The sequence below is a fragment of the Thermoflavimicrobium daqui genome (assembly GCF_003313465.1).
GTDB classification, from domain to species: Bacteria; Bacillota; Bacilli; order Thermoactinomycetales; family Thermoactinomycetaceae; genus Thermoflavimicrobium; species Thermoflavimicrobium daqui.
This window is the reverse complement of the sequence record NZ_KZ845666.1, coordinates 346,029-396,411: the sequence shown is the minus strand read 5'-3', so window position 1 is coordinate 396,411 and position 50,383 is coordinate 346,029. Positions and strand designations below refer to the sequence as shown.

At 38.5% G+C, this 50,383-nt stretch carries 40 protein-coding genes and 1 riboswitch; of the genes, 35 read left to right on the top strand and 5 right to left on the bottom strand.

The window, feature by feature from the left end:
- Positions 1–9: 9 nt before the first annotated feature.
- From DL897_RS09880 to DL897_RS09870, 3 genes are all read left to right on the top strand, one after another.
- On the top strand, positions 10–9,708 hold the full coding sequence (locus tag DL897_RS09880; protein WP_113658977.1) for a non-ribosomal peptide synthetase: 9,699 nt from the start codon (positions 10–12) through the stop codon (positions 9,706–9,708).
- A gap of 4 nt (positions 9,709–9,712) precedes the next feature.
- Positions 9,713–13,867, top strand: coding sequence for a type I polyketide synthase (locus tag DL897_RS09875; protein WP_113658976.1), 4,155 nt, complete (start codon positions 9,713–9,715; stop codon positions 13,865–13,867).
- Positions 13,868–14,037: 170 nt separating this feature from the next.
- A complete protein-coding gene (locus tag DL897_RS09870) occupies positions 14,038–14,442 on the top strand; it encodes a F0F1 ATP synthase subunit epsilon (RefSeq protein WP_113658975.1) in 405 nt (134 codons plus the stop codon).
- 89 nt (positions 14,443–14,531) lie between these two features.
- On the opposite strand, the gene DL897_RS09865 is transcribed toward DL897_RS09870, so the two are convergent.
- Positions 14,532–15,167 (bottom strand): hypothetical protein, encoded by a 636-nt coding sequence (locus tag DL897_RS09865; protein WP_113658974.1) that lies wholly within the window; start codon positions 15,165–15,167, stop codon positions 14,532–14,534.
- 531 nt (positions 15,168–15,698) lie between these two features.
- On the opposite strand from DL897_RS09865, the gene DL897_RS09860 reads away from it, so the two are divergent.
- The 15 genes from DL897_RS09860 to murA all read left to right on the top strand — a co-directional run bounded on the left by DL897_RS09860 (position 15,699) and on the right by murA (position 28,730).
- Positions 15,699–16,067, top strand: coding sequence for an NADH-quinone oxidoreductase subunit A (locus DL897_RS09860; RefSeq protein WP_420824130.1), 369 nt, complete (start codon positions 15,699–15,701; stop codon positions 16,065–16,067).
- Entirely contained in the window at positions 16,058–16,576 is a 519-nt protein-coding gene (locus DL897_RS09855) for a NuoB/complex I 20 kDa subunit family protein (RefSeq protein ID WP_113658972.1), read from the top strand. Before DL897_RS09860 ends, DL897_RS09855 begins: the two co-directional genes overlap by 10 nt.
- On the top strand, positions 16,573–17,358 hold the full coding sequence (locus tag DL897_RS09850) for an NADH-quinone oxidoreductase subunit C (RefSeq protein ID WP_113658971.1): 786 nt from the start codon (positions 16,573–16,575) through the stop codon (positions 17,356–17,358). Before DL897_RS09855 ends, DL897_RS09850 begins: the two co-directional genes overlap by 4 nt.
- A 3-nt stretch (positions 17,359–17,361) precedes the next feature.
- A complete protein-coding gene (locus DL897_RS09845; protein ID WP_113658970.1) occupies positions 17,362–18,462 on the top strand; it encodes an NADH-quinone oxidoreductase subunit D in 1,101 nt (366 codons plus the stop codon).
- Positions 18,462–19,439, top strand: a complete 978-nt coding sequence (gene nuoH / locus DL897_RS09840; RefSeq protein ID WP_113658969.1) for an NADH-quinone oxidoreductase subunit NuoH — start codon at positions 18,462–18,464, stop codon at positions 19,437–19,439. Before DL897_RS09845 ends, nuoH begins: the two co-directional genes overlap by 1 nt.
- A gap of 20 nt (positions 19,440–19,459) precedes the next feature.
- Entirely contained in the window at positions 19,460–19,909 is a 450-nt protein-coding gene (gene nuoI / locus DL897_RS09835) for an NADH-quinone oxidoreductase subunit NuoI (RefSeq protein WP_113658968.1), read from the top strand.
- Entirely contained in the window at positions 19,906–20,415 is a 510-nt protein-coding gene (locus DL897_RS09830) for an NADH-quinone oxidoreductase subunit J (protein ID WP_113658967.1), read from the top strand. The genes nuoI and DL897_RS09830 overlap by 4 nt, the downstream gene beginning before the upstream one ends.
- Positions 20,412–20,717, top strand: coding sequence for an NADH-quinone oxidoreductase subunit NuoK (nuoK, locus tag DL897_RS09825; protein WP_113658966.1), 306 nt, complete (start codon positions 20,412–20,414; stop codon positions 20,715–20,717). The genes DL897_RS09830 and nuoK overlap by 4 nt, the downstream gene beginning before the upstream one ends.
- A gap of 23 nt (positions 20,718–20,740) precedes the next feature.
- Positions 20,741–22,612: an NADH-quinone oxidoreductase subunit L gene (nuoL, locus tag DL897_RS09820; protein WP_113658965.1), complete on the top strand. Its 1,872-nt coding sequence runs from the start codon at positions 20,741–20,743 to the stop codon at positions 22,610–22,612.
- Positions 22,609–24,105, top strand: a complete 1,497-nt coding sequence (locus DL897_RS09815; RefSeq protein WP_113658964.1) for a complex I subunit 4 family protein — start codon at positions 22,609–22,611, stop codon at positions 24,103–24,105. Before nuoL ends, DL897_RS09815 begins: the two co-directional genes overlap by 4 nt.
- A 4-nt stretch (positions 24,106–24,109) precedes the next feature.
- Positions 24,110–25,567 (top strand): NADH-quinone oxidoreductase subunit N, encoded by a 1,458-nt coding sequence (locus DL897_RS09810; RefSeq protein ID WP_113658963.1) that lies wholly within the window; start codon positions 24,110–24,112, stop codon positions 25,565–25,567.
- Positions 25,568–25,967: 400 nt separating this feature from the next.
- A complete protein-coding gene (locus DL897_RS18650) occupies positions 25,968–26,228 on the top strand; it encodes a transposase (RefSeq protein WP_113658962.1) in 261 nt (86 codons plus the stop codon).
- Positions 26,229–26,371: 143 nt separating this feature from the next.
- Entirely contained in the window at positions 26,372–26,614 is a 243-nt protein-coding gene (locus tag DL897_RS09800; protein ID WP_113658961.1) for a DUF1146 domain-containing protein, read from the top strand.
- 68 nt (positions 26,615–26,682) lie between these two features.
- Complete coding sequence (locus tag DL897_RS09795; protein WP_113658960.1) at positions 26,683–27,411, top strand: YwmB family TATA-box binding protein; 729 nt, start codon at positions 26,683–26,685, stop codon at positions 27,409–27,411.
- 17 nt (positions 27,412–27,428) lie between these two features.
- Positions 27,429–28,730 (top strand): UDP-N-acetylglucosamine 1-carboxyvinyltransferase, encoded by a 1,302-nt coding sequence (gene murA, locus DL897_RS09790; protein ID WP_113658959.1) that lies wholly within the window; start codon positions 27,429–27,431, stop codon positions 28,728–28,730.
- Between the two features lie 118 nt (positions 28,731–28,848).
- Here the strand turns inward: murA and DL897_RS09785 are convergent, their stop codons facing one another.
- Entirely contained in the window at positions 28,849–29,136 is a 288-nt protein-coding gene (locus DL897_RS09785) for a hypothetical protein (protein ID WP_113658958.1), read from the bottom strand.
- Positions 29,136–29,435: a DUF2089 family protein gene (locus DL897_RS09780; protein WP_113658957.1), complete on the bottom strand. Its 300-nt coding sequence runs from the start codon at positions 29,433–29,435 to the stop codon at positions 29,136–29,138. Before DL897_RS09780 ends, DL897_RS09785 begins: the two co-directional genes overlap by 1 nt.
- Before the next feature lie 238 nt (positions 29,436–29,673).
- On the opposite strand from DL897_RS09780, the gene spoIID reads away from it, so the two are divergent.
- From spoIID to fabZ, 7 genes are all read left to right on the top strand, one after another.
- Complete coding sequence (gene spoIID / locus DL897_RS09775) at positions 29,674–30,747, top strand: stage II sporulation protein D (protein ID WP_240627349.1); 1,074 nt, start codon at positions 29,674–29,676, stop codon at positions 30,745–30,747.
- Between the two features lie 155 nt (positions 30,748–30,902).
- Positions 30,903–31,583, top strand: coding sequence for a M23 family metallopeptidase (locus DL897_RS09770; protein WP_113658956.1), 681 nt, complete (start codon positions 30,903–30,905; stop codon positions 31,581–31,583).
- Between the two features lie 197 nt (positions 31,584–31,780).
- A complete protein-coding gene (spoIIID, locus tag DL897_RS09765) occupies positions 31,781–32,074 on the top strand; it encodes a sporulation transcriptional regulator SpoIIID (protein ID WP_113658955.1) in 294 nt (97 codons plus the stop codon).
- A gap of 390 nt (positions 32,075–32,464) precedes the next feature.
- Positions 32,465–33,244, top strand: coding sequence for a DNA-directed RNA polymerase subunit beta (locus DL897_RS09760; protein WP_168188746.1), 780 nt, complete (start codon positions 32,465–32,467; stop codon positions 33,242–33,244).
- 103 nt (positions 33,245–33,347) lie between these two features.
- A complete protein-coding gene (gene pgsA / locus DL897_RS09755) occupies positions 33,348–33,878 on the top strand; it encodes a CDP-diacylglycerol--glycerol-3-phosphate 3-phosphatidyltransferase (RefSeq protein ID WP_113658953.1) in 531 nt (176 codons plus the stop codon).
- 264 nt (positions 33,879–34,142) lie between these two features.
- Positions 34,143–35,480 (top strand): NAD-dependent malic enzyme, encoded by a 1,338-nt coding sequence (locus tag DL897_RS09750; protein WP_113658952.1) that lies wholly within the window; start codon positions 34,143–34,145, stop codon positions 35,478–35,480.
- 129 nt (positions 35,481–35,609) lie between these two features.
- Positions 35,610–36,044 carry a 3-hydroxyacyl-ACP dehydratase FabZ gene (gene fabZ, locus DL897_RS09745; protein WP_113658951.1) on the top strand — a complete coding sequence of 145 codons (435 nt, stop codon included), beginning with the start codon at positions 35,610–35,612 and terminating at the stop codon, positions 36,042–36,044.
- 178 nt (positions 36,045–36,222) lie between these two features.
- Here fabZ and DL897_RS18870 read toward each other — a convergent pair whose 3' ends face one another.
- A complete protein-coding gene (locus DL897_RS18870) occupies positions 36,223–36,351 on the bottom strand; it encodes a hypothetical protein (RefSeq protein WP_276308575.1) in 129 nt (42 codons plus the stop codon).
- 106 nt (positions 36,352–36,457) lie between these two features.
- On the opposite strand from DL897_RS18870, the gene DL897_RS09740 reads away from it, so the two are divergent.
- The 8 genes from DL897_RS09740 (at position 36,458) to DL897_RS09705 (ending at position 46,462) form a co-directional block, all read left to right on the top strand.
- A complete protein-coding gene (locus tag DL897_RS09740; protein WP_113658950.1) occupies positions 36,458–37,660 on the top strand; it encodes a glycosyltransferase in 1,203 nt (400 codons plus the stop codon).
- Between the two features lie 154 nt (positions 37,661–37,814).
- On the top strand, positions 37,815–38,843 hold the full coding sequence (locus DL897_RS09735) for a Gfo/Idh/MocA family protein (RefSeq protein ID WP_113658949.1): 1,029 nt from the start codon (positions 37,815–37,817) through the stop codon (positions 38,841–38,843).
- Between the two features lie 114 nt (positions 38,844–38,957).
- Positions 38,958–40,064 carry a DegT/DnrJ/EryC1/StrS family aminotransferase gene (locus DL897_RS09730; protein WP_113658948.1) on the top strand — a complete coding sequence of 369 codons (1,107 nt, stop codon included), beginning with the start codon at positions 38,958–38,960 and terminating at the stop codon, positions 40,062–40,064.
- A 176-nt stretch (positions 40,065–40,240) separates the two neighbouring features.
- Positions 40,241–41,554 (top strand): nucleotide sugar dehydrogenase, encoded by a 1,314-nt coding sequence (locus DL897_RS09725; protein WP_113658947.1) that lies wholly within the window; start codon positions 40,241–40,243, stop codon positions 41,552–41,554.
- 12 nt (positions 41,555–41,566) lie between these two features.
- Positions 41,567–42,313: an acyltransferase gene (locus DL897_RS09720; RefSeq protein ID WP_113658946.1), complete on the top strand. Its 747-nt coding sequence runs from the start codon at positions 41,567–41,569 to the stop codon at positions 42,311–42,313.
- Positions 42,314–42,445: 132 nt separating this feature from the next.
- Complete coding sequence (locus tag DL897_RS09715) at positions 42,446–43,903, top strand: lipopolysaccharide biosynthesis protein (RefSeq protein ID WP_113658945.1); 1,458 nt, start codon at positions 42,446–42,448, stop codon at positions 43,901–43,903.
- A gap of 20 nt (positions 43,904–43,923) precedes the next feature.
- Positions 43,924–45,327, top strand: coding sequence for an O-antigen ligase family protein (locus tag DL897_RS09710; RefSeq protein WP_168188745.1), 1,404 nt, complete (start codon positions 43,924–43,926; stop codon positions 45,325–45,327).
- Positions 45,328–45,346: 19 nt separating this feature from the next.
- A complete protein-coding gene (locus DL897_RS09705) occupies positions 45,347–46,462 on the top strand; it encodes a glycosyltransferase family 4 protein (protein ID WP_113658943.1) in 1,116 nt (371 codons plus the stop codon).
- A gap of 42 nt (positions 46,463–46,504) precedes the next feature.
- On the opposite strand, the gene DL897_RS09700 is transcribed toward DL897_RS09705, so the two are convergent.
- On the bottom strand, positions 46,505–47,470 hold the full coding sequence (locus DL897_RS09700) for an LCP family glycopolymer transferase (RefSeq protein WP_168188744.1): 966 nt from the start codon (positions 47,468–47,470) through the stop codon (positions 46,505–46,507).
- A gap of 444 nt (positions 47,471–47,914) precedes the next feature.
- Between DL897_RS09700 and DL897_RS09695 the strand changes: the two genes are divergently transcribed.
- A complete protein-coding gene (locus DL897_RS09695; protein ID WP_113658941.1) occupies positions 47,915–48,856 on the top strand; it encodes an NAD-dependent epimerase/dehydratase family protein in 942 nt (313 codons plus the stop codon).
- Between the two features lie 176 nt (positions 48,857–49,032).
- Positions 49,033–49,671, top strand: coding sequence for a sugar transferase (locus DL897_RS09690; RefSeq protein ID WP_113658940.1), 639 nt, complete (start codon positions 49,033–49,035; stop codon positions 49,669–49,671).
- A gap of 568 nt (positions 49,672–50,239) precedes the next feature.
- Positions 50,240–50,351: riboswitch (SAM riboswitch) on the top strand.
- Positions 50,352–50,383: the final 32 nt, after the last annotated feature.

Here is a 50,383-nt window from a genome sequence, read left to right as displayed (position 1 = left end):
GAGAATACGGTGGTCTCCACATCGGGAGAGGTCGAAAGCGAAGAGTGTGAAACTTTTGGTCTTGGAAATCCAAGTATTGGTCGACCGATTCATCATGTCCAAGCCTATGTATTGGATTCGTATAACCAGTTAGCCCCAATCGGTGTATGGGGAGAGCTATATGTAGGAGGAGCTGGGCTTGCAAGCTATTGGAATCGTCCTGAATTAGAGCGGGAACGATTTATTCCAAATCCATGGGGAGAAGGACGATTATTCCGTACCGGAGACCGAGTTCGCTACTTATCAGATGGACGTCTAGAGTTTGGAGGACGCAATGATGATCAGGTCAAAGTTCGGGGAATTCGGATTGAACCCGGAGAAGTTGAAGCAGTCCTTGCACAACATCCTACTGTTTCCTCCACGGCGGTAGTAGCACGTGAACATCGAGGAGAAACTCAGTTGGTCGCCTATGTGGTACCTGAAGAACAAGCAGAAAATCAAACCGAAGTGACTCACCATGTGTCGGATTGGCAACAGTTATTTGATGAAACATATGAATCACCTGCATTAGATCCTACCTTCCACATTGTAGGGTGGAATAGTAGTTACACAGGCGAATCCTTATCTCCAGCACAAATGCGGGAATGGGTAGAAGAAACCGTATCTCGGATTAAAGGGCTTAAACCTCGGCGGATCTTGGAGATTGGTTCGGGAACAGGGCTGTTACTTTTCCGTTTGATTGATGATTGTGAGCATTATGTTGGAACAGACTTTTCCAAAGTGGCTATCGATCACATCCGAAATGTTCTATGCCAAACCCCGACATGGCAGGAGCGTTTGGATCAAAGTATTGAGCTACATGTTAGCCGTGCGGATCAACTAGACTGGGTTCCGCAAGGAAGCTTTGATACAGTCATTATTAACTCAGTCATTCAGTATTTCCCTGATGCAGATTATTTGAAAAAGGTATTGCGTGTCGCTACAGAAGCGCTTTGCCCAGGAGGACATATCTTTGTCGGGGATGTACGTCACCATGGTTTATTAGGTTTACAACATGCATCCGTTCAACGTTATCGAAGCACAGGAAACGAATCATCGAAAAACTTATACGAAGTGGTGCGTGCGAATGTACGTCGGGAAGAAGAACTATTGATCGATCCACGTTTCTTCCATCAATTAACCCAAGAAATTCCTGCACTCGGATCGAGTACGGTATTACTTAAACGGGGAAAAGACTGGAATGAATTAACCCGATTCCGTTATGATGCGATCTTACAAGTCGGTTCATCTACTACTCAAGAAGTGAACGAATGGATGCAAGGCTCTGATCTATCATTGGCGACGATTCGCCAACAGTTAGCAACAGCAGCACCTGATCGCCTTTGTCTACAGCAAGTAGCCAATGCCAGACTCGTCGAAGATCATCTCTTTTTACAGAAGCTAGCAGAAGCTACTGATGAAACAGTTAGTGAGCTAGAAAAGCAACTTCGTGATGAACGAAAAGTAGGGATGGATCCTGAAAAGCTGTGGGAGCTAGCTGATGAATTAGGATACCAAGTCGAACTGAGCTGGGCGAGTGGATATTCAGATGGAAGCTTTGATGTGGTCTTTACGAAGCAAGGAGCCCAGTTACCTGATATTGCTTGGCCAGGCATTCAGATCGAGCGAAATGAGCCACTAGCCAATCTCCCTGTTCGTTCCAAACCAGTACTATCTGTAACAGAGCTTAGACGCTATCTACAAGATCGAGTCCCTGAAAGTATGATACCAGCCGCCTTTGTCATATTAGATGCATTACCACTCACACCAAATGGAAAGGTAGATCGAAAAGCGCTACCCGAACCCAAATTGAATGATCATGGAAGCGGAGCGAACTATGTAGCTCCACGCGATAGTATTGAAGCGCAATTAGTTACTGTATGGAGTGATTTGTTAGGAGTATCTCCTATTGGTATTGAAGACAATTTCTTTGAATTAGGTGGACACTCCCTAATGGCAACAAGGCTTATTTCACGAATTCGGGAAATTTGGGGCATTGAGCTATCCTTACAAACTTTATTTGAGAAGGGAACAATTTCAACTCTTAAGGAAATTATTGTTGAAACTCAGAAAGATTTAGCAGTAGATGAAACGCCTGAACTAAAACGAATCGAACGAAATGAAATACTGCCAGCGTCATTCGCTCAACAGCGGATTTGGGTATTAGATCAGTTAATCCCTGATAATCCTTTTTACAATGTCGCTAGTGCTATTGTTTTATCAGGATCTCTCAATATCAAGGCATTAAAGCAAGCCTTACAAGACTTGATAGATCGACATGAAACACTTCGAACTACTTTTGGTAAAGTGAATGGTCAGCCTGTTCAAATGATTGCAGAATCAATGCCGATTTCAGTAGATGTCATAGATATTAGTCATTTACAACCTTCTCAACGTGAAAGAGAAGTACAACGATATGCACGAGAAGAAGCGCTCCGCCCGTTTGACTTACAGAAAGGACCACTAGTTCGCGCATCCATACTACGCTTGACAAAGGAGCAACATGTACTGTTAGCCACCACACATCATATTATTTCGGATGGATGGTCAGTAGGGGTATTCCATCGTGAGCTGAGTCAATTGTACTCTGCCCAATGTGAAGGGAAAGAGCCCAATTTAAAGCCATTAGAGATTCAATATGTCGATTTTGCTACTTGGCAGAGAAAGTGGCTAACAGGTGATGAATTAGAGCGTCAAATGGAATATTGGCAGAACTATTTGGAAGGAATTAACCCGGTAGAAATACCTACCGACTTTGCACGTCCTGCTGTACCTAGCTTTACAGGGAATGCCATTTCGTTTACATTTAGCAAAGACTTTACTGAAAAGCTAGATATATTCTGTCATGAGCGTGGAGTTACTCCTTATATGGTACTTTTATCCTCGTTCTTTGCACTCCTTCGGCGTTATACAGGACAGGATGATTTAGCTGTTGGTACTCCCATCGCTAACCGAACGAGAGTGGAATTAGAAGATTTGATTGGTTTCTTTGTCAATACCTTAGTGATTAGAGTAAACACGGAAGGTGATCCGCGCTTTGAAGATTTACTAGAGCAAGTACGTGAACATACCATCGCAGCTTATGGTCATCAAGATCTGCCATTTGAAAAATTGGTAGAAATGCTTCTTCCTGAACGTGATCTTAGTCGGAATCCACTATTCCAGATCATGTTTGCGGTACAAAATGCTCCTTATGAAGATCTGAAAATGCAAGGATTACAAGTAAAACCTTTAGAAGTAGAAACACTTACAACCCGATTTGATATGGAAATGCATTTCGTAACAACAAAGCAAGGATTAGAAGGGATGCTTGTTTATAGTCGAGATCTCTTTGAACATGAAACAATCAAACGTTTTATTGGCCATTATCGACAGCTATTAGAATGGATCATTACCCATCCAACAACCCGAATATCAGAATGTCCCATTCTTTCATCGGATGAACGTTATCAATTGCTTTATGATTTTAATGATACCCATCGGTTATATCCTAGAGACAAAACGGTTCACAGCTTATTTGAAGAGCAAGTACGTACTCGAGCAGATGATGTTGCAATCATTGATGGCGATCGCACATGGACTTATCAGCAGCTTCATAGGCGTGTTGCTGCTATTAGAGAGCAACTGCTATCTACAGGAGTGAAGCCATATGAACGAGTAGGGCTGTTTATGCGACGCTCAGCTGATCTTGTCGCAGCCCAGTTGGCGATTTTGTCAGTAGGAGCCGTTTATGTTCCACTAGATCCGACTTATCCAAAATCACGTATCAGATACATGATTGAAGATGCGAATATTAGCGTATTAATGATAGATCAAAGAACAAAGGCGGAAGCGGATTTTATTTCAACAGATGTACGAAAAGTACAGGTCGATGATTTATCAGATATTCCAAATGGGTTTTTTGAAGCTCCAGATGTGAAAGCAACAGATCCGGCTTACATTATGTACACTTCAGGGTCTACAGGTCATCCTAAAGGGGTAGCAGTTCCACATCGAGCGATTATACGACTGGTCTATGGTAATGATTTTGTACCTTTTGGCCCTAAGCAACGTATACTCATGCTAGCTCCAACAGCATTCGATGCTTCTACTTTCGAGATATGGGGAGCTCTATTACATGGAGGGACGCTGATAGTCTATCCTCACCGAGCTCCAGATGTTCATGGTTTAAAACAAGTGATTCGTGAGTATCGTATTTCGTGTATGTGGCTAACATCCACTTTATTTAATACGATTATCGATGAACATCCACAAACATTAGAAACGGTCTCTTATTTGCTAGTAGGTGGAGAGGCTTTGTCTGTTCCTCATATTCGACAAGCACTAGAGCTTCTGCCACAAACACAATTGATTAACGGATATGGTCCGACTGAGGGAACGACATTTACATGTTGTTATCCTATCAAACGAACACTACCAGAGAAAGTTCGCTCGATTCCGATTGGCAAGCCGTTAGGGAATACACGTGTATATCTCGTTGATGAACATAAGCAACTGGTTCCAATTGGTGTACCTGGTGAGTTATATATTGCTGGCGATGGCTTAGCACTCGGATATTGGAATCGTTCGGAGTTAACTAATGAGAAGTTTATCATGCAACCTGTAAAAGATGGGCCTAATGATCGTGCATATCGAACAGGGGACATTTGCCGTTTTAGAAACGATGGAACGATTGAATATTTAGGGCGGTCTGATCATCAGGTAAAATTACGCGGATTCCGGATTGAGCTTGGTGAAATTGAAGCAGCCTTAGCTCGGCATCAAGCGGTTGCCCATGCGGTGGTTGATGTAAAACGTTCACTTGGTGGAATAAAAGGAAATGATCGTCTGGTAGCCTATGTGGTTAAAGAAAAAGAACAAGGATTCTTTAGTAGTCATGTTGAGGCGTGGCAAGGAGTATTTGACGAAGAATATCGTACAGCAGATGGAAACCTCCATACTACCTTTGATATTACAGGTTGGGTCAGTAGCTATACTGGAAAACTGATCGATTCAAAGGAAATGAATCAATGGGTTGATGATACGATTTCTCGAATTGGTTCTCAAAGTGGAAAACATGTACTGGAAATTGGATGTGGTACAGGACTTTTAATGTTCCGCCTTGCTCCAGATACAGAAAATTATGTGGGTACAGACATATCCAAGGTTGCCATCACAAATTTAAAGAAAACGATGCCTACCTATTTACCAAAAGGAAATGTTTCATTGCTACATGCACCTGCTCATGACTTGCAAACGATTCGTGATCATACCTTTGACACTGTGATTTTAAACTCAGTCGTTCAATACTTCCCAGATCTTTCTTATCTTGAAAATGTCCTTAAAGAAGTGATAAAGCAGGTTAAACCAGGTGGGAAAGTTTTCATCGGTGACTTACGAAGCTATCCATTACACCATTCCTTCGTATCAGGTGTAACATTAGCTAATTCTGCAGACGATATGTCCGTAGAGCAGCTCCAAAGTGATATAAAATCAAGGCTTATCCGTGAAGAAGAATTAATCATTCACCCAGCCTTCTTCTCTAAGCTTGAACAAGAATGTCCCGAAGTTGCTTATATCAACGTTTTACCAAAGCGATCTTACTATGCAAACGAAATGGTTCGTTATCGCTATGATGTTGAAATATATATAGGTTCAAAAGTGAAACGTAATTCAGATACATTTATCAACTGGGAAGAAGAAGATTGGACGCTCGAATCTTTTGAGAAATGGATTAAAGAAATTCAACCAGAAAGAGTATGTTTAGCAAATGTACCCAATGTGCGTGTGCTATCTGACTGGTTTGTCGCTTCAGGGAAAGCTCTGACAGGTGTTCAGACTGTTGGGGAATTACGTACAAAGTTGGAGTCTATGGATAAATGGGGAGTTCATCCAGAAAGCTTCTATGAGATAGCTGATCGTTATGGATATCGAGCTTATCTGGATTGGCGACATCATCACCAAGATGGTTCCTTTGATGTAGTTTTACTGAGCCAAAGAATGATAGCATCTGATTCGAATTGGATAGTACCGATTCGTCCTATAGAAAAATGGCCGGAAGTATTTGCCAACAATCCAATGAGAGAAAGCGATCATAACCAGCTGACGGCTGAACTACGTTCTTACTTGCGGGAAGAAGTTCCATCCTTTATGGTTCCGACAGATGTGGTCGTTCTTGATCAATTACCCATTTCACCTACGGGTAAAGTGGATCGTGCTAAGCTTCCAACTCCTGACTTGGAAAAACAAACGGATCGTAAGAAATATACTGCTCCCAGAACTGCTGAAGAACGGAAGCTTACATCAATGTTTAGTGATCTTCTAGGGGTTCAGAACGTAAGCATTGATGAGGGATTCTTTGAACTTGGTGGTCATTCATTAATGGCTACTCAGCTCGTTTCACGTATTCGAGATCAATTTGGTATAGAACTACCACTTCGTGAGGTGTTTGATAGCCCAACAGTACAAGGCATTGCTGCAAAGATTAATACATTTAAAAATCAAGTAATAAAACAGGAGCAAAATCGTATTCCCAAACGAGATACATCACTGGGACCTGCACGGATGTCCTTTGCTCAACAGCGTCTGTGGTTCTTAGATCAGTTGGAATCAAAATCAGCAGCCTATAACGTGCCGAGTGCAATGATTTATGACGGGCAATTAAATATCCATGCTCTTCAACAAGCAATAGACAGTCTGGTTCACCGACACGAAACTCTACGTACTACCTTCATGGATCAGGGGGGAATCCCTATTCAACAAGTTCATCCATCCATGAAGATATCAGTTGATTTGATCGATCTCTCTCATAGACCAGAAGAAAAGCAATTAGAAGAGGCACGCCAGCTTGCTCGTGAAGAAGCAGTTGCGCTATTTGATTTAGCAAGAGGACCACTTATGCGGGTTCGAGTTGTTCGTACTAAGAGCTTTGGAGATATCCTGTTGATTACCATGCACCATGTAATTTCAGATGGCTGGTCGATTGGTGTACTTTATCGAGAACTACAAACATTTTATGATGCTAGTTTGGTTCATGAAGAGAGTAAATTACGCCCTCTTTCTATTCAATATACCGATTTTGCTGAATGGCAACGAAAATGGTTGGATCAAGGTGAACGAGAGCGGCAGCTTGCTTATTGGAAAGAGCATCTTGATGGATTAACTCAACTGGATCTTCCTACAGACTATCCGAGACCTGCACGTAGTTCTTTCCGTGGTCGAGCGATTGAATTTGCTTTAGGTAAGGAGCTAACTCAAAAACTTGAGGATTTTGGAAAAGGGCAAGATGCCACATCATTTATGACATTATTAAGTGCATTCCAGCTTTTGCTGTCTAAGTATAGTGGTAGTCAGGATGTAGTGGTTGGGACACCCATAGCGAATCGCACACGAAGTGAAGTAGAAGACTTAATCGGCTTTTTTGTAAATAGTTTAGTGATGCGGACACATATTCAGTCTAATTTCACATTTGTCGATTTAGTTCATGCAGTCAAAGAGCAGACTCTTTCTGCTTATGCGCATCAAGATGTTCCTTTTGAGTTGCTAGTCCAGGAGCTACAGCCCAAACGTGACCTTTCTCGTAATCCGTTGTTCCAAATTTTATTTGCCGTGCAAAATATGCCTCAACAGGTATTAAAGATGGATAATAAAGAATTAAAACCTTTCGATGCAGGCGTACAAACAACACGGTTTGATATGGAGATACACTTTATTCGATCCGATCAGCAATTAGAGGGAATGTTGATTATCAGTGAAGATTTATTTACTAAAGAAACAGGGGAACGGATTGTTAACCATTTCCTTACATTGTTACAGGAATTACTTCAAAATCCGTATCAACTGATAGAAGATGCCTCGATGTTAGACAAAGAGGAGCGATTAGAGCTACAACAATTTACCAAAGGGGAGAACTTATCATATCCAGTTTGTGGAGTACATGAGCTCATCCGACAACAAGTAGAGAAAAAACCGATGGCGATTGCGTTAAAAGATGAATCTCGTGCTTTGACATACTTAGAGTTAGAAGAACGTTCTAATCAGATTGCTCATGCACTGATTCAAAAAGGAATTCGCCCGCAAGATCGTGTTGCGGTTTATATGTATCGTTCGATTGAATCCATCGTATCGATGCTAGGGGTTATGAAAACAGGTGCTGCTTATATTCCGTTAGATCCAGACTATCCAGAGAATCGACTGGCATTTATTAAAGAGAATGCAAGTGTTCATACTACACTAAATAACCTTGCGTTTGAGGAGTATATGGATGAACCTAAAACTCCACTCGAGCGAAAAGTGGATGGGAATACACCTGCTTATATCATCTATACGTCCGGTTCGACAGGTCAACCCAAAGGTGTAGAAGTTCCGCATCGTACGCTTACGAACTTATTAACATGGCAAAATCAGCGAAGAACAACGCATGAGCCGATGACTGTTCTACAATATTCATCACTTGGCTTTGATGTTTCATTACAAGAGATACTCGGAACCTTTATAGCTGGTGATACATTGTTTATACCTAGTCAACAAGTACGTCAGGACCCATATGAATTGGTTAAGACCTTACAAAAGGAAAACATCAACAAAATGTATGCCCCACCTGTGGCTCTTCGACAATTAGCAGAAGAAGCGATTCAACGGCAAGTAAGCTTCCCAGCGTTACGTGAGGTGTATGTAGCGGGAGAAGCACTTGAAATAACATCAAGCATTGTAGAAATGTTTAAGAAGTGCCCAGAATGTATTTTGGAAAACCAATATGGTCCTACCGAAAGCCATGTCGTAACAGCTTATCGATTGGATCAAGATCCAGAGAAATGGCCTCGTTTTCCAGTAATTGGACGTCCGATTGCTAATGTTCATATTTATTTAGTTGATCAGACATTACAATCGGTACCTAAAGGAAGCATTGGGGAAATTGTGATTGGGGGAGATTGTTTAGCCCTACGTTACCTTGACAATCCAGACTTAACAGCGGAGCGCTTTATTACGGATCCATCTGATCCGACTCGAAAATTATATCGGACTGGTGATCTAGGTCGATGGAGAAATGATGGGACGATCGAGTTTATGGGTCGACGGGATGATCAAGTCAAAATTAGTGGTTATCGGATTGAGTTAGGTGAGATCGAATCCCAGTTAGCAGAATATCCGATGGTAGCGCAAGCTGTGATAGGTGTTCATCGTGATACAAGTGGTGAGAAGTTTATGGTTGGTTATGTTGTACCTCAGCCTCATGCGACATTAGATACTTATGCTATACGAGAATACCTTATCACACGATTGCCACAATACATGGTGCCTTCAACTATTTTGACCATTGACAAGCTACCGTTAACACCAAGTGGAAAAGTGAACAGACAAGCTCTTCCCATTCCTGCCACGGCTAGACCCATGCTCCGTACAGAATATATTGCACCTGAAACTGAAATGGAACGAAAACTTGCAGCGATTTGGTGTGAGATTCTCGATTTAGATGAAGTAGGAGCAAACGATAATTTCTTTGAATTAGGTGGTAGTTCACTACGCTTAGTGCGTGTTCGAACTAGGATAGAAGAATGGTTGGAGCATACCATTGCTCTAGCAGATCTTTTCCAATATCCAACGATCCATAGTCTTGCAAAGTATCTAGAGCAAGGTAGAGAAGAGAAGACACTAAAGTCAGCTAGAGAACGTGCTGCTGCTGCTAGACGAGCTCGGGGAAGAAGGAGGTAAAAGGATGGACACGCGCATGGAGGATATCAATGAAACAGCGATCGCCATTATAGGCATGAGTGGACGTTTTCCTGGAGCCGAAAATATTGACCAATTTTGGTGTAATTTAAAAAATGGAATTGAAAGTATTCGACAGATTTCTGATGAAGAACTTTTGCGTAGAGGTATCAAAGAAGATGAACTAAACCATCCAGACTATGTAAAAGTTTTAGCGGCACCGACAAATATTACTGGCTTTGACGCGGGGTTTTTTGGCTTCACCCCGCGTGAAGCCCAAGTACTCGACCCACAACAACGTTTATTTTTTGAGTGTGCATGGGAAGCCCTAGAAAGTGCAGCCATTGTTCCAGATACAACCAATCAATCCATTGGTGTTTTTGGTGGAGTTGGCATGAATAATTATATTTTATTAAATTTAGCTTCAAATCCGGAGATAGCTCATGCTGTAGGGCCAATGTCTATACGTCTACTGAATGATAAGGATTTCCTTACAACACAAATTTCGTATCGTCTTAATCTTCATGGTCCCAGTGTATTGATTGGAACGGCTTGTTCGACTTCTCTTGTTGCTGTACACACAGCGTGTCAAAGTCTTTTATCATATGAATGTGATGTAGCACTTGCTGGAGGAGTAACCATTAATTTACCACATGGCATTGGTTATTATTACCGAGAAGGAGGCATTTTGTCACCAGATGGACACTGTCGCCCTTTTGATATTCAAGCGAAAGGGACAGTCGGCGGAAGTGGTGCAGGCATAGTAGTACTAAAACGGCTTCGTGATGCGATTTTGGATCAAGATCCAATCCGGGCAGTGATTCTAGGTTCAGCCATTAATAATGATGGGAGTAGGAAGGTAGGATATACTTCACCCAGTGTCTCAGGTCAGGCTGAAGTGATTGCAATGGCTCAGGAAATAGCCAATGTGGAACCAGATACCATTACCTATGTGGAAGCGCATGGAACAGCCACACCGATGGGTGATCCAATTGAAGTTGCTGCTCTGACTCAAGCATTTCGAGAACGTACAGAGCAAGTCGGGTATTGCACATTAGGTTCAGTAAAGGGGAATATTGGACATTTAGATGCCGCTGCTGGAGTTGTAGGCTTGATTAAGACTGTATTGGCTTTGGAACATAAACAGTTGCCACCGACATTGCATTTTAAACGTCCCAATCCAGAGTTACATTTAGAAACTAGTCCATTTCGTGTGAATAATAAGCTAGAGCCATGGAAAACAAACGGAGATGTGTATCGGGCTGGGGTAAGTTCATTTGGCATTGGGGGAACCAATGCTCATGTGATTGTTGAAGAAGCACCAAGCACCAATCGTAAAAGAAATATCAATCCTTCTCCGTCCCAATTGTTGTTATTATCTGGGCGTTCTGCTTCCGTTGTACATAGACAAATCGAGCGTCTGGTCGATTATCTGGAGAAAAATCCCCAAGTACATTTGGCTGATGTAGCACATACTTTACAGATTGGTCGTAAAGCATTTGAATATCGTACCTTTGTGACTGCTAATTCTGTAGACGAAGCTATTCACTGCTTGCGCGAGAAACAAGGTGATTCCCTTGATAAATCATGGAGTTCTCCTCAGGTGTATTTCCTTTTTCCAGGTCAGGGAGCTCAATATGAAACAATGGGAAAAAATCTCTATCAATCTGTACCCACATTCCGAAAAGCAGTTGACGAGTGTGCACATTATCTACTCTCGTTAATTGACGCAGATATTCGCGAAGTCTTGTTCCAAAAAGAAGCATTTGCAAAACTAAACGATACTAGGTGGACACAGATTGGTTTATTTGTAGTGGAATATTCTCTAGCACAAGTCTTCCTTGAACTAGGAATCCAACCTACAGGATTGTTGGGACATAGTTTGGGAGAATGGGTTGCTGCTTGTTTGGCTGGGGTTGTCGATCTTAAAACAGCTCTTCAAGTGATAGTTGCACGAGCTGAAGCAATGGCTACCCAACCCAAAGGAGCAATGCTTGCACTAAATTTATCTTCTCATGATGTACAAGAATGGTTGTCTGAAGAAATATCCCTTACCGGTATTTTAGGATCTAACCAAGTTGTTGTCGGTGGACCTATCCCAGCCATTGAACAGCTGGAACAAAAGTTAGTGATTCGCAAAGTCCGTTTTCGCCGTTTAAATACGTCTCATGCATTCCATTCCATGATGATGGAACCAGCAGCTGACCAATTCAAAGAAGCCATTCAACACATTCGTTTTCACTCGCCGAAAATTCCGTTTATATCCAATGTCACAGGAGACTGGATTACTTCAGATCAGGCTACAGATCCTGAATATTGGGCTAAACAGGTGAGGTCACCTGTCCGTCTAGGACTGGATAAATTAATGAATAAACAAGCAATTTTATTAGAAATAGGGCCAGGAGATACATTAGGAAGACTAGCCTTTCGACAAAAAGCAGTTCATCGCGTTGAGATGAATATCGTTACAACAATGGGCTGGTCTAATCAGGAGGTATCTGAGATAGAAGGATTGCTATCTTCTATCGGAAAGTTATGGGAACGGGGAGAAGTGATTCGGTTTCAGAAACTGTTTACTTATGAGGATGGGGTTCGTATATCTCTACCCACTTATGCTTTTGAAAGACAACATTATTGGATAGATTCTAAGTTATCTCCATCCCCTTATCCTACCCGTACGCACATTGAAGGAAAAGATCAACCTCATTTAGTAACAACGAATGAAAAAAAATCATTAGAAGAAGAGGACGAATACGAAAAGCTTGTGGCACAGCAAATTGCCCATGTATTGGGGATAGAAGATGTAAAAGCAACTGACGATTTTTTTGAGTTAGGTGGTACTTCGCTACTAGTGCCGGAAGTATTAATTGGACTCGAACAAAGATTAGGGAAACAGATTCCCCTACGTATGTTTTTTGAAAATACAAAAGTACGTAAACTAGCAGCAGTGTTACGAAAAATGAACGAGAAACAACAACCAGATACGAAAACAGTTGATTTTGTACAAGATTCTTTGTTGCCAGCTGATATTATTCCTGTTCAAGGTGAAGGGCAAGTTCCTTTTCAGGAAGTCCTATTGACAGGTGCAACAGGATTTGTAGGTAGTTTTGTATTAAAAGAAATCATGGAACAAACAAATGCACAGGTAACCTGTATTATACGAGCTGCAACAACCAAGGAAGCCATGCAGAAAATTTACCAATCGAAAGCGGGCTCGATGCTGCATCCGTATATAGAAAAAGGAAGGATTCGCTGTGTATTAGGTGATTTAACGCAACCTAATCTAGGGTTGTTGGATTCTGTTTACAATGAACTTTTAACACGGATTGATACTGTATTTCATATTGCTGCGAAAGTAAGCTATACATTACCTTATCAATGGATGCGTGAAGTGACTGTTAAGGGGACGGAACAAATGATCCGGTTTGCAAGTACCAAACGCCTTAAGCCACTTCATCTCATGTCTACCCTTGCTGTATTTAGTAATGAAGCTTATAAAGCTACAGAAAATGGACTAGAGGTTTTCTCTGTTCCCCACCCTGAAGGACTACAATTGGGATATGGTCAAAGCAAGTGGGTTTCGGAACAACTTGTTGTTACTGCATCTGAAAGAGGTTTACCTGTAACGATCCATCGACCTGGAATGATTGGTGGAGATAGTCAAACTGGAATACTTAATCAACAAGACTTTATGTGGAACCTTATTGTAGGATGTATTCAGTTGGGATGTGCTCCTGAATCAGACCAGATGCTAGATCTTGCACCTATTGATTATGTTGCAGGTGGAATGGTTCATTTGGCGCAGTGTCCTGAACATTTCAATCAGGCTTTTCATTATGTCAATAGAACAAGGATCACTTGGAAACAATTATTTTCATGGATTCAAGAAATAGGTTATCCGATTAAGATGATGCCCTTGGAAGAATGGGCACAAAAAATCATTTCTGAACCATCTAAGGTTTTACAAACCTCTTTAGGTGCTTTTATTCCAATGTTTCGAAGTTTGGATTCGGTCAGCCCCATTAATCACTTTTCAGACCAAAAGGCATATGACTCAATGAATGGTCATGTTCGATGTGAACCGATGAGTAAAAAGCTAATCATGAATTATATCGACTATTTGAAGCTGTTGAACTACCTACCTTCTCAGATAGAAGAATAGGAAAATAATCACCAAAAATGAAAGGTATATTGACATTAAAATATTCATAGGTTAACCTAGGGAGGAAATTTAGTTACGTGATGGATAGGAATTTGTTTATCTCTGCTGGGTTAAGTATGCTAATTCAAAATATCTCATTCTAAATATACCTAAAAAAGGGTGATGTCCATATGAGTAAGATGCAACTGGACATTGTGACACCAGAGAAAATTGTCTATTCAGAGCAAGTAGATATGGTAATAACAAGAGCTGCTAATGGGGATATCGGAATTTTACCTCATCATGCTCCGCTTGTTAGCCCATTACAAATTACTTCGGTTCGTGTGCAAAAAGATGGACAAGAAGAGCAAATAGCGATTAGTGGTGGTTTTATCGAAGTACGACCCGATAAAGTTACCATTTTAGCACAAGGTGCCGAATTACCTGGTGAAATCGATGTCGAACGTGCGGAAAAAGCAAAAGAGAGAGCAGAAGAGCGTATTGCAAGAAGTGAAGGAGATATTGCACGAGCCGAGCGTGCTTTAAAGCGTGCAATAAATCGGTTAGAAGTAGTTAAAAAAAGCCCTAAAAGATAAAGAAAAGGTACTCTTTCAGAGAGTGCCTTTTCTTTATCTTAGAAGTTAATTGTAAATGACTATATAAGGGAATTTCGTCCATCGACTTCTTAGTTGTATTTCCTTATTATTTTTACAATTCTACTATAAGATTTTCCAGTAATTAAGTCATTATCTTCAGGATAACCTTCTGATTCGATATAATATTTTGTTTTGTTATCAGAAGCCATAACGATTCGTTTTGACTTATGTTTAGGCTTTTTTAAAGTCGCTATATCATTTTGATCAAAGACAATGTGATAAGGATGAATTTCTAAACTATACGTATGGGTATGCTTATCTTTTTGTGATAAAAAGAGAATAGTTTTTTTACCCAATTCCGGTTGAATAAATTGTGATAATGGTATAAAGAGGGTTAAAGGAGCACCATGTTCATCTTTTAATTCAGTTATCTCTCGTTGATAAGGAATCCCTATTTTGATATATTTTTCGGTAAATCCTTTATATACTTCATTTACCTTAAAGGTAAAAAATTTTGTCTCCTTATCTCGCTTTTCTTCCCTTATAAATTCTCCTTCTACTATATTAGTGGTTTTTTCTATCATAGTAGGTAGATCTCTAACATAATTGATGTCATTTGTTTCTTTGTAGACAGGTATTTCTTTCTTTTCATCTGTTTCATCTACCATAGATTGACAACCTACTAATAGGAATATACTAAAAGTGACTGTAAGCATTTTTTTCATTAAGAACTCTCCTCTGTTCTAATAAATGGAATTAATGCCATTTATATCGTGCTCTTGTGATTCGATTTTCGTCGTATAATTAAAAAATATAACAAAAATTCAAATTATATTACAAAAATATATATAATAACGAAAAATGTAAAAATAAAAATTAGATAGTAATTCCTTAGTCACTAGTTGTTGATATTTCTCCATGTTAATTTATTATTGATAAAAATATATTCAGATATTGAATGATAATTAGATTTAGATTTGATAAAAATATTAAGTAAAAAGTACTTTCTGTCTCTTAATAAGAGAATATCCCTTTACCTTTATGTTTATAATCACTTTCTTCGTTAGACACAATAAGGGCCTTTTGTTATAATCATTACAATCTGTTGAAAGTTATGAGTTTATTTTGTGACAAGTTGATTCCTCTTTTTGTTAACGCTTTCAACCAACCTGTATGCAGAAGTTGTCCAATAAGTGCTTCGCCTATCTTTTTAAGCGATAATTGTAGCATGGTCTATGAAGGGAAGGATGATTTACGTGGAAAAGGATTATCTCTTCATACTGGTTTTTATTATTTTGGGGATTGGTTTGCCAGTTGTTGCTTTAACACTGGGAAGATTACTTCGACCCCATCGACCTTTGCCAGAGAAGGAGATTACCTATGAAAGTGGAGTAGATCCGATTGGAGAAAGTTGGGTTCAATTTAATGTTCGCTATTATCTATTTGCTTTACTTTTCGTTATTTTTGATGTAGAAACCATTTTTTTATATCCATGGGCTGTAACTTATGATGTTTTACGTTCAGAGATGGGCCTTTTTATCTTAGTTGAGATGACGATATTCGTGGTTTTCTTACTAATAGGTCTGATTTACGCTTGGAAGAAGAAGGTGCTAGAATGGAAATAAATTTCGAAAACATCACCCCCTTTGAACAAGAGCAAATAAAGAGAAATATCTTGACGACGAATTTAGAAAAAATCAAAGCGTGGGCACGTAGTAACTCGATGTGGCCTTTGACCTTTGGTTTGGCTTGTTGTGCGATTGAAATGATGGGTACAGGTGGTGCTCATTATGATTTGGATCGGTTTGGTGTGATTTTTCGCGCTTCACCTCGTCAATCTGATGTCATGATTGTAGCTGGAACAGTAACGAAGAAAATGGCTCCATTACTTAGAAGATTATATGATCAGATGCCCGAGCCTAAATGGGTGATTGCGATGGGTTCTTGTGCGACTGCAGGAGGCCCTTATGTAAAGTCTTACGCTGTGGTTAAAGGAGTAGACCAAGTTGTTCCGGTAGATGTATATATTCCAGGTTGTCCACCTAACCCAGCTGCATTAATTTATGGGATTCATAAATTACAAGAAAAGATTCGTTATGAAGCTCGAACAGGAAAGAAGGTGACTAATGAATGAGCGAGCAAGAGAAAAATGCTTCACAGGAGGAGAAGACTGGACTCCCTGAAGTGGACCAAGTAGGTAAGAACTCTGTGGCCAATGAAGGAGTAGATAAGAGACAAGCAGAAAAGAAGCTAGATAAGGATCAAGATGATTCTCCTAAAGAAAATAAGAAAGAGCCTTCTTCAGAACAGGTTTCCAATGTTGATCCAAAGCCAACTCCCAAGGGGCCACAACCTTCTGTTACAGGGAAATCTAAGCCAGCTGCTACTCCTAGACCACGCTCAAAGCCCAAGGAAGAAAAGGAACCATTACCTCCTTCGCCAGAAGAACCTATTTTAAATCAATATGTCAAAATCATTCGTGAAAAAATTGGAAACGAAGCAGTTGAAGAGTTTTTCATCAATCGAGCCAATGATCATTTACCAACATTGATCATCAAAAAAGAAGCTTGGGAACAAGTTGCTAAGTTAGCGAGAGATCACCCTGACTTTTCCTTCAACTATATGCAAAGTTGCTCTGGGGTTGATTATGAAACGCATATGGAAGTCGTAATACATCTATGCTCTTTGCGTAGAAGAAAACGAGTTTGTTTTCGTGTTCGGACTGATCGGGATAGAGCGAAGGTCCCATCTTTATCTCATATATGGGAAGCGGCAAATTGGAATGAACGTGAGATCTATGATTTACTGGGAATTCAATTTGAAAATCACCCCAAATTAGAACGAATCCTTATGCCAGATCATTGGGTCGGTCATCCTTTGCGAAAAGATTACGTTCCACTAGATAAGGAGGTATAAGGGGTGCTTAGAACAGAAGAAATGATTTTAAATGTAGGACCCCAACATCCGAGTACTCATGGAGTATTAAGATTAGTCGTCAAAATTGATGGGGAAGTTATTCAAGAGGCAGAACCGGTTATAGGCTATTTACATCGAGGAACAGAAAAGCTAGCGGAAGATCTTACTTACACTCAGATTATTCCTTATACAGACCGGATGGACTATTTGTCTGCCATGACGAACAATTATGCTATTTGTCATGCCACCGAAAAGTTAATGGGGATAGAGATTCCGGAGAGAGCGGAGTTTTTACGTGTCATTGTTATGGAATTAAATCGTGTAGCAAGTCATTTGGTTTGGTTAGGAACAGCTTTACTAGATATTGGAGCGATGAGCCCATTTCTTTACTGTTTTCGTGATCGTGAAAAGATTTTGGATCTCTTTAATGAATTGTGTGGGGCAAGAATTACTTATAACTATATGCGTGTAGGTGGAGTGAAGTGGGATGCTCCTATAGGTTGGTTAGATAAAATTAAAAACTTCGTTGAGTACATGCGTGAGAAAATGAAAGAGTATCATGGGCTCATAATGGGTAATGAAATTTTTTTACAACGTACCAAAGGTATTGGTATCGTTTCACATGAAACTGCTCTTTCATATGGCTTATCAGGAGCAAATCTGCGCTGTACAGGAGTGAAATGGGATCTACGTAAGCATCAACCTTACTCGATCTATGACCGCTTTAAGTTTGAAGTGCCAGTCGGAACTCGTGGGGATTTGTATGACAAGTACGTATGTCGAATGCAAGAGATAAATGAGGCACTTCAGATTGTGGATCAAGCAGTTGAACAATTTCCAGAAGGTGGAGCAATCATGGCGAAAGTGCCTCGTGTTTTACGTGTCCCTGAAGGCGAAGTATATGTTGGGATCGAGTCGCCAAGAGGGGAGTTAGGTTGTCATATCGTAAGTAAAGGTAAGGATAAACCTTGGAGACTAAAGTTTCGTCGACCTTCTTTTTATAATTTGCAAATTTTACCGACGATGCTCAAGGGGCAAAATATTGCCAACCTGGTGGCGATTTTGGGTGGGATTGATATTGTGTTAGGGGAGGTGGATGGTTGATGGATATCTGGGTGATTTTAGGACCAGTGATTATGCTCTTTCTTGTATTAGGATTTGTTACCTATGCAATTTTGTTTGAACGGAAAGTGATTGGCTGGATTCAAAATCGTGTTGGTCCAACTCAAGTAGGACCATGGGGATTATTACAAACGGTAGCTGATGTTTTGAAACTACTAATTAAAGAAGATATCATTCCTAGAAAAGCGGATGTTGGCTTATTTAAACTCGCTCCCGTCCTTGCTTTTATTCCAGCTTTTGCAGTAATTGCAGTGATCCCTTTTACAGAAAGCATTAAGTTTGCCGATATCGCTGTAGGGCTACTATACTATATGTCCATTTCTAGTATTACGATTATTGGAGTTTTATTAGGCGGATGGGCCTCTAATAACAAGTATTCCTTACTAGGAGGTATGCGTTCCGCTGCTCAAATGGTTAGTTATGAAATTCCGTTGGTTTTATCTGTTGTAGGTGTGATTATGAGTGCAGGATCACTAAATCTAACAGAAATCGTACATGCACAACAAACAGGTGCGTGGTTTATATTCCCGCAATTTCTAGGTTTTATAGTGTTTCTAATTGCTTCAATTGCTGAACTAAATAGAACCCCCTTTGACTTACCTGAAGCAGAGTCAGAGCTGGTTGCCGGATATCACACAGAATATACTGGTTTCCGATTCGCTTTTTTTATGCTAACTGAATACACTTATATTTTTGGAATGGCTTCTTTAATTACCATTTTGTATTTAGGAGGCTGGGATGCCCCTTTTGGCTTAACATTTATTCCACCATTGATTTGGTTCATCTTAAAATTTTCTCTATTTGTGTTTTTCCTGTTTTGGCTTCGTGCAACAATGCCGCGAATTCGCGGGGATCAGTTGATGGAATTTGCTTGGAAAGGACTTTTACCTTTGGCTATTTTTAATATTTTTCTTACTGCAATATTGAAAGAAGTTTCATTCCTTAGCCATTACTTTTAAAGATTGGAAGGTGTAAAGCTATGTTTGGCTTACTAAAAGGATTGGGGATCACTCTTAAAAATATGGCGAAACCGAAAGTCACATATAAGTATCCTCATGAACCTTTGAAGATGCCGGATCGCTTTCGGGGTATTCAGCATTTTGATCCTGAAAAATGTATCGTTTGTAATCAATGTGCGCGAATTTGCCCTACTGATTGCATTAGCTTAACTGGGAAGAAGCATCCAGACCCAGGTAAAAAAGGAAAGATTATCGATACCTATGATATTAATTTCGAAATTTGTATTTTATGTGATTTGTGCACAGAAGTTTGCCCAACTGAAGCGATCATTATGACTAACAACTTTGAACTCGCGACATACAGTCGGGATCAGCTATTTAAGAACATCGACTGGCTGCATGAAAACGACCAAAATATTCGTCAAGATAATGTGTCGATGAAGCCGAAGCCCGGAGGGAGTAAGGCATGAATATCAGTGGAGAGCTTATTGCATTCTTTATCTTGTCTGTAAGTGCTATTGGCGGAGCTGTTTTTATGATGAATCTAACAAGAGTAATGCACATGGCTCTGGCCTTGGCTTTTACCTTTTTTAGTATAGCGGGCGTGTTTATTTTGCTTGATGCCCCTTTTCTTGCAGTAACACAGATTCTCATTTATACAGGGGCGGTTTCGATTTTGATGATTTTTGGCATTATGTTGACTAAACATAAAGATGAAGAGAATCCTCCGTCTTTTGATATCAAAAAGCTATGGAGTTTAATTGGTGTGGGAGCCTTTTTTGCGGTTGTGTTATGGATTATTTATCAGTCCCCATTTTTCACTTCGGAGGAAACAGTAACTGATTTTTCAGTGAAAATGTTAGGAAAATCTATTTTTCAACAGTACATGATTCCATTTGAAGTTACTTCGATTTTGCTGTTGGTAGCACTGATTGGAGCTGCAGTTTTGGCGAAAAGAGAGGAGAAACGTAAATGAATTTAACCTCCTACCTAGCCCTTGCTGCTATATTATTTTGCATTGGGCTTTATGGAGTGATTACAAAGCGTAATGCCGTGATGGTACTCTTTTCTATCGAATTAATGCTTAATGCGGTAAATATCAATCTAGTTGCTTTTGCTAAGTATGGAATGGTTCCCAATATTTCAGGTCAAGTTTTTACGCTATTTACTATTGCAATTGCCGCTGCAGAAGCAGCAGTAGGAATTGCTATACTACTCGCATTGTATCGTAACAAAGGAACAGCTGAAGCGGATAAATATAACTCGATGAAGGGATAAATTGAAAAAAGGATGGATGAACCATGCAGATCACTACGTTGGTTCTAATGGTTTTACTCCCTACTTTACTCGGATTTCTAATCATATTGTTAGGGAGAGAGGGATTGTCCAAGAAAGCCACCTGTCTCATCGGAGTAATTACCACTGGTATTACTCTAATTGGCTCACTTATTTTGTTTGGGAAAAGCTTTATATTGTCTGAAGTTTTACCGAAATGGAACTTCACATGGATTGAGTTAAATCAAAAGCCGATTCAATTTGGTTTTGAACTTCAACCCTTAAATGTTTTGATGTTGATTATTGTTAGTACAGTCAGTTTTTTGGTTCATCTATATTCTTACGGATATATGAAGGGGGATGAACGTTTTTCCGTCTTCTATAGCTACTTAGCATTGTTTACTTTCTCTATGCTGGGTTTAGTCATTTCCCCTAATTTACTGCAAATATATATATTCTGGGAGCTAGTCGGTGTTTGCTCATTCTTATTAGTTGGTTTTTGGTATTTTAAAACAGAAGCGAAACGAGCAGCGAAAAAAGCTTTTATCGTTACCCGCATTGGAGATATTGGTTTCTTTATTGCTATATCCTTAGTGTTTAAAGAGATCGGCAGTTTTGAACTAAAAGACTTACAGATTGCAATCGAACAAGGAAGTATCTCAAGTGGAATGATTACACTGATTGCCATTCTTCTATTTGTAGGAGCAATTGGAAAATCAGGGCAATTCCCGTTACATACATGGTTACCAGATGCGATGGAAGGCCCGACTCCCGTTAGTGCGCTCATCCATGCTGCGACAATGGTAGCAGCGGGCGTCTTTTTAGTTGCAAATACATTCTGGCTGTTTGAAGCAGCACCGATTGCACTTGATGTAGTCGCTTATGTGGGTGGGTTTACAGCCATTTTTGCGGCGACAATAGGGATTGCGCAAACGGACATCAAACGAATTCTCGCTTATTCAACGGTTAGCCAGTTAGGTTATATGATGTTAGCACTAGGCTCTGTAGGGTATATAGCAGGAGTTTTCCATCTGATGACTCATGCTTTCTTTAAAGCCCTACTGTTCCTAGCAGCAGGTGCGGTTATGATCATTTTTCACCATGAACAAGATATTCGTAAAATGGGTGGTTTATGGAAGAAAAACCGTGTTCTAACTGGACTTTTCTTAGTTGGTTGTTTAGCTATTACAGGAATTCCCCCATTCTCGGGTTTTTTCTCCAAAGATGAGATTTTACTAGCTGTATATCAAGATGGGCGTATTGGTTTATTGATCGTGGCTATTATCGCAGCCTTTTTTACCGCCTTCTATATGTTTCGTCTTTTCTTTACTGTGTTTACAGGAAATACAAAGCAAAAAGGAGAGCTTGGTAAAGTTCCTAGGGCAATGACATTCCCGATGATAGTGCTAGCTCTTTTGTCAATTGTAGCAGGCTTAGTAGAAGTTCCAACGAATAGCTTATCCAGCTGGTTGATGAAAGGATTGGCTAAGCCAATAACTACACATGAATCGTCAATTTTTATCCCGGTCATCGCCGTCCTTGTTTCGTTACTTGGGATGGGTCTTGCTTATCTGATTTATGGGTCAAAGCGGATTTCTGCGAAACGTATAACGGGTACTATACCTTGGTTGCATCAATTACTGGTACGTAAATACTATATCGATGAACTGTACCGCTATCTAGTTATCATTCCATTAAAAGGTATAGGCTGGTTGCTACAGATCTTTGACCGTGTGATTATTGGCGGCTTGGTTCGATTAGGTGGAGGAATCATGCAGATTCTAGGAAGAATGGGTACGGCTTTACAAAATGGCCAGGCACAAACCTATGCGCTTATTAGTGTGTTTGGATTTGTCATTCTAATTGTTAGCTTGTTAGCAGGGAGGATACTAAAGTGACAGCGCTTAACCAATGGTTGCCTACTCTTATCACCTTTTCTCCTCTTTTAGGTATTATTATTTTGCTCTTTATCCCACGCGAAAAAGAGAGAGTGCATCGAAGTATAGGGATTCTAGCTACACTTCCACCCCTTGTTTTATCTGTGTGGATGTATAACAGTTTTAATCAGAAACTAGTAGGATTTCAGATGAAACAATCTTTTGATTGGATTCGATTATTTGATGATGCGAAAATTTCATACAGTATGGGAGTCGATGGGATTTCGATGCCTTTAACCCTTTTAACATGTGTTATCAGTACGTTAGCTGTGATCGCTTCTTTATATATCCGTAGGCGTACAAAACAGTATTATATGTTATTTCTTCTCTTGCAAACCGGAATGCTTGGAGTGTTCTTAAGTAGTACCTTTTTCTTATTCTTTATTTTCTTTGAGATTACATTGGTAGCTGCTTTTTTCCTTATCGGAATTTGGGGTTACTTAGAGAAGGAGAGAGCAGCCAACTTATTTTTAATTTATAACGGAATCGGCTCTGCTTTTATGCTAATAGCGATGATTGGGCTTTTTCTAAGTACCAAAACATGGGAATATCATGATATGCAAGAGCGTTTAGTCATGTGGTTGAATTTAGCAGAGCAACCGGTCCTTCTCTGGGTGATTTTTATTTGTTTATTTATCGCTTTTGCGATCAAGCTACCTATTTTTCCTTTTCACTCTTGGATGTTACGTACACATGTGGAAGCACCAACTCCAGTTGTTATGGTTCACTCGGGAATTTTACTGAAAATGGGTGCTTACGGCTTGATGAGATTTGGAGTGGGGATGTTCCCTGATTACATGAAAGAAATGACTTGGATTCTGATCGCCCTTGGCTTGATCAATATCATATATGGAGCGATTCTAGCTTTTGTACAAAAAGAATTAAAGCGAGTACTAGCCTATTCAAGTGTCAGCCATATGGGAATTATTTTGCTTGGAATTGCTTCATTAAATCAAATAGGTTTAAAAGGGGCTTTATTTCAAGCCATCTCACATGGATTAATTTCAGCCCTACTGTTTTATATTGTAGGCAGCTTATATGAACGAACCAAAACAACTGAACTGGCAATGCTGGGAGGGCTAGCGAGAAGAATGCCTATTTTATCTGGTCTTCTATTAGTTGCAGGACTCGCATTACTTGGTTTGCCAGGACTATCAGGATTTATTAGTGAATTTTTAGCTTTTCTTGGTCTTTTTCAAGTGCAACCCATCTTTGCGGCGGTGGGTACAATTGGCTTAATCCTTGCTGCAGCTTATACACTTCGAGCTGTACTTAAAACGACTTTTGGACCGATGCGTGAGTCATTTCAAGGTTTAAGAGATATCCGTCTGAATGAGTCAATTCCTATGCTTATTTTAGTCGGTTTAATTACTCTGATTGGAGTTTATCCGAAAATTGTTGATGATTCTATTCAATTGACACTTTACCAGATGGTGTTAAGGATCGGAGGGTAAAGTCATGCAACAAGTAACAGAAATAGATTGGGACATATTGGCGCCAGAATTAATTATTATGATTGCTTGCGCCCTCTTGGTGATATTGGATTTAGTATTGCCAAGCATGATTTCTAGACGATGGATTGGCTTATTTAGTCTAGTAGCAGTGGTTACGGCTGGTGTTTGGATTGTAACCCAATTTGGGCACTCTCCTGTTGCTTTATTGGAAAATACATATAGACTTACACCAGTCACCTTGATATGGAAGTTAATTCTATTAAGCGGTACTTTTCTAGTACTACTTATTTCGTTAGGAGAAGATCAGGAAGAGTTTGCTCCGAATAGTGGCGAGTATTATTACTTATTACTCGCAGCAGTGCTGGGTGGCATGTTCATGGTATCTTCTGCTGACTTAATTACTTTGTATGTAGGACTTGAGCTTTTTAGCTTGTCTTCCTATGTTTTGGTAGGGATTCGTAAAAGACGTGGGGATTCGAACGAAGCAGCATGGAAGTATGTAGTGCTTGGAGGTATGTCATCCGCTTTTATTTTGTATGGTATGTCATTCCTCTATGGGCTATCGGGCAGTACGAATCTTGCTAACATTCAACAGTATATAGTTAAAGCGCAAGGAACCTATGACTGGATCATTTATCTATCTTTTTTCTTAATGATCGTAGGTTTTGGATTTAAACTGGCCTCGGCTCCTTTTCATACTTGGGTCCCAGATGTTTATCAAGGAGCTGCTACACCGATTACATCATTTTTGTCTGTAGTTTCTAAGTCATTAGCTTTTGCTCTTCTATTTATTATGATTGGAGTATTTGATGGAATTGATGAAGGTTGGGAAAGTATTTTCCTACCCACTTTAATGATTATGGCGGCTTTATCGATGATTATAGGAAATACAGCTGCTTTAAGACAAAAAAACATGAAGCGCTTAATGGCATACTCCAGTATTGCTCAAGCTGGCTATATTCTAATACCAATCGCTACTCTTAATAAATTGTATTTTCCAAGCACCTTTTTTTATTTGTTTGTATACCTTTTTATGACCATAGGGGCTTTTGCAGTGATTATGCTTGTGATGAGGCAGGAAAAAAATGAGGACATGAAAGCTTTTGCAGGCTTACATCAACGTTCACCTTGGCTTGCACTTGCCATGACCATCTTCCTTATTTCTCTAGCGGGAATTCCGCTTACAGCCGGTTTTTTTGGTAAAATGTTAATCATTATGGGGGCTCTGGGTATGGAGCACCTATGGCTTATTGTGATCATGGTGATTACAACGATTGTTTCTTACTACTACTATTTTTCGATTATTCGTCAGATGTACTTCCGGAAAGCGAACACAACCCGACGAATTCGTACTTCATGGCCGATAGGAATCGCAATTAGTATGAGTGCAATTGCCACAATTGGATTTGGCGTTTTTCCAGAGTGGATATTAAACCTCGTGGAATCCCTATTATTCAAATAGTAGAATCAATGATTGATATCAATAGAAAAAGGCCGTTGGGTTAAATCATTTTAGTACGGTCTTTTTCTATTTATCATTTAGTTTTGGTTATAAAATGTCGTCCATTTTGGGTTACAATCCTCGTTGGAAAACTTAGTGGATGCGTTTGCCCACTTTCTTCAAGAAATAAAATGATCGCCCCCGCTTCAAAAGCAAACGGAACCCAGTACAATCCTACAAAACCCTGATGGAGAAACAAAATCAGCTTCTAAAAGTTAGTATTCAGGAACAAACTTAAATCTAAACTAGGTTGGGTTCGTTTTGTAAAGTCCAGAGAAGTAGAAGGATGCGTTCTTTCAACTATCATTAGTAGAAAACCATCGGGAAAATACTTTGTTTCCATCCTTTGTGAAATGAATACTTGTCCTTATGTTCCAGTAAACAAGGAAAAAGCAGTAAGATCGATTTGGGACTAAAGGATTTTGCTATTCTTTCCAATGGCGCGAATGAAAACGCATCTAAGTTTTTCAGAAAGTACGAGAAACAACTAGCGAAAGCCCAACGAATCATGCCTAGACGGGCCAAAGGCGGTTCCAATTGGAACAAAGCTAGAATGAAAGTGGCTAAAATCCATGAAAAGATAGTAAATGCGCGGCATGACTTTTTTAAGAGAGTATTATAATACACATTTTATAGTCCTAAAGTCTATTTTTATGAAAATTCATTGAAACTATTGTGAACGAGAGTGTAAAACTTTTGCGTCTAAGTTTATTTTGATGTAACATGGTTCTTGGTAAGGAACCTTAGATTAAAGGAGTGCATATAATGGATGGAGTAACCCATCTCGGTGTGACAGCACTCATCAATATTATTTTATCTCTATCATGTATTGTCTTTTGTTGGTCGATTCTATCAAACATAACAATTGGAAAATGGATTCAAGCCAAAAAGCCGTTTCAGATGAGAATATTGATGTTAATCTTATCGATTGTGCTTGGTCATCAGTTAGCGACTTTTTTTATCGATTATTTAGACTGGACGCGCTTAATCAGCCAGCTATTCATTTGATCTCTAGTATATTTCCCATCCTATCAGTCAAAAATGATAGTAAATAGACTGATAGGGAGAGAAATAAGATGAGCTGGCAATCTTGGTGGAAAGTTAGCATAGTTCTTTTATATACGCTTTGCTTAGTAGGCGCTGGTGAAAGCCCCACACAGGAAAAACGGTTGCTACAAGTATTTGATGATCTTGGTATAAAGTTAGAGAATATTTGTTTACAGTATAGTTCTCAGTTAGATAAACCAGTGCTAAGTAGTCAAATGGACCAATTTGCCAGTAAACTGGGACAATCGCTTAAGTTTACACATATAAAAAAAGAAACACGCAAAGATGGAATACGATATACAGCGATCAAAAAGCTTAAGCGAAACCTAACGATACGTTTTAACGTTATCAACGATGAGCTAGATCATACATGGGTTTATCCTTACATTTCGCTTCAATTAATGGGAAATGGAAAAACCACTTTGAACTGGATCCAGGTAAGGAAAAAATTGGAAGATGTTTTAAATAGCTATGGACTTATTCCCCATTTTTATTATACGATTCAAGGTAGTCGAGAGATGGATTCTTCTTACCCCGAAGCGTTGATTGATGAGATATTAATAAAGCTAAAAGCGAAAGAAGTAGAAGCAATGCGTACTACAAAAACGGCTAGTATTTCTGCTTATTCCCCGATTATTTCGGAAGGTTTACAAACAAAAGGTGGATGGATGAATATTCAAGTTGCCACCCGGGTGAATTCGGAAACGAAGCGGATTATGTTAACATTGGGAACACCCATAATTACGATAGAATATTAGTTGTGGAGGGAAGAAATTTGGAGAAGATCATTGTTCGTGGTGGAAAAAGGTTAAAAGGAAGAGTAAAGGTTTATGGAGCAAAAAATGCTGTGCTCCCACTGATTGCTGCTTCAATTCTGGCATCGAGAGGGACGATTACGATTCTTGATACCCCACAGTTAGAGGATGTAAAAACCATCACCAAATTACTCAATGAGCTTGGTATTAATACTCAGTTAGGAGATGACCAAGTTAAAATCAATGCTGAAAAGATTCATTCAACTGAAGCACCTTATGACTTGGTGCGGAAGATGAGAGCATCAATTCTGGTAATGGGACCCTTATTAGCACGTAAAAAGCATGCACGTATTCCTCTACCAGGTGGATGTGCGATTGGTACACGCCCTATTGATCAACACTTAAAAGGTTTTGAAGCGTTAGGAGTTAAACTCGATATTCAGCAAGGCTATGTTGAAGGGTATGTACCTGAAAAACTTAGAGGTGCTCGCATTTATCTCGATTTTCCAAGTGTAGGTGCGACTCAGAATATTCTGATGGCTGCAACACTTGCAGAAGGTAGAACTGTTATTGAAAATGCTGCTTGTGAGCCAGAGATTGTGGACTTGGCGAACTTCCTTAATGCAATGGGTGCTAGAATCCGTGGTGCAGGAACAGACGAAATTCGTATTGATGGAGTGGACTTTTTACGTGGTACGGACTATACTGTGATTCCTGATCGAATTGAAGCTGGAACTTATATGGTAGCTGCAGCGATTACACGTGGCGAAGTATTTGTAGAGGGAGCCATTAGTGATCATCTTAACCCACTCATTGCTAAAATGAGAGAGATGGGTGTCCATGTCCTTGAAGGAGAAAATGGAATTCATGTTCGTGCTGAAGGGGATCTAAAGCCAGTTGATGTCAAAACTCTTCCTTATCCTGGATTCCCAACTGATCTTCAATCCCAAATGATGGCTCTTCAACTTACGGCAAATGGGACTAGTTTAATCACTGAAACCGTTTTTGAAAATCGTTTTATGCATGTAGAAGAAATGAAGAGAATGAGTGCTAAAATTAAGATTGATGGACGTACTGCCGTAATTGAAGGAGGTCATCCTTTATCTGGAGCACAAGTAAAAGCTACGGATTTACGTGCTGGTGCATCCCTCATCTTGGTTGGAATGGTGGCTGAAGGGGTAACCGAAGTTACAGAACTTCATCATATTGACCGTGGATATGTCAACATCGTTGAAAAGTTAAAGGCACTTGGAGCAGATATTGAGCGAGTAACCATTGAAGATCATGATGAGTCAACAGTTGATCATCGTTCATATGCATAATGATATTTTTGATCCCTCAACTTTGATTGGTTGAGGGATTTTTTGATTGAAAGTATGTTTTTGTGCTGTTATCTATATTAATTGATAATTTATTGAAACAATATGATCGTCAGAGCGCTTATTGAATATCATATGATTTCATCTTTTCTAACTCTCTTTTTCTTTTCTTCTTCATGGACTCTCTTCCACTAGCCCAAGCTCCTAATAAAGCAATCAATCCAGCAAAAATGGCAATTACTAAATCGATTGTACTACCAGAAAGTGTTCCAAAAAACCATAGATACCCCATCGTCATCAAATACAAAATGGGTAAGATCGCACCCCAATAAGCATTGTCTCTTCTCGATAAAAAATATTGAACTCCAAGTATTACGATTGCAATTAAAAATGCATATATACGAAACATTAATCATCACCTCTTTGACTTTTATATTTATCAATAATCAATTTTGCATCTTCTAAACTAATACGATCATCTATGGCTAGTTTCTTAACAAAACTAATAAACTCTTCGTTTTCTAGATTATCATTTAGTTTTATTTTTTGAATTAACCGATCTAATCTAATTCGCACAGTAGGGTAAGAAACCTCATATATTTTTGCTATTTCTTTTAACGAACCTGAATTCAAAACAAAGTTTTTAATGAACTCAATATCTTCGTTATCTAAAGATAAAACCCAATTGGGGACATCTTTTAAATCCATTTCTTTCACCTCCTTAACTTGAACTTTAACATAGCACTTAATAAAGTTCAAGTTAATATTAGTATTATTAAAAAACATATTAAAAATAAAGTAGCTATTTCTAAACCTATATCCACTATGGTAACTTTATCGATTTTGGGTATTTTGGTTTATTAAATTACATAGGAAAAAGGAGGAATACTTATGGTTCTAAATCTCTCAAATTTCCATAGACTAGAAATGGGAGATTGAAGAAAGGATGAACCAAGTGCAAAAGAAAATGGGGCTATACCTACTTTTCCTCCTTATAGGAATTTTGCTTATTCCTACCCTTTTGTCATTTGCCAGAGTAGAAGAGACGAAAAGAGATGAAGAGAATGCGAAGGAAACCGGTTTTTCAACCAACGTCCTTGTTTATCTTTATAATAAAAAACAAGTTATTAAAATTCCCTTAGAGAAGTATGTACAAGGCGTAGTTGCTGCAGAAATGCCTGCAAACTTTCATATGGAAGCATTAAAGTCACAGTCCTTGATTGCACGAACATATATAGTGAATCGACTAATACAAGATCATTTACCAGATATGGATAAATGGGGGGAAGCTGCAAAACATGCTGATGTGACAGACACGGTTTATCATCAGGCATATTTGACTGATGAGCAATTACGTGTAAAGTGGGGAGAACACTATAAGAAGAATCTCGATAAGATTAACCAAGCTGTAAAAGAGACAGCTGGGCAAATTATCACCTTTCAGGGAAAGCCGATTTATGCTGCCTTTTTTTCAACGAGTAATGGGAAAACAGAGAACTCGGAAGAATACTTTTCCAAATCTTACCCTTATCTCCGTAGTGTTGATTCTAGTTGGGATCGCTTTTCGCCAAAATATATGAGTCAAAAAGTGGTAGCTCGGTCAGATTTCATCAAACAGCTAGGGAAAATGTTAAATAAGTCGATTGCTATTACTACTTTTTCTCAGGAACAAATACGTGTCTTGGGTAAAACGAGTGGCAAGCGTATTGCTAAATTACAAATAGGTAATCAAACGTTTACAGGTAGAGAGATTCGCGAAGCTTTTCAGCTGGCATCGAGTGATTTTACTTTGAAAATGGATAGAAACCGTATTATTTTTACCGTTTATGGTTATGGACATGGAGTAGGGCTCAGTCAATGGGGAGCTAATATTATGGCACAAAGGGGGAAGAAAATGGAAGAAATTATTTTACATTATTATCAAGGTGTACATATTAGTAATACCGATAACTGGAAAATAGCTTTGCTCGTAATAAATCGTAAACAAGTTAATATAAGTCAAATACTTGTTCGATTTTAACTTACTCTTGTAGTCTTACATTTGTTACCTTTTGACTGTTGTACTTGCTTTGAAGAGGGATACATATAAGTGGGTTTGAAATATACGAAAGATTGTCCACCTTGGGTATAAAAAGAGTTTTCGCTGTCGAAAATGGTTCCTGAGGTGATAGAAAAATGAATACAGAAAAACCAAATAATGTATCCTCATTAGAGGAAGCAAAGGGTCGTTTTAAATGGAAAAGATTTTTAGCGAAAAAATGGTTTTTTCCAGCTGTATATATGATTGCGGCAGCTTTGATTATTTCATTTGCTTGGTGGTATCAAGGTTTACAAACACAAAAGGTAAATAAGTCAATAAAAGAGGGAGACACGATCTTCCCGGTGGAAACCCCTACAAAAAGTCCTATCGATGAAATGATTTTACCTGTAAATAAAGAATCTCAAGCCGAAAAAACCATTACTTTTTATGATGAAGCGAGCTCAACGAAAGAAAGAGAAGCTTCCATTGTAAAGTATGCGAATAGTTATTGGCCTCACGCTGGTATTGATTTTGCACGGAAAGATGGTCAATCCTTTGATGTGCTAGCTACTTTGGATGGGAAAGTAATTCGTGTAGAGAAAAACCCTATTGTAGGAACACAAATAGAAATCCAACATAATCATGGAATGGTCACTGTTTACCAAAGCTTAGCAGATGTCAAGGTGAAAGAAGGACAGAAAGTAAAAAAAGGAGATGTGATTGCCAAAGCGGGACGAAATCAGTTTGAGATTAGCGCAGGCAATCATCTACACTTTGAATTACGAAAAGGAAAACAATCTGTGAATCCAGAGCCATATTTAAAAAGTGTTCACTAAATAAAAGATGGACTGTTTTGACTACAAACCATGAAATTTGTGGTAAATGGATCATTTCTTAAGGTCACTCCAAGTGAGTGACTTTTTTTATGAGAAGAAAAGGAGAGATATAGCTTGTCTGCTTGAACAATAGCAAGAATAACCCTGATAAGCCCTCCATATAATGTACCAAGCATATAGAAAGGAGGAGAGGAAGAATGCATGATTATATTAAAGAAAGAACGATAAAGATTGGCCATTACTTTGTCGAAACGAGAAATACGGTAAGAACAATAGCTAAAAAATTTGGGGTTTCTAAAAGTACGGTTCATAAAGATTTAACGGAACGACTTCCAGAGATCAATCCAGACTTAGCAAGTAAAGTAAAGGAGATCCTAGAATATCATAAGTCAATTCGTCACTTAAGAGGAGGAGAAGCGACAAAAATTAAATATAAGCGTAAAGTACCTGGATCAGAAAAAAATAAATCGGGTATAACTATATCGATTTGAGTTTAAATATTTAGAAGTATTTTAATTGAAAATCCCGGGGTCGAAATGTAAAAAGTATGGAAAAAAAGAGCCCCGGTACTCTCCCCTTATGTTAAAATCATAATATAAACCGATGATTGTTTACAATGATGTTGAATAAGTTATAGACTTACAACATTACTTGCGATATATTCTATTTATAATAGATAAGAAGCTTTTCTTTTTTATGAGGTTAAACTTAGATTCGTATGAATTTAAATGATTTGGATTCCTTATGAAAATGAAGGGATGTTCTTTTTAAAGCAAATTTTGCTTTGAATCCATTAGGAAAGAGAAATTCTCTAGATAATCAAAAAGACTTTTTTGGGCAAGGTCAGTCTGTTTGATTAATAGAGGTTAATGGGTGGTTCCATGGAAAGCGCAAAAGATAAAGTGAAAAAGCAAACAGATACTTTGTTGTCCGTTGGAGAACTAAAGTGGAGTGAAGAGGAAGAAAAGGAAGACAAAAAAGGACAGTTATCTGACCAAGAGGTTGAAAAAAAGAAAGAGCCTGTAGAGAATAAAAAAGTAGAAGAGATACAAGATAAAGAAGTAGACGAAGTTATATTCAATAGCCAAAACGAGCAGCCAGATGATGAAAAACATGATAAATCGACAGAAAGACTCTTACAAGCAAAAGAGGTTCCAAAAGATACAGGAAATAAACCAGAGGAACTGGGCTCTAAGAAACAAGGCAAAGAGAAAAAAACAAATGGGTTTGAAGAAAATACATTTGTTCGTTTTGATGGATTTGCAACTGAAGATGACCCTCTATTTCAGTCTACAGAAAAAGAAGAGAATCCAAAGCAGATCCATTTTGAACAAAATAAAGTTCAAACATCTGTTCCCTCAGATCCTGAGGTGAAAGCAATTGATGATACTCATTTATTTAACCAAGAGTACGAACAGCAAATCCAACAACCGTCTGCTCCCTATTCTAAGCCTAAGTCCCAGCCTAATGAAGAACAACAGCAAGAAAAGAAAAGTGCTTCCAAAAAAGTATTCAAGATCCTATGGTTACCTGTAATACTTATTGTTATCCTTATAGTGGGTTTAATAATAGGGCATACTGTTTTGGGTAAACAACCCATAGGTGATATATTTGATATGAAAATGTGGGATCATCTGTATAGGCTGATTTTTACAAAGTGAACCCGTTATAAGGCTTTAATTATAGCCTTATGACGGGATCTTTCGTGTTTATTTCCAGTAGAGAAGAAAAAAATTGTCAATATGTGAGGAGGGATTCCTAAATATGAATTTACCCAATCTACTAACGTTGATACGATTTGCTATGGTACCTATTTATTTATTCGTATTTTTTTCAGATATACAACCATACCGAGTAAGAATCCTCTTAGCCTTAGGAATTATCCTCTTCGCAGGATTGACAGATTTGGCTGATGGCTACCTAGCTAGACGAAATAAGCAGGTTACCCAACTCGGGACTCTGTTAGACCCGCTTGCTGATAAGTTAATGTTAATGGCTGTATTTGCTTCGTTATTAATCTCTGGAAAAATAGGACTTTGGGCAGCAGGAGCTATTGTATTTAGAGATGTAGTAATGATTGTTTGTTCAGCTGTTTTTCATATGCAAGGGTTAAAAACGGTTCCAGCTAATATTTTTGGTAAAATAACAACCGTTCTATATTATATCGCTTTATTTCTCCTCATGTTTGACTTTGCGATAGCTCAATCATTTTTATGGATTGTCATTGGAATATCCTACTTCACTTCAATGATTTACATGTTTCAAGTCAAGGGGATTAATGAGCATTGGATGTAACGAATAAGGGTGAATTTTATTTTAAAACTCAAATATGTAAAATAGGGGATATATATCTTAATCGGTATAAAAGAGTACCGATTTTTCTTGTTGCATGAAGGGGACGTTCAATGACTCGATTGTAATAATTATAATGCCGATTTTTAATGGATGACGTATATTTTCTAACTATATCAGAAGGGTAAATCGGAGCTATAGGTGTTCCTTATTAAGACTTTAATTTTTAGATCATATGCAAGTAAATATTGTTGGGAGGTTTAAATAGTGGCAGCACGAAATGTAATACGAACCCTCATTGTAGAAACACCTTCTAAGCCAGGTAATTTAGGAAAAGTAACTACAGCGATCGGGGCTGTAGGTGGAGATATTGGTGATGTAACAACAGAGCAAGTCGGTCCCTTATCAACCGTTCGTGCGATTACTGTACACTGCGAATCGGAAGAACAATTAGAAAAAGTGATTAAAGCTATTGAGGCTTTGGAAAACGGCATCTTTGTACGTGCTGTTTCGGATGAAGTGTTGCATGCTCACATTGGTGGGAAAATTCATATGACCAAAAAAATGGATATTCGCAGTCTTGCAGACTTAAGAAAAGTATATACACCCGGGGTTGCAAGCGTTTGCCAAGCGATAGTAAAAGACCCAGAAAAGGCGAGATACTATACAAGTATAGGAAACACAGTTGCTATTGTCACAGATGGAACAGCAATTTTAGGTTTAGGAAATATTGGATCATTGGCAGGGATGCCAGTAATGGAAGGAAAAGCTGCTTTGTTTGATCATTTTGCAGGAATTAGTGGAGTGCCTATTTTACTGGATACAAGTGACCCAGATGAAATGATAAGTACTATAAAACATATTGCTCAAGGTTTTGGTGGGATCTTATTAGAAGATATTGGCTCACCGCACTGTTTTGAGATTGAAGAAAGATTAAAGCAAGAGCTAGATATTCCAGTGATGCATGATGACCAACATGGGACTGCTGTTGTTACATTGGCAGCAGTGATATCTGCATGTCGAAATGCAGGAGTTGACTTAAAAAATGCAGTTGTTGGACAAATTGGCTTAGGGGCAGCTGGTTTGGCAATATGTCGTATGTTTTTAGCTTATGGTATTAAGCAGGTTTATGGAATAGATCGACGGAAAGAGGCACTAGATCGTTTGGCATCCTATGGAGGAGCCACCTTAAATTCACTTGAAGAATTGATGCAAACATGTGATATTGTTATAGCGACAACAGGGGTACCAGGTCTGATTAAACCGGAAATGATCCGTCAAGGACAAGTGATCCTTGCCCTTTCAAATCCAAAACCGGAAATTGATCCAGAAGATGCAATGAAAGCAGGAGCAGTTTTTGCTTCGGATGGGAGATCTGTCAATAATGTATTAGGGTTTCCAGGGATATTCCGAGGTGTTCTTAATGCTCAAGCTAAAAATATATCTCATCGGATGTTGGTTGCTGCTGCTGAAGCGATTGCTCAAACAACTAAAGAAGGTGAATTAATCCCACATCCACTTGATATGAGTGTTCACCAAGCTGTTGCTCTGGCTGTAGAAGAAGTTGCTTTATTAGAACAAAAAGAGATTAAAAATACAAATTAAATAAAGGAGCGCTCAGCATATTGCTGTGTGCTTCTTTATTTAAGGGAGGAATCAGTACGATGATGGCACCTGCTGTTCAGATTCGCTATAATAGGAACAAGTTCATTTAGGAAAGGGGTTTCCTTTTTAATGGTATTTGATATCAGAGAGATTCAACAAACCATTCCACATCGCTATCCTTTTTTATTAGTGGACAAGATTATTGAGCATGTTCCAGGAGAAAAGGCCGTTGGAGTTAAAAATGTAACGATCAATGAGCCGTTTTTTCAAGGTCATTTTCCAGAATACCCTGTTATGCCTGGAGTATTAATTGTGGAAGCACTAGCTCAAGTAGGGGCCATGTGTGTATTATCCATGGACGAATATAAGGGAAAGCTAGGATTTTTAACTGGAGTTGATAAGTTTCGCTTCCGAGAACAAGTAAAACCAGGTGATGTACTCACTTTAGAAGTAGAATTGATTAAATTAAGAAGAAATATTGGAAAAGGAAAAGGGACTGCTAAAGTAGGAGATAAAGTGGTCGCAGATGGTGAAGTAATGTTCGCGATTGTAGATGCAAATTAACATAGAACATGATGTATGGTGTGGTGTAAACTTAGGACACTCATGGACTTAAGTTTAAGCATGAAAAAAGCAAAGGTTTAAGAATTTCTATGGACTATTCAAAAGTAATTAGCTTAAGATTAACGTATTACATAAACAAGGAAGGTCTCCAGAATAGACCTTCCTTGTTATTCCTTCATCATCCATAGATAAAAAAGCGAATACAAAGATAAATTAACCCCCAAATTGGTAAGCTAAGAATAAATCCGTTTAGTAAGCCAAGCATACAATCTACCGATTCGGCTGCTACGCGTTGTTTTTTGTTCATAGCAAACCTCCCACCCACCATTTTGATAAGGATAGTATTAACCAGTTTGTAGAAGATTATCCATTCATTTCTTATTAAAAAAGAATGGGAGAAAGGGATTATTTTGATGAGTCAGCGAGTATTAGTTATTTCTCATATGTATCCGAATCCTGTGAATCCAATGTCAGGTATTTTTGTTCACAATGAGCTAAAAGCATTAAAGGAACAAGGGATAGAGGTTGAAGTGCTTTCTCCAATTCCGAAATTTCCATTTTATCCAAAATGGAAGGAATATCGTCAAGTACAGGGTAAAACGAAAATAGATGATATTTCTGTTACCTATGTCCCTACACGAATGTTCCCAGGTGGTTTGTTCTTTTCTACTTATGGAGATCGATATGAGCGTGCATTGATTTCACATGTAGAGGCAATATATAACGAATTTTCTTTTGATCTGATTCATTGTCACACCATTTATCCTGATGGCTTTGCTGGTGGGAAAATGAAGGGAAGATTTCAAGTCCCAGTGGTTTGTACCATTCATGGATCAGATATTATGTTATACCCGAAGCGGAGCCAAGGCGTTTATCGAAAAACGATGGAAGCTTTACAAATGGCTGATTATATCGTTACGGTAAGTGAAAGATTGCTTCATGAGGCAAAAAAAATGGTTCCAAGCATCCATGGTGAAACGATTTATAATGGATTTGATCCCTGTCTGTTTACGGTCCAAGATAAAATAGAAGCGAGAAGGAAGTTAGAGCTACCTGAACAGGGGAAAATTCTTTTATTCGTAGGAAATTTATATCCAGTAAAAGGAATTGAGTTTTTACTCCAAGCGTTTGCTCGGATTTGTTCACATGATTCATCGCTGCATTTATGTTTAGTTGGAGATGGTCCATTACGTTCAACATTAGAACAGCAAGTAAAAGAGCTAAATATCTCCCATTCTGTGTCTTTTAAAGGCAGAAGAGCTTATGACGAAATTCCGACATGGATCAGTAGCTCAGATGTCGTCGTTTTATCTAGCTTAAGTGAAGGATTACCTTCTATCTTATTAGAATCGATGGGATCAGCACGTCCGATGATAGCGACAGCAGTAGGAGGAATTCCGGAAATTCTACAAAATGGAAAGACAGGAATTTTAGTTGAGCCTAAAGATGTGGATGGATTAGCTAGTGCAATGCATAAACTATTGATTGAAGACAGTCATTTAGCGAACCAGATGGGGCAACAGGCTTATCAATCTTCACAATCTTTAACATGGCAAGCTCATGCGAGCAAAATGGAGGATTTGTATCAAAGATTAGTGAATCAGAACACTTTGTGATTTTTTAGCAGCAGGGTACCCAAAACTTTTCAGTTATGTTACATTTGTAGATAGATTGTAATGTTATTGTAATATAAACTGAATGAACTAAAATAGCTCACTCTGTGAAATTTTTAACATGAAGGATGACCATCTGAAGAAATGGGGGACACTTGTGATACGGTATGGAATCGTTGGTTGTGGTCATATAGCCAAAAAGCATGTCGCAGCAATCCAGGCGGTAGAGGGTGCTGAACTGTTTGCAGTTTGTGATACAAATGAAGAGCGGTTAGCTGAGTTTGCTGTAGATGGTGTTCGAGGTTTTACTGATATAGCTGATTTATTAAAAACAGAGGTAGATGTCATATGCATCTGTACACCAAGCGGATTGCATCCGCAGTTAACCATTCAAGCTGCTGAGGCTAAAAAACATGTGGTTGTTGAGAAGCCGATGGCTTTAACACTTGAAGCTGCTGATCGGATGATTGAAGCTTGTGAAAGAAATCATGTAAAAATGGCCGTTGTTCATCCGAATCGATTCCGTCCTGCGATTAGGGAACTTAGAAATATGCTAGAGAGTGGTCGTTTCGGAAAAATCGGTCATGCAAATGCAACCGTTCGTTGGAATCGTAATCAAGCCTATTATGATCAAGCTCCTTGGCGTGGAACCAAAGAAATGGATGGCGGGGTTTTGATGAATCAGGCAATCCATAATATGGATTTATTGCTTTGGATGATGGGGGATGTAGAGGAAGTTTCCTCTTACCATGCTACGAGAATCCGTAAGATTGAAGCTGAAGATACCTCTGTTTCCGTGATTCGCTTTAAAAGTGGAGCACTTGGTGTGCTAGAAGCAGCAGTCACCATTTACCCCAAAAATCTTGAGGAATCCCTAAGTATCTTTGGAGAAACAGGAACAGCAGTTATAGGAGGTCCAACAGCAAATTGGATTAAAACATGGAACTTTGAAGATATATCGGAGCCAGAAAAAGAAGAGACGATAAAAAAAGTAGAAACAGATCCGTTTGGCATCCCTGGTCATCAATGGATCATTCAGGATATGACTGAAGCAGTTAAAGAAAATCGTCAGCCTATTGTTTCTGGATTAGAGGGAAGACAAGCACTGAGCTTGGTTATTGCTTGTCAACAGTCTGCTGAAACAGGAAGAGCAGTAAAAATGGAAGATCTGGCAAGAAAGAAGTAAAGGGTAATAGCCTGTAGTTATTCTTGAGAGTAAGTAAGAATTTAGTGCTTACATATTTCATTTTTACCATCCTGCTCATAACTAAATGCGAATGATATAAGGAGCGAATTTTATATGAAACAGATTCCTTTAATTGACTTAAAAGCGCAATATGAAACAATTCGTGATGAAGTACGTAGTGCAATTGATGATGTTCTAGAGAATGGTCGTTATATTTTGGGGCCAGATGTAAAAGCATTAGAAGAAGAGATTGCTGCATTTTGTGGTGTGAAATATGCTGTAGGAGTAGCAAATGGTACTGATGCTCTTTTACTTGCTTTAGATGCAAAAGGGATTGGACCTGGAGATGAGGTGATTACCACTCCATTTACATTCTTTGCTACTGCGGAAGTCGTTTCTCAGCTTGGTGCGACTCCTGTTTTCGTTGATATTGATCCTAAAACCTATAATATTGATGTTTCTCAAATTAAAGCGAAAATCAATGAAAAAACAAAAGCGATTATTCCTGTGCATATTTTTGGACAACCTGCTAATATGGATGAGGTCGTAGCGATTGCCAACGAACATGATTTGTTTGTGCTTGAAGATGCTGCACAAGCGATTGGATCTGAATACAAAGGAAGAAAAATAGGCTCTTGGGGACATGCTGCCACTTTCTCCTTCTTTCCCACTAAAAACTTAGGGGGATATGGCGATGGTGGAATGGTCGTAACCAATGATGAAGAACTAGCGAAAAAAATCCGTATCTTGCGTGTACATGGTAGCAATCCTAAATACTATCATAGTGTTGTGGGTTATAACAGTCGTTTAGATGAATTACAAGCAGCGATTTTACGGGTGAAACTTCGCTATTTAAACCAATGGAATGAGGCTCGTCGCCAAAAAGCTTCCCTTTATGATGAATTATTAAAAGATACTCCAGTAGTTACCCCTTATTGTGCAGAAAATCGCAGTCATATTTATCACCTTTATATTATTCAAGCGACAGAGCGTGACGATCTAATGAAATATCTAAAAGAAAAAGGAATTTCTACAGGGGTTTATTATCCAGTTCCATTACATCAGCAAGATGTATATAATTATCTCGGATATGAAGAAGGTAGTTTACCGAATGCAGAATATATGGCAAAACGAACCTTTGCTTTACCGCTTTATGCTGAATTAGAAGATGAAACAATCCACTACATTGCAGATGCAGTCAAAAGTTTTTATCAAGGATAAGCTGTTACGAGTTTGACAAGTAATTCGTTACTCTTAATAGATATCACTCATGCTTAGCTATAAAAGAGTAACGAATTACGAATCGATAGATTATCTTCTAGCTAAAAACGATGAGCGGCTGATTTTTACAAGGCAATCTCTAATATACTATTTCTGAATTAAAGGATGGATGTAGCGTGACAAGTAAAGCATTGCTGCAAAAAATTGAAGAGAAGACAGCTGTTATCGGTGTAATTGGTTTAGGATATGTTGGACTTCCGTTGGCTGTAGAAAAGGCGAAAGCAGGATATAAAGTAATTGGTTTTGATATTTTGCCTCATCGAGTTGAAATGGTCAATGAAGGAACGAATTATATTGGTGATGTTGTTGATGAAGATCTAAAAGATCTTGTGCAAAAAGGGCAATTAAAAGCGACTACGGATTACTCCCTCATTGCTGAAGTAGATGCATGTGCAATCTGTGTTCCTACTCCTCTCGACGAATATCAGCAGCCTAATATTTCTTATGTAGAAGCTTCAACCAAGAGTATTGCTAAATATTTAAAGGTAGGTACACTTGTCGTTTTAGAAAGCACGACATACCCTGGAACCACTGAAGAAGTGGTACAACCTATTTTAGAAGAAACCGGTTTAAAAGTTGGCGAAGATTTTTATTTAGCTTATTCCCCTGAACGTGTTGATCCGGGTAATAAGATTTACAATACCAAAAATACCCCTAAAGTAGTTGGTGGTGTAACATCTGAGTGTACAAAAATCGCTGCTGCCTTATACCGTTCCGTTTTAGAAGGAGAAGTACACGAGGTATCAAGCCCACGTGTAGCGGAAATGGAAAAAATCCTAGAAAACACTTTCCGGAACATTAATATTGGATTAGCTAATGAAATGGCTATTTTATGTAATAAAATGGGAATTGATGTTTGGGAAGTCATTGATGCTGCAAAAACGAAACCATATGGGTTTATGGCTTTTTATCCAGGCCCAGGCCTTGGTGGACACTGTATTCCGATTGATCCTTTTTATCTAACTTGGAAAGCTCGTGAATACAATTATCATACTCGTTTGATCGAGGTTGCTGGTGAAATCAATAATGAAATGCCAGAGTTTGTCATTGACCGTTCCATGAAAATCTTAAACCGCTATGGAAAAGCTTTAAATGGGTCAAATGTTTTAGTACTTGGCGTAGCTTATAAAAAAGATATTGATGACTATCGTGAATCACCTGTTTTACCTATTATTCAGATGCTAGAAAAATATCAAGCAAATATGACCATTTGTGATCCACATATCTCCGAGTTTAAAGTGGATGGAAAAATGTATCATACTGTTGACTTAACCTTAGAGCGATTAAAAGAAGCAGATTTGGTATTAATTGCAACAGATCATAGTGCTTTTGATTATCAAATGATTGCAGATCATGCAAATGTGATTTTTGATACACGTAATGCCTTAAAAGGAATGAAAGACATTCGAGCAGATTACGAGAAACTATAAGGCGGGAAGCAAATGAAAAATTTTGTTCATGATACTGCGAAATTAGGTGAAAATGTTTCAATCGGCTATTTTTCTGTCATCGAAGAAGGAGTTGTCATCGGAGATCGTGTCACGATTGGTAATAATGTTACTATTCATGCTGGAACGATAATCGGTTCCGATGTATATATATCCGACAATAGTGTACTTGGGCGTTGGCCACGTCCGGCTAAAGCATCAACTGTAAAGGTTGATCCCAACCTGTCACCACTGGAAATTGGGGATGGTTCAACGATTGGTGCAAATGCAGTGCTTTATCGCGGCAGTACTTTTGGTAAAGAAGTAATGATCGGAGATCAAGCTTCTGTTCGGGAGAAATGTCAAATCGGCAATCATGTAGTGATAGGTCGCGGAGTAGCTGTAGAAAATCAAGTCGAAATCGGCTCTTATACTAAGATCCAAACCAACGCTTATATTACTGCTTATACAACAATTGAAGAACGTGTATTTATCGCTCCAACAGTCACTACAACCAATGATAACTTTATGGGGAGGACGAAGGAACGGTTTAAATATGTAAAAGGTGCCCATATTAAAAAAGGCGCTCGAATTGGTGGAGCCTCTATTTTATTACCTGGCATCACAGTTGAAGAAGAAAGCTTTATTGCAGCAGGTGCTCTGGTAAACCGTGATACAGAGAAGGCTAAGGTTTATGTAGGTTTGCCAGCACGTGTACTACGTGATGTGCCTGATCGAGAAAAGCTGGAAAATCAAGATTAATCAGGAAGTCAAATCTTAAATCGACAAACCATGTGTTTGAGAGCTTCTAAAAGGCTAAAGCAGTAGAAATGAGCCAGCCTAATCAATAAATCGGCCTTTTATAGCTGTGGATCTTATTTTTGAGGTGTGTCTATGAAATATTTATTTAAGCGATTATTCTCAGATTCTATTGCTTTTGCAATTGCAAATGTAGGGAACAAGTTAGTGGGACTACTCTTGTTCCCTATTTTTTTAAGAAATATGAATCAGGTTGAATACGCGGACTGGGGAATGACTAACACTCTAACTTTGATTATTACTTATTTGTCTATGTTAGGGACAGATGCCGCTCTCGCTTTTTATTACCATGATGTAAAAACGAAGCAGGAGAAAAGAGGATATTTAACAGCGACGATGGTATTTAGCTGTATGGTTTGCACCTTATATTTTCTTGTTTCGTTAGGAATTAGTGGCCCGTTGTCTCGTATACTTTATGAGTCAGGAATGAAAAATCAGTGGGTAATTCCCATAGCTATTTTGGCTACACTCGGCGCGATTATTATTCAACATTTACTGGCTTATACGCGCTATGAGCGAAGAAAATGGTTTTTTACTTTTTTTAGTATGGTTTACGTGATTGGTTCATCTGTACTAAGTATGTATTTTGTAGTGGTATTGAAGCAAGGGCTCTATGGTGTTTTTTATGGTCAGTTGTTAGGTCAAGGGATCATTTCTATTATATTATTGATTTTGTATCGCAGAGAGTTTATTTTTCGTGTTCCACTTCAATACTTCAAAAATTTGCTACAATATGGATTTCCCCTTTTACCCACACTTATGGTATTTTGGGTGATGAATATGGTTTCGCGACCGATTGTTTATCATATGGTATCACCTGAAAAAGCCGCTATTTACGAAGCGTCTATACGGTTTGCCTCCGTTATTGCATTATTAACATCACCCTTTCAGTTAGCATGGAGACCTTTTTCAATTTCTATCAAAGATCGAGAAGATGCTCCGAGGTTGTATGGCATTGTGGCGAGAAGTGGATTGGTTATTGGCTCGCTTGCGATTATGTGTCTTAGCTTTGTAATTGAACCTTTAGTTAAATGGGTAGCTAGTCAAAATAAACCAGAGTATTTTGAAGCTTATCAATATGTGTGGATGTTATCATTTGGAACCATATTAAACGTTCTACATTTAATTATTGGGGTTGGTCTTCTAATTCATAAGAAAACAAAAGCGATATCACATGCTTTTATGGTAGCAGCCATTGTATATTTATTAGGTTGCTTATTATTAACACCCATGTTTAAGATTTGGGCTGTATGTGTTATGAATATTCTTGCCTATTTAGTGATTATAGTGTTAGTGTATTGGCAAAATCAAAAAGTTTATCCAGTGGATTTTCGATTTCGTTCCATGTTAATCTATATAACAGTTTATCTCGCCTTAATGACGGGGATCACGTGGATTCAGATGAGTCAATGGCAGCATTTGTGGCTATATGATTTACTGGCTTTGTTTATAGCGATTATAGCTGTTTTTGCAAGCGGCTTATTTTCTGTAAAACAAGTCCTAAATCTAAAAAAACTCTTTCGTTTAAACTAGGAGAGAAAAGGTGAGAAATGGTGAATTTGTCATTGTTCCTGAGACAGGAACGATTGGAAACGATCTTTTACTGTATGGTAGCTTTTGCTTTACTCGGGCCAACATTAGGTGTGCCTGTTACAGAGGATTTTAATCTTACATTTTTTCGCTTTGCATTTATCTTGTTATCAGGTGGATTACTCTGGCGAATAACAATTCATAAGGATTTTAAAGCATTTTATATGTATCCCATTCGATGGTATACGGCATTTTTTGTGTTTTGGTTTTTGTATGGGCTTTGTTCTATCACTTGGGCTGTTAATATGGGGGCTGCCGTACATTATTTAATCTTTTTGGTGATGATGCTCTCCTTAACTTTATCGATTCCGTATTTTGTCACTTCGGAAGAGAAATACTGGAAAATAAGTCGTATTCTATTAGGCGTTTTTGCGTTTATTGTATATTTTGCTGTATTTGAAGGAATAACTGGAGTTCACCTTCCTTCTTCAGGAGTTTTTGCTAAAAGCTATCCTTCCAATACGATCACATCTGTATTTACGAATCAGAACGACTTAGCAACTTGTATTACCTTAGCATTACCCTTTCTTATAGCGGCTTTGCTGATACTATCACTTACCAAAAAGGTTAAATGGTTTCTCTATATCACGATCGTGTTTTCTTTATTTACTTTAATTGCGACAGGATCGCGGGTGAATACTGCTTTAGTACTCCCTATCTTGGTTATTTTGTTTGCTGTACTTATACCATTTGTTATCGAACGGGCTAAATTAACTAAGAAGAATGTATTCAAAACGATCACAGCAGCGATCATTGCGGTTCTCCTAGCTATTTGTATGAGTTCACTTTTGATTCATGTACAGAAATCAGTTCATGATCCACGTGCTAAAATTCTTAGTTCATGGAAGGCAATTCAGGATATAAAGCCTGCTATGGAAGCAGCAAAAAATAAAGATAAAAAGGTGGTACGTGGGGAAACGGGAGAAAGTATAACTGTTCGTTTGAATTTATTATTAAATGGTCTGAAATTCCTTCAGAAGAGTCATTTTATGGGAGTAGGGGCGGGGAATATTGAACCTCTGATGAAAGGTGCCCCTAGAGTAAATAAAGTAAACATGCATAATTGGTGGGCAGAAGTGTTAGTTAACTTTGGGGTCATCATTTTTATACTATATATTTCTCTGTATATCTGGTTGTGCTGGCGTTTATGGAAGTTGGCTTGGTTAAAATCCTCGCCTTATATTAGTCCACTTATTCGCTGGGGAGCCATATCAAGCTTAATCGCTATGATTGGGTTTGTTGGTGGAGGAGTGGCACCGAGTACAGCGATCCATTATACACCGATGTGGGTGGTCTACGGTATAGCTCTTGCAGTTATTATTTTAGGAGAGACACAGCAAAAGAAAAGAGAATCAATAAATATTTAGCTCCTGAGGAGTGTGTAAGATGCGGCAAAAGAAAGTAATGATTTTTAGTTCAGTTCATCCGTATGATGATACACGAATTTTTCATAAGCAAGCAGTATCATTAGTGCAAGCAGGTTATGAGGTAGAGCTCCATGCGGTAGCAGATTTTGAAGAAAAGATGGAGAAAGGTGTCCGGATAGTCGGTGTCAAACGGCATGCCAAAAAACTGAAGAGGCTGGAAAATGGTCGTATCTTATTTGAGAGAGCTTTAAACAGTGGGGCTGATATTTTTCATTTTCATGATCCTGAGCTACTGCCTTGGGGTGCTCGCATTGCTAAAAAAACTAAGAAGCCAGTGATTTATGATTCGCATGAAGACTTGCCTAAACAAATTCATACGAAACCATGGATTCCCGAAATGTTACGTGGACCTTTATCCCGTATTGTCCATCGAGTAGAAAAGGGATTTGCCCGTCAATTAGCAGCCGTAATTACAGCTACAGAACCGATTGCTGAACAATTTCGAGGGGCAAAAAATGTGACCGTTGTTAAAAATTATCCTTTACCAATGCCAAAAGTAGAACGAGAGGACAATGAGCGAAACCTTATTCTATATGTCGGAGGAGTTTCCTACTTACGTGGCTATCGGGAAATGATTCAAATGATGGACTATATTCCAGCCGAATTACGAGCTGAACTACATTTTATCGGTCCCTTACAACATATTGCGCCTCAAGATCAAAATGAACAAGAGTTGAAGCAAAAGAATATTTATTTGCATGGGCGAATACCATTCGATGATGTCAAAAGATGGTTAGCAAAGGGGAAAGTAGGACTAGTTTGTCTGCATCCAAGTCAGAACTACCTCGAATCATTACCTATTAAAATGTTTGAATATATGGCAGCGGGTTTGCCTCAAATTGCTTCTGATTTTCCGATGTGGAAAGAGATTATTGAGACAAGCGAGTGTGGTTTTACCGCTGATCCACTAAACCCCGAGGAGATAGCAGAGAAGGTTACACAGTTACTTAGTAAACCAAAATTGCATCAAAAATTGAGTGAAAGTGGTCGTCGTGCACATGAAGAGATTTATAATTGGCAAGTTGAAGAAAAGAAATTGTTAGCATTATATGGGAAATTGCTAAAAGAAAGATAGAGGCCTCATTAAGGTCTCTTTTTGTTTGAGGATAATGTACGTTTATTTTGTTATAAGGGATTTTTTGTGCGATATATCTGAAGAAATAGTTGAAGACATACTTAACTCTAATTGTCTAGCCAAAATGGTACGTACTCTCTCTACTTCTCGCTTTTTAATCATCCAATAAAAAACCCCATGACGTGTAACTGGAACAGTATGGAAAGATAGGGAAGTCATATTTTGATCAGAGATGTTTTTGTAATTCTGTTGTAAAGTAAACAATTTCCATGGGGATAGATCCGTTCGAATCTGTGTTCCAACCTGTTCCATCATATCATCTAATTTTGTTAAAGAGCGAAATTGTGTTCCTTTATGGATAATGGCACGAATAACTTCTTGCTGTCTTTTGTTCCGTCCAATATCTCCTTCTGGATCTTCTTTCCGCATTTGTACAAAGGCAAGCGCTTGTTTCCCATTCAAATGCATGTTTCCTTTATAAAAGCTCGATCCATGATACGAAAAATTAAATGGAACATGGACTTGAATGCCTCCTAACGCATCTACCATACTTTCAAGCCCTTGCATATTGATTTTTACATAACCATCGACAGGTAAATCGAGGAAATGCTCGACGGTGTGTTTTGCCAAATCCACTCCACCAAAAGCATAGCTATGATTGATTTTATCTTGACCGTGTTTAGGAATGTAAACAAGGGTGTCACGTGGGATATTTGTGAGATAAATGTTTTTTTGTTTTGGGTTTAATGCTAGGTAAATAATGGTGTCTGCTCTGCCGATATCTCCAAGACGTTGATCAACACCTAGTAATAATAAAGAAATTGGGTCTTCCGAAAAATCAACCATTTGGGTACGTTTGTCCGACTTTGTTTGCTTGGGAGGTTCGTATGCACGATGAGCAGTCGTGTATAAAACATAAGCATAGTAAATGATAATGACTAAAAAGATGGCTCCAATAATAGTAAGTATCCGATACATTTTTTTACGAATTGGTTTTGAATTTGACATGATACTGCTGCCCCATTCTCTTATCATTATTTACTGTCGCTTTATAGCTGTATCTTACCTTTTACTATTATTTATTTGTATAGTGAATGATTGTATGTATAAAAATGCAGAGGTAACAATTAGTAAGCGATAACTCTCTACCTAGATGATCCTTCAATAAAGCAGTGAGTCGCTTGTGGAACGAATGATTCCCCGTTAGGGAAGAGTTTTTAAGAGAAAATCCTTAAGAAACTCGATTGACTGATTATTGGGGATGTAAGAGAAGCAATAAGGATTGGGTACCTCTTTGTAGAGTAAGCTAACGTCCAGTAATCTTGCCTCTTTTTTACTTTGCATCTGTTTCGAACTGGGGTAAGATAATCTAGAATGATGAAAAATCAGGCATACTACATATGCCGAATAGAGAAATAAGCAATTGCTTGATCTAACAAAGGGGGTTTACAATTGAAAATATTAGTAACAGGTGGCGCTGGTTTTGTGGGATCGCATATTGCAGATCACTTAATTGCCCAAGGAGATCAAGTTGTAATCGTGGACAATATATCTACTGGTAAAGAAGAGCATATTCATCCTTCTGCGAGATTTTATCGTGTAGATATTACAGATGACAAGCTGTTTGAAGTATTTAAGAAGGAGAAGCCTGAAGTCGTCATTCATCAAGCTGCGCAGGTATTAGTTCCTAAGTCTGTTGAAAATCCAATCTTTGATGCAAAAGTAAATATTTTAGGAACGCTAAATTTATTAGAAGCAAGTCGACAATATGGGGTTCGGAAAATTGTCTATGCCTCCTCTGCAGCTGTATATGGCGATCCACAGTATCTGCCAATTGATGAAAAACATCCAGTTCAACCATTATCGGGATATGGGATTTCTAAACATACACCTGAGCATTATTTGGCAGCTTATCATGATTTATATGGACTAGAATTTACTGCTTTACGTTATGCTAATATTTATGGGATACGACAAGAGCCACATGGAGAAGGTGGGGTTATTTCCATTCTAATTAATCAAATATTGGAAGATCGAACCTTTACCATATTTGGCGATGGCGAGCAAACACGGGATTACATTTATGTCGAAGATGTAGTCAAGGCGAATTTAGCCGCGATTCATGGAGGAAATGGTTCTATCTTAAACATCGGTACAGGAGTCTCTACTTCACTTAATGATCTGATTAACCTTTTTGAAATGGTAATAAATAAAAAAGTAAAAAAAGAATATGGGGATCATCGATCAGGAGATATTAAGCATAGTTATTTTAACCCTAATAAAGCAAAGTTGGAACTTTCATGGAATGCAAAGATCTCCTTAGAAGATGGACTTCGTCGTACTTACGAATATTATGCCAACTTGTATCGTAAAATGGGAAAAAAGGAAATTTAAGACAAGTCTTTTTCCCAAAACTAATTTTGTAACAAATCGTCTATTGTCAATCTGAAAGAACTAGAGTATACTTGTAACCAGTAATCCTAATGAAATATAAATGTAATATTAACGTCATATTCGTAATCGAATGCGCTTAAGCAGTTGATAATATAAAGAGCGGGAGTGAATAACGGATGCGTTCGAAATTGGCCTATGGAAACAGTTCAAGCGCATATTCAGGAGTAGACGAGTTTTCATTATATCCATACGTAAAGCGCGGATTAGAGCTTGTTTTTTCCATCATTTTGCTGATCATTACTTTACCAGTATTACTGCTGACAATGATCGCCATTAAGTTGGAATCTCCTGGTCCAGTATTTTATAAGCAGGAACGTGTTGGATTAGGTGGTAGAACTTTCTCTATCATTAAACTTCGCTCCATGCGCACTGATGCTGAGAAGAATGGGCCTCAATGGGCGGCGAAAAATGATCCGCGTGTGACACGTGTAGGAAAATTTATTCGTAAAACTCGGATCGACGAAATTCCACAGCTTATTAATATCTTGCGTGGAGATATGAGTTTGATTGGTCCAAGACCAGAACGTCCGTTATTTACAGAAGAATTTACGAAAGAGATTCCAGACTTTAAAAAACGTCTGATGGTTAAACCAGGATTAACTGGATGGGCTCAAGTTAACGGTGGATATGAGTCTACTCCTGCCGAAAAGTTTGAGCTTGACATGTATTATATTCAAAATCAGTCATTTTCCTTAGACTTAAGAATTATATTCCGTACGGTTTGGGTTGTATTTACAGGTAGTGGTGCAAGATAAGTGGGTTGTCAATATAAAATGGCAACCCGTTTTTTATATGAAAAAGGTTACATATTTTACTAATTAATCCCAGGTGTCCCGTATTATATCCTAAAATAGATTGCGAATGCAAATGTAAAGTAAAAACCACAGCGGTACACTTAGTAAAATGGCATTGATAATTCCAATCCAGAAAGATTTGCCAACAACCGTGTAGTTCATATGGGGCACCTCCAGTAAAGTTCTTGGTGTCATTTATTATATGCTAAAATTAGGCGATATAGTGAACTCTAAGCATAATGTAAACGAAATGTAATCTAGGGGTAATAGTTGAAAATACTTTGTTACACGGCGTCACGTTTTGCTGTTATATGGGTTAAATGTTTACATTATACAATGATATACCCAGATCATACTTAAATTTAGCATGAATTGTATTTGCTTAGCAAAAGAAAACGTAGAGCAGCTGATTTAGAAGATAGCTTCTCATTATAGACCGATGTTATTAATTGAAATATTAGTATTGACTTTATGAATTATTTTATGCTAGTATTACCTACAGCGGTTAAAATTGAATACGATTTCCGTTCTCTTATCGAGAGAGGTGTAGGGACAGGCCCAATGATACCTCGGCAACCGTCCATGATTGATGGAAAAGGTGCCAATTCCTGCGGAACAAAAAGTGTTCTGAGAGATGAGAGAAGGTGTTATCATAAATTATGGTAATCCCTTT

What these genes read in the sequence shown, in the direction of transcription:
- DL897_RS09875 (WP_113658976.1), top strand. Translation starts at nt 9,713, where the DNA reads ATGGACACGCGCATGGAGGATATCAATGAAACAGCGATCGCCATTATA.
- DL897_RS09870 (WP_113658975.1), top strand. Translation starts at nt 14,038, where the DNA reads ATGAGTAAGATGCAACTGGACATTGTGACACCAGAGAAAATTGTCTAT.
- DL897_RS09865 (WP_113658974.1), bottom strand. Translation starts at nt 15,167, where the DNA reads ATGAAAAAAATGCTTACAGTCACTTTTAGTATATTCCTATTAGTAGGT.
- DL897_RS09855 (WP_113658972.1), top strand. Translation starts at nt 16,058, where the DNA reads ATGGAAATAAATTTCGAAAACATCACCCCCTTTGAACAAGAGCAAATA.
- DL897_RS09850 (WP_113658971.1), top strand. Translation starts at nt 16,573, where the DNA reads ATGAGCGAGCAAGAGAAAAATGCTTCACAGGAGGAGAAGACTGGACTC.
- nuoH (WP_113658969.1), top strand. Translation starts at nt 18,462, where the DNA reads ATGGATATCTGGGTGATTTTAGGACCAGTGATTATGCTCTTTCTTGTA.
- nuoI (WP_113658968.1), top strand. Translation starts at nt 19,460, where the DNA reads ATGTTTGGCTTACTAAAAGGATTGGGGATCACTCTTAAAAATATGGCG.
- DL897_RS09830 (WP_113658967.1), top strand. Translation starts at nt 19,906, where the DNA reads ATGAATATCAGTGGAGAGCTTATTGCATTCTTTATCTTGTCTGTAAGT.
- nuoK (WP_113658966.1), top strand. Translation starts at nt 20,412, where the DNA reads ATGAATTTAACCTCCTACCTAGCCCTTGCTGCTATATTATTTTGCATT.
- nuoL (WP_113658965.1), top strand. Translation starts at nt 20,741, where the DNA reads ATGCAGATCACTACGTTGGTTCTAATGGTTTTACTCCCTACTTTACTC.
- DL897_RS09810 (WP_113658963.1), top strand. Translation starts at nt 24,110, where the DNA reads ATGCAACAAGTAACAGAAATAGATTGGGACATATTGGCGCCAGAATTA.
- DL897_RS09800 (WP_113658961.1), top strand. Translation starts at nt 26,372, where the DNA reads ATGGATGGAGTAACCCATCTCGGTGTGACAGCACTCATCAATATTATT.
- DL897_RS09795 (WP_113658960.1), top strand. Translation starts at nt 26,683, where the DNA reads ATGAGCTGGCAATCTTGGTGGAAAGTTAGCATAGTTCTTTTATATACG.
- DL897_RS09785 (WP_113658958.1), bottom strand. Translation starts at nt 29,136, where the DNA reads ATGTTTCGTATATATGCATTTTTAATTGCAATCGTAATACTTGGAGTT.
- DL897_RS09780 (WP_113658957.1), bottom strand. Translation starts at nt 29,435, where the DNA reads ATGGATTTAAAAGATGTCCCCAATTGGGTTTTATCTTTAGATAACGAA.
- spoIID (WP_240627349.1), top strand. Translation starts at nt 29,674, where the DNA reads ATGAACCAAGTGCAAAAGAAAATGGGGCTATACCTACTTTTCCTCCTT.
- DL897_RS09770 (WP_113658956.1), top strand. Translation starts at nt 30,903, where the DNA reads ATGAATACAGAAAAACCAAATAATGTATCCTCATTAGAGGAAGCAAAG.
- spoIIID (WP_113658955.1), top strand. Translation starts at nt 31,781, where the DNA reads ATGCATGATTATATTAAAGAAAGAACGATAAAGATTGGCCATTACTTT.
- DL897_RS09760 (WP_168188746.1), top strand. Translation starts at nt 32,465, where the DNA reads ATGGAAAGCGCAAAAGATAAAGTGAAAAAGCAAACAGATACTTTGTTG.
- pgsA (WP_113658953.1), top strand. Translation starts at nt 33,348, where the DNA reads ATGAATTTACCCAATCTACTAACGTTGATACGATTTGCTATGGTACCT.
- fabZ (WP_113658951.1), top strand. Translation starts at nt 35,610, where the DNA reads ATGGTATTTGATATCAGAGAGATTCAACAAACCATTCCACATCGCTAT.
- DL897_RS18870 (WP_276308575.1), bottom strand. Translation starts at nt 36,351, where the DNA reads ATGAACAAAAAACAACGCGTAGCAGCCGAATCGGTAGATTGTATGCTT.
- DL897_RS09740 (WP_113658950.1), top strand. Translation starts at nt 36,458, where the DNA reads ATGAGTCAGCGAGTATTAGTTATTTCTCATATGTATCCGAATCCTGTG.
- DL897_RS09730 (WP_113658948.1), top strand. Translation starts at nt 38,958, where the DNA reads ATGAAACAGATTCCTTTAATTGACTTAAAAGCGCAATATGAAACAATT.
- DL897_RS09720 (WP_113658946.1), top strand. Translation starts at nt 41,567, where the DNA reads ATGAAAAATTTTGTTCATGATACTGCGAAATTAGGTGAAAATGTTTCA.
- DL897_RS09715 (WP_113658945.1), top strand. Translation starts at nt 42,446, where the DNA reads ATGAAATATTTATTTAAGCGATTATTCTCAGATTCTATTGCTTTTGCA.
- DL897_RS09705 (WP_113658943.1), top strand. Translation starts at nt 45,347, where the DNA reads ATGCGGCAAAAGAAAGTAATGATTTTTAGTTCAGTTCATCCGTATGAT.
- DL897_RS09700 (WP_168188744.1), bottom strand. Translation starts at nt 47,470, where the DNA reads ATGTCAAATTCAAAACCAATTCGTAAAAAAATGTATCGGATACTTACT.
- DL897_RS09690 (WP_113658940.1), top strand. Translation starts at nt 49,033, where the DNA reads ATGCGTTCGAAATTGGCCTATGGAAACAGTTCAAGCGCATATTCAGGA.